The sequence below is a fragment of the Microcoleus sp. D3_18_C2 genome (assembly GCF_036702395.1).
Lineage (GTDB): Bacteria > Cyanobacteriota > Cyanobacteriia > Cyanobacteriales > Microcoleaceae > Microcoleus.
The window spans coordinates 1-55384 of record NZ_JAUBTG010000027.1; the positions used below are offsets into that span (position 1 = coordinate 1).

The following is a 55384-nucleotide window of genomic DNA, read 5'->3' on the forward strand; positions in this document are numbered from 1 at the left end:
ATTCGACTGCCAATAGCACACTGCTACAAGTTGCGGCGACTGGGGAGGTTTTGGCTCAGGTTTTTGGCGCTGATAATACTATTACTTCTCTGGATTTTATGACTCTTTCGACTTAAGACAATTCTCACAAAAAACAGCGTGTAGGGTTCCATTCACACAGCACCTTACCGCTGTTCATTCAAAAATTCTAATCCTAAAAAAATAGCTGCGATGCTTCCTGCTACACAAATTTCTCGGTTTTTTATTTTCAACAAAACTTCGGTAAGTGGGATTAAAACTACTTCAATATCTTCTGTAATATCTAATTGTATTTGGCTGGCAAGCTTGACATTTTTAGCAAAGTATAGGTAGATAGAATTGGTGTCTTTTACGGGGTTATCATATAAGGTTGCTAGTTCCAAAATTTCTTCAGCAACATATCCCGTTTCTTCGGCAAGTTCTCTGGCGGCTGCCGATTTGCCGCTCTCTTCAGCAGGATTGAAAGATCCAGCAGGCAGTTCCAGCAAAATTTCGCCTACTCCGTGCCTGTATTGGCGCACTAATAAAAGTTCTTGCTGCTCTGTCGTGGCAAATACGAGGGCGATGTTGGGTCGGACATTAACAAAAAAGTCGTCTATAATTTGTCCGCTTGGCAATTCTATTTCATCTTGTCTAACCTGACACCACTTGTTGTTAAGAACGAAGCGCGATCGCAATAATTTCCATTTAGTTAAATTTTTCATATCGCAATAATGTTAAACTTTCAGCGTTATCCGAAGGCAAAATTTTCCCATCCATAATCTATTTCAGATCAAAAATTTCACCCAGCAGCCATGCCATACAAAAAATTACCACGAAAATTTTGGGAAGACTTACAAAAATTGACTGTTAATTATCTAGCACCCGGATTGTTTGCGATCGAGTCACTGAGTCTGAGTCTAGCAGTCGTTGCCGCAGTTGCAGCAGTGCCAGCAACACTGGAACCAGCAAATGCTTCTACAGTCACAAGTTGGAAATTCGATCCGGCGACAAATCAGCTAGAAATTACTCTCCCAGAGGGAACAACCCCCAGATATTCTCTACTCAATCCGTCTCAGATTGCTGTGGATTTGCCCAATACTGAGATCGGAGTAGATGCAACTCAGCTATACCCGCAAGGCAGAGTGCGTTCTGTGGAAGTGAGTCAACTTCAACCGGGAACGGCGAGAATTCTGGTCAATTTGGCTCCTGGAGTCGGTTTCAGCGCGGGGAAAGTTCAATTCCAAAGAAGCGGGTTAGAAAATCGCTGGGTGTTGCGTCCTTCGATCGAACCGACTCGAATTATGGAAACTCCCGAAACTCAACCCCAGCCTGCCATACAAGTACCGCAAAACCAGCGGCTGACAGATTCCAACTCAACTGCTGCCCCAGAGGTCGATCGACCTGAGCCTCCTACTTCCCCGAATCCCGCTACAAATTATTCGCAGCCGCCAACTCCCAATGACCAAATCCGGCCGCTAAGAGTGCCTTTAGTCAATGTTCGCCTTGACGAACGCCGTGGGGTACAAGCTGCTGCTCTACCCCGCCTAGATCCTCAAATAACGGCTGCTGCACCCCAACAGCGGACGCTTACTTTTGGTGAACCGCTTCCTGGGGGACGATCGAATGCTCCTTTGCAGGCTGCGACTGGGGCGAATGTCTTGTTGCCGGCGGGCACGGAGCTGAGTTTACTATACCCGGGCGATCGGGCTTTGCGGCTGCAAGCGAAGCCCAGCCAAGAGGAAGTGCTGCTGCTGCAAGGGGGAATTTTCGACAGTCGCGGCAATACGATCGTACCTGCTAATACGCCGGTCATCGGTCGGTTTGAAACGACCAACCTCGGCAGTCGATTTGTGGTCGAAGCTATTAGTCTCAACGGCCGCAATATTCCTCTGTTGGCTCGCTCAGAACCCGTGGGAGGCCGCCGACAACAGCCTTCCGATCGCAGTTTGTTGCGAAATACTGGTATTGGTGGCTTAGCTTTGTTCTTGCTGAGCGGCTTTTCCGGTGTCGGTTTGTTGGCGGGAGCAGCAGGTGGTGTTGCTACAACTTACGTGGCTGCTCCTCAACCTGCTACGATTCAACCCGGCCAAATTTTTCAAGTTCAGTTAACGGAAGATTTGCCCCAGTTTGGTTTTTGAAGCCAGAAGGAGTTTTCCATTCTCTGAAATAAAGTAGGGACTTAGGCTTTGCCTAAATCCCTACCCCATATCTGTAATTGACTCAACTGAAAACCGCTATATCGGCGATTTAGAAATTTTGACCTTCACTGGTTGGAGCTATCGAACCCGGTTGGTTGAGGAACAGGTTTTTAGCGCCGTCATTTTGGTAGATACAGTTAATTTCGGGTTGAGCTTCCAAGGGGCCGGTGAAGCCAAAGGTGTTCATGCGATTTTTGCAATCGCGCACTTGGTCTTGGCTGATGAGTTTTCTTTGTTCGAGAATTGCCCAGTTATTGGTTCGCAGGACGCATCCGGGGCGCATACTCGGCTGCGAGATGTAGACGTTGAAGGGGTTGAGGGTGACGTAGAGGCGCATATCTGTCACCATCGCGCTTGCTCCAAACTGCACGCAAAGTTCTGGGTTCGGGGCGCTGCGATCGATAAATTCGCGGGAGGCTACGTTCTCTGGGCTAATTGTAGCTGTGGAGCTAAAGGCAATGCCAATGCCAATTCCCAGAATAAAGACGGCTGTTAAAATCCCTAGGGTGGCGGAATTGAGGAAAGAGGGTTTACCGGACTGAGGTTGACGCCGCGACTGTCCGCCAAAGGAGCCTGGGTAGTCGGAGTCTTCATCTGCTCGGGATGGGTCGCCGCTGAATCTGTCGTTGTAGGATTTAGGTTTGCGTTTCATATAATGTTCGTTCCCTCAGTTCTGGAGACTCAACAGGTAGTAGTTTGTTATTTTTAACCGATCGCGCCTTTCTAATATTATGGCGCTAGGAAGGTGGTTGCCCAGGGCCCAGGACACGCCCTGTGGGTTTGGTGTTGGGTTCACAGCTTGCGATCGACCAAGGGGCTGCCTTGTCTGAATTTTCAGATTTCAATAAAATAGCTGAAAGTGAGATAGTCTTGCACAGCGGAGGAATCCGGCTCAAGATTGTTGACAAATTTTAACATTTTACAAGTCAGGAGGTATAGATTAGTGTCTGTCGAAATTATTCAAAAGCCTTCCACAGTCCGCAAGCTTGCACCACGCTACCGCGTTCTGCTGCACAATGATGATTTCAATCCTATGGAGTACGTGGTGCAGACTTTGATGGCGACGGTACCGAGTCTGACTCAGCCACAGGCGGTAAATGTGATGATGGAAGCCCATACTAACGGGATGGGATTGGTGATTGTTTGCGCTCTCGAACACGCTGAGTTTTACGCTGAAACGCTCAATAATCACGGATTGAGCAGCAGCATCGAACCTGACGATTAGAACCTGACGGTACTGCAACGGATTCGCCCAGCCGATTTCCGACTTATACCGTCAACCCTCATACATACCAAAAAGCCAAGGGTTAGGCCCTTGGCTTTTTGGTATATTTAATCGGGTAGATATGGAAATTTGAAGAGCATAGATTTTTCGGAACGACCGGAAGTGGTTCGGAGCTAGGTGAGCTCTGGCGCCAATTTCAACTCTCCAATCTCAAATCTTTCTCAGAGGAAATTAATAACGTCCTCCGCCGCCGCCCCCTCCGCGAGCAAATTTTCCAGGGCCACCGCCGCCCCGGTTGCCGCCACCCCGGCCTTCATCTTCGCGGGGTTTAGCTTTGTTAACTTTGAGGTCGCGACCCATCCACTCTGCTCCGTCGAGAGCGCTAATGGCTGCATCTTCTTCTGCATCTGTGGACATTTCTACAAAACCGAAGCCGCGGGGGCGACTGGTTTCTCTGTCGGTAGGTAGATGTACTCGCTTAACGGTTCCGTATTCGGCGAAGACGGTGGTGATGTCTTCTTGGGTAACTTGGTAGGATAAGTTACCGACGTATATCGACATGAGGAATAACTCCAAAATTTAGACAGTGCGAAGATTTCAGTTTCGGAGAGTCCCCTGCCGATACAGAAGGGCAAGTTTTTAGACAATTCTGTAGCAATGAACAAAGCCTGCAACTGAATCTGATTCACACTTGATACTTTAACATAGAATAGAGTCTTTTGAGTAGGTTTCAGGAGTTAATTAAGTTGTTCTAATTAAAGGTAAAACTTTTAGGGTATTCAGAAACCTGGTCGATCGGTGTGATGTTTTGCCTGCAGTGGAAGCAGAGAAAGTTATGCCGCGCCCTCTCATCGCAGGAAAGATACATCCACCTTGCCAAAGTTGGTACTCAAAGCTAGGTTTACGTTTTCCAGGGCTTTGACTAACCAGACTACGCCTTCTCGAGTACTGCATTCGTAGTGACCGAACAAAATTGCCAGCCGCTTTTCTAGGTAGGGCTTGACTTTGCCGCAAATTAGTACGATTTTCAGCAGCAAACCTGTGGTTTGGGTGGGACCGAGGTTTGAGATCAAGTCGATGAAGACAAAGTGGTTGGGCCGCACAGGACTCTCTACTACTAAAAAGTTCAATAACTGGCTGCAAGTTCTGATCATTAAAAATTCATTAAACTTCTGATCGTCGCTGTGGGGCAGGGTATTTTGTAGTTGCTTATACAATTTTTCGTTAAAGAGACGTTTGCCGTAGCGATCGTCGGTGACAGAAGAAATCAGGTATTCGTACAAGTCGTCTTTAAAGGAGCGGTAGGACTGATTTGTGCTGGCGTTCGCCGTGAAACGGCCCGCTAGCTGTCTGTAGGTATCTGCTCCTTCTACTTTTCCGACAAATTGCTTGAGGGCAAAGAATAGTTCCGGGTCGGTCAACAGGGTCGGATTTTTTATAGGTTGTATACTTCTTTTGAAGACAATTGAGGTTTCCCGACGCGCTGTTTGGGCTTTTCTCACTTGGTGAGCAACATACTGGGAGAGGTTGATCTCAAATTGCTGCTGCTTTTGAGCTTGGATTTTTTTAATGATTTTTTGCTGTTCGTAGCTGCTGTCGTCGCTGAGCAGGCAGTGTTTGTACAGGTAAGGGTAGCGGGGAATTAAGGTTCCGAGGGCGAGGGTAGCAGGGGTTTTGCTGCTGCTATCTTCATTGTTGTGAGTTATGACTTTGGCTAAACGTTGGAGGGTGAGGTACTGTTCGCTTTCGGTAAATTGATTTACTAATTGGGGGATGGAGCCTCGCCCCCGCGATCTATGGTATCCAAATAAGATTTTGGGTGCTTCTTCAAACAGAGCGATCAATTCAGGGATGGCTGCTTGCTTGCTGGGGTAGGTTTGCCAGCGGTTGATCAGGATGTGGCAGCAGCGGTTGAGAATGTATTTGAATTCTTGTTCGGCGTGTTTTGAGGCTGCTATTTTTTCGAGTGCTTCGGCGATCGAGCGATCGGGATATCCGGTACCCTGGATAAACAAAGTGCGAAAGCGGCTGATGAGTTCGGCAGGCTGCTCTCGTTGTACCAACTCCAGCCAGTGCTTGTAAAGTAGCTGTTCTTCTTCGTGGCTTTGTCTGTTGTAGTCGTTCACTGTGGATTAACCCTCCGAGGCTGGGGCAGGAGCTTTCAGCGCTATTATTTTGATGAATTGGCAAATGAATCGCAATAATTGAGTCAACCGAGCTTCTCGCCGGCGGAGACTTATGGGTAGAAGCGGTCAGCAGCTTATGCCGATCGATATTTTTTGCTTAGTTAAACTATTTATCAACACCAGCATGACATGAATTGTTGGTAATTAGCAAGGCCTTAAATACCATCGACTGTGTAAAGTATTGGTAAAGATCGTGGGTGGGTACGGGATAATTTTTTGGTGAACCGACGATTTAGTATTAGGATGATCGAGGTCAATCCCGATCCGCCGCCCGCTGTTAGTTAAATTTGAGGTTGGGCGAGGTAGAATTAGCTGTGAAAATAATTATTTTAAATGTGAGTGCTGGTTATGGTTTGTCGCGTAAGTATCGCCCAACTTGCTGAAATTTTAACTGTACCTTTGCCTACTGTGTCTGAAGGCGTTTTGACAGTTGTAGGGACAGGTATTGCCACAGATACGCGCACTCTTGAGGGGGGTGAAGTATTTTTGGCGCTGCGGGGAGACAATTTTGACGGCCATCAATTTGTGGCAAAAGCCAGGGATTTGGGGGCGATTGCCGCGATTGTCGATCGACATTGGCAAGAGGAATTGCCTAATTTTCCGCTGTTGCGCGTTGACGATACTTTAAAAGCTTACCAGTCGATCGCCCGTTGGTGGCGTGACCAATTCAGTATACCTATAGTTGCTGTTACTGGGTCTGTAGGTAAAACTACTGTTAAAGAGTTAATTGCAGCGGTTTTGTCAACGAGTGGAAATGTTCTTAAAACTCAATATAACTACAACAATGAAATTGGAGTACCGAAAACTCTGTTGGAGCTTTCATCGACACACAATTATGCTGTAATCGAAATGGGAATGCGCGGGAGTGGCGAAATTGCGCTGCTGTCGCAAATTGCGCGTCCTACTATTGCGGTAATTACTAATGTAGGAACGGCGCATATTGGGCGATTGGGTTCGGAAGAGGCGATCGCCCAAGCTAAGTGCGAACTTTTAGCCGAAATGCCTGCTGATAGCATTGCTATTCTAAATCACGATAATCATAGATTAATCGCAACTGCGACCGAAATTTGGCAGGGAAAAACTTTAAGTTACGGTTTAGAAGGCGGGGATTTGTGCGGAGAATTGCTCACTCATGATACAATACTTATAGATGGTATAGAATTGCCGCTGCCGCTGCCGGGACGGCACAATGCTGTAAATTATTTGGCGGCTTTGGCGGTAGGAAAAGTTTTAGGTATTGATTGGGAAGTTTTAAAGCAAGGTTTGTCTGTGCAGTTACCGGATGGACGGGCGCGCCGCTACGATTTGCCGCAGGATATTGTGATTCTGGATGAGACTTACAATGCTGGTTTGGAGTCGATGTTGGCGGCCCTGAGACTGTTAGCAGATACTCCAGGAAAGCGCCGGATTGCGGTGTTAGGAACGATGAAGGAATTGGGCGAAAGGGCGATCGAATTTCACCGACAAGTGGGAACAGCGGCGCGAGATTTGCATCTTGATGCTTTGTTTGTTTTTGCGGATTTTGAGGAGGCGGCGGCGATGGCTGCGGGCGCTGCGGGTTTGCCTTTTGTGGAGATAGGAGATATTACAGCCAAGGATGGGCGGGAAGATTTAGCAAAGCGGTTGTTGGGATTTGTCGAAAAGGGCGATCGTATTTTATTTAAGGCCTCTCATTCGGTGGAGTTAAATCGAGTTGTGGAGAAGTTTAGGGCAGATTTTGCGGGGGAGTAATAGAAAAGAAATTTTGGGGATTTGAAATTATGCGATCGCTTCTAGTCGATCGCCGCCTCAAACTCACGTTTCGATCGTTGATGCGTAGGGTAAGATGCCCATCTGCACCTAAGTCCCGATGCCTCAATATTTTGATAGCCCTCTGGCCTCGATTTCGATATCGGGATCGATCTCAATTATTGAAATTTTGGCATTTTCAACTACTGTATTTCCGAGCATTGTATTGTGCATTGCCTCAAACTTAGATTCATCCTTAGCAATTCGTTCGTAGTGCAAAATTACGTGATAACGCTTTTCAATTGGCTCTCCAGAATCCGAAATTTCCACCGCGTCCCAATCTATATTTTGAGACTCTTCGGCTTGCTGGCGGTAGCGAGATGCTAAATTTTCTAGGGCGATCGCGATCGCGTGTTCTTTCGTTTGTCCGTAAAAATTAATGGTATCATCAGGGCGATCGCTCAGAGATGACGAAATCTGACAAAGATACTGCCCGTTTGATTGAGCGCAAACGTCGATCGCAATTGTACCAGCAGTGCGATCGGGATTTATTTGAGTCATAAGCTGTTCGGCATTTAAAAGACGATAGTAGGGTGCGTCAGTCCATAAGCGTTTCCCAAGTCCTGTAAGTATTCTAACTGACGCACCCTACAAGGCTGAAACTCACCACAGCACAAGTTTTAGGAGCCGGGGAAGCATGACCTATTTCAGGATATGTCGAAAAAAAGTTAAAATATCAATTAGTTTTCATTGCACTTGTCATGTCGGAGAACAAATATGAGTTCAGTTGAGGAAACCGAATTGTCAGAAATCGTTGACTTGCCACTCATAGGGTCTGCTGAACAATATCTCTTCTCAGTCGAAGACAATCGAGAGCGTGCTGATAAGCTAAAAGAATTACTTGTCCCTAAGCTTAAAATAATCATTAAACAAGCTTGTGACCAAATTCACCAAGTTTATGGCACAGATGTACTCTCAGATTGTCGAATAACGACTACACCAGCTCATCGCTCTGGAGCCAAGAAAACCAAGCCATTCAAAATAGCAAGCGCTGGCTTGACTATAAAAGGAACTTGGTATTTCCAACTGAGATTCGAGTGTACTTCTGATAGTTTATTTGTGAACTTTTTTGGATTAAGAGGACTAGAAGGGAATCCGATTGTTCAAGTCCTGAAGAAGCATTTGAAAGATGTTACTCAGATTTGGGAGCAGGGTGAATATGAAGTTTACTCTGAAACTATTGCACCGAAAGAAGATGAAAATTTAGAGTATGATGAGTTCATTAACAAGCTGCAATTAGTTCCTGAACGAGATGGAAAAGGTACTTATATTCAGAGTCCATCCCTAGTTCTTCCTATTAAAGACCTAGAGGCAGCTCAGCCAGTGATTGATAACTTTGTCGAACTCTTTGCTATCTTTCGTGCTGCAATAAATGTGTATCTTGGTGAGGAAGACCGTTTTGAAGAATATCTAAAATGTTTGAGGGATTGGCAAAATCCGCTTTTTGAAAAATACCTAAAATGTTTGTTGGATTGGCAAAATCCGCTTCAGGTTCAGGAATCTGTAACTACTACTAGATTCTTTCCTGATGAAGTAGATGCAGTACAAACATTTCGTGAGGGGGCAGTACGGCAAGTTTCAGTCAATGCCTATGAACGAGAGCCTAAAGCTCGGCAAAAATGTATTGATTATTACGGTTCAAGTTGCTATATTTGTAATTTCGATTTTGGCAAAACTTTTGGACAACCAGGAAAAGGTTTCATTCATGTTCATCATCTAAAACCCCTTTCAGAAATTGCAGAAGAGTATGAAATTGACCCTATAAAAGATTTGCGTCCTGTTTGTCCAAATTGTCACGCTATGATTCATCGTCGTTCACCACCATTTAGTCTTGAAGAAATCCAGATGTTGTTGAAATCTGCTCGTGGTTCTACTATCTAATATGTGGGGCTTGCTGAATAAGCCGATCGCAAACCCAGACCACGCAATATGCGCTATATTCAGCAAACCCTAATTACTATCAACGGGGTTTTAAACCCAGTTTTCTAATAAAATGCCTACTGTCGGCGAATCATAGCCATCACAGCATCAACCGTAAGTTCCGGGAGAATACCTAAAACTGGTAAAATATCTGCACCCGAACAGATTATAGGTAGCTCCTCACCCTGCCATACCCAAACTTGTTGGTGAGAGAGATCGATTAGCCATGCTAATTGCGTGCCGTTAATGAGGCAGTGGAGGATCTTATTCTGCAATTTTAAAGTGCTTTGATCCGGCGATAGAATTTCAATTAACCAATCCGGTGCGCCGTTAAGTGGTCCGTCTTCATCGGTAAGCCGATCGCCTGCTACAATCGCTATATCTGGTACTGGCGAGTAGGGAAGTACCAAGCAACGCAACTCTGGTATCGCTTCAAATCGATCAGTCCGATCGTTGATATAGTTAACCAAGTTGTGTTGCAGTCGCGAATGAAAAAGGGTTGGCATAGTTTTTTGAACTGCTCGTCCCAGAATAAATTCCCATGCAGGCGAGGATTCAATATCCGGTTGAGCGAGGAAGTCTGTTAGTGAAAGTGTTGCGATCGACTCAATCATATTTTTTTGTCGAACCTCACTGTACTTATTATCTAGATTAAATCCCCGACTTCGTAGAAGTTGTCGGGGATTGAATTGTTCTGTTTGACTCCAGATAGCACCTACCAGGAGTCAAATACACTACTTCGCAGCTTGACGCTCTTTTGCCGCCTTAATCACTTCTTCAGCGATGTTATTAGGACAAGGAGCATAGTGCGAGAAGGACATGGAAAACTGACCGCGGCCAGATGTCATAGTACGCAAATCGCTAATGTAACCAAACATTTCGCTCAACGGCACATCTGCCTTGATCCGCGCTCCAGTTTGTCCTGTCTCCTGAGATTTCATCATCCCACGGCGGCGGTTGAGGTCGCCGATCACGTCGCCCATGTAGTCATCTGGAGTGAATACATCGACATTCATAATCGGTTCGAGCAACTGAGGCCCGGCTTTCGGCAAAGACTGACGATAGGCCGCTTTGGCAGCAATTTCAAAAGCCATTGCTGACGAGTCAACGGGGTGGAAACCGCCTTCTAGAAGGGTGAATTTCAAGTCCAAGCAGGGGAATCCAGCCAAGACGCCTTTGTCGATGCAGCTTTCAAAGCCTTTTTCGACCGCTGGCCAATATTCTCTCGGTACACTACCACCAGTCACTTTTGACTCAAATATGAAGCCACTTCCAGGCTCACCAGGCTCGATCACATAGCCGATTTTGGCAAATTGACCGGAACCACCTGATTGCTTTTTGTGGGTGTAATCGTCTTCGAGGCGCTTGGTAATCGACTCGCGGTAGGCTACCTGTGGTTCGCCGACTTCTACTTCGATGCCGTGGGTGCGCTTGAGAATGTCTACTTTGATGTCGAGGTGTAACTCGCCCATCCCCTTGAGAATCGTTTCGCCACTTTCTTGATCCGTCACCATGTGGAAGGAAGGGTCTTCTTGCACCATCTTGGTGAGGGCTGCTCCCATTTTTTCTTCGCCGCCTTTTTGTTTCGGTTTGACCGAAATCGAAATAACGGGATCGGGGAATACCATCGGCTCTAGGGTTGCGGGATTTTTAGGGTCGCAGATGGTGTGTCCGGTGCGGACGTTTTTCATACCGACGATCGCCACAATGTCCCCGGCTTGGGCCGATTCAATTTCTTCGCGAGAGTTGGCGTGCATTTCCACCAAACGACTGATGCGCTCGGTTTTGCCTGTGGCGGTGTTGAGTACGGTGTCGCCCTTGGACAGAGTACCGGAGTACAAGCGTGTGAAGGTTAGAGCGCCGTAGCGATCGTCCATGATCTTAAACGCGAGTGCCCGCAATGGCCTGTTGGGATCGACGATCGCAAACTCGCCGGTTTCCTCGCCATCGAGATCGACTTCTGGCTGCGGTGTGACTTCCATCGGGTTTGGTAGGTAGTCAACTACGGCATCGAGAACCAACTGCACGCCTTTGTTTTTAAACGATGAGCCGCAGTAGGTGGGGAAAAATGCCCGATCGCGAGTACCTTTGCGAATGCAGCGCTTGAGGTCGTCGAGGCTCGGCTCGTTGCCTTCGAGATACTGTTCCATCACAGTGTCGTCTTGCTCGACGGCCAGTTCGATCAACTTTTCGCGCCAAGTTTCGACATCATCCACCATATCGGCGGGAACATCTTTAATTTGATAGTTCAGGGGATCGCCGGAATCATCCCAGATCCAGGCTTTGCGGGTCAGCAAATCGACTACGCCGCAAAACTTTTCTTCTATGCCGATCGGCAATACCATTACCATCGGTTTAGCGCCGAGGATTTTATCAACTTGCTGGACAACGCGGTAAAAATCTGCACCGGTGCGATCGAGCTTGTTGATGTAGATGACGCGAGCGACTTTGGAATCGTTAGCGTAGCGCCAGTTGGTTTCAGATTGCGGTTCAACTCCACCCGAACCGCAGAACACACCAATGCCACCATCGAGAACCTTCAAAGAACGGTAAACCTCGATCGTAAAATCGACGTGTCCGGGAGTATCGATGATGTTGAGCTGATGCTCGTTCCAGAAGCAGGTGGTAGCAGCGGATTGAATCGTAATACCGCGCTCTTGCTCCTGTTCCATGAAGTCAGTAGTCGCCGCGCCTTCGTGAACTTCACCGATTTTGTGGATTTTACCCGTCAGTTTCAGGATTCTTTCAGTTGTGGTGGTCTTGCCAGCATCTACGTGGGCGAAGATGCCGATATTTCGATAACGAGTGAGATCTTTCATAAATTAGTGTTGAGATTAAATGCGACGAACCGTCGGCGACCACCTGCAAGCGTGACAAGCGAGGAATCAATGTTGCCTGGTAAGGCCAGTACAGGCCGGATTTCCTTTTTCCTGTTTCTGGCAGGACTATCTTAATTTTGACACTTCTCCGTCATTCCTGCGAAGGATTCTTGGTTTAATAAGAGCCCCAAGCCTGACAACTCATAAAAATACCCTAGACCAAGGGAAAAATCGTCTCCGAAAGTAGGTTGGGTTGAGGCACTCCTACCCAACAACTTCGTGTTTTTGACGTTTCGCTCAACCTGATATTTTGCAGCAGTCTCAGCAAAAAAGTATAAACCGCGTTTCCTGACAAAAAACCTAGGATTTTACGTGAGTTTATGGGAAGAAAACCGATTTCTTACATTACTGACATTAAATAAGTAGGTGCAAATAAACCTCCCTGTGGGGAGGAGGGGGGCTGAGTGCAGCAATAAACTGGCAGCTTTGATATATCTTTGCTTAACCGGCCACTACAAAATATTATTAAAAACCCCGTTGCTGCGTTCAAAACACTCTAAGTCAAAATCGACCCACTCATCATCCGCTGATATCTCCGCTCCAATTCATCCCGCACCACCGGCCATTGATTCAAACTTTCATCATTCTCAATTACCATTTGAGCCGCCACCCTCGCCAACTCCAAAACCTCCTGATCCTCCACCAAACTCGCCAAAGCAAAATCCGGCAAACCCGACTGCCGAGTTCCCAAAACCTGACCAGGCCCGCGCAATCTCATGTCCATTTCCGCAATAAAAAAGCCATCTTGAGATTGTTCTAAAACCTTCATTCTCTGCATAGCTTCCGCCGTTTTGGAACCGGGCATTAACAAACAATAAGAACGGTTGCTGCCCCGACCAACTCTACCCCGCAACTGGTGCAGTTGCGACAGTCCAAAACGCTCAGAATTTTCAATCAGCATTACCGTGGCATTCGGCACGTCTACTCCCACCTCGACGACAGTAGTAGATACTAAAATATCCGTTTCTTTGTCCCGAAACTTAGAAATTGCGTCATCTTTGTCGGCACTGCTCATTCTCCCGTGGAGCAAACCCACCTTAAACTCAGGAAAGACACTTTTTTCAAGTTTCTCTTTTTCCTCAATTGCCGATCGCACATCCAACTTTTCCGACTCCTCCACCAGCGGTAGCACCACATAAACTTGACGCCCGCTCGCCACTTCCCGCCGAATCAAATCGTAAGCTTGGATTCGTTCTTTGGCAGACAGTACAGTGGTTTGAATCGCCTGCCTACCGGGGGGAAGTTCATCAATTTGACTCACATCTAAATCCCCGTGCAGCGTCAGCGCCAGCGTTCGGGGAATGGGAGTTGCCGTCATCGTCAAAACGTGGGGAGCTTCGCCTTTTTGCTGCAATTTAGCGCGCTGCTGCACACCGAATCTGTGCTGTTCGTCAATTACCGCCAAACCCAATTTATGGAAATTCACTGTATCTTGAATCAGCGCGTGAGTTCCCACTAAAACAGGTAATTCTCCGGTTTCTAATTGGTTGTGAATTTCGCGGCGCTTGGCTACTTTTGTGGAACCAGTTAACAGTTCGACAGACAAGTGCATCAAGTTAAACCAACCTACCAATTTGCGGTAATGCTGTTCTGCTAAAACTTCTGTCGGCGCCATTAAAGCGGCTTGATAGCCGGATTGAATTGCTGCTAGCATTGCCACGACAGCTACTACGGTTTTGCCAGCACCGACATCGCCTTGCACTAATCTGTTCATCGGTTGCGATGAAGCTAAATCGTTGAGGATGTCATTGATGACTCTTTCCTGAGCATTAGTCAAGGCAAAAGGCAAGATTTCATAAAAATGTTCGATCAATTTGCCAGTAGGAAGGATGACTGCACTAGCTTGAGCTTTTCTTTGGGTTTGGCGGCGCTTTAAAAGTCCTAATTGCAGGTAGAAAAATTCGTCAAAAACTAAGCGACGGCGGGCGGCGGCCAAACAATCTCGATCGAGCGGAAAGTGAATATTAGTCACGGCATCGGCTAAACCCATTAAACCGTAACGCTCGCGCAAATCCTCTGGTAGCGATTCTGGCAACATTTTCGCCGCCGGCATTGCAGCCAAAATCGATCGCCTCACCGAACCGGCATCCACCCCTTCCGTCAGCGGATAAACTGGTATCAGGCGGCCGACTTTCATTGATTCGATCGCACCGCCGGAGTCGTCTAATACTTCTAACTCAGGATTTTCTAAAGTAATTCCATATTTACCCTGCTTCACCAACCCCGAAGCTGCCAGCACTGCACCAGTACAATACTCGCGCTTTTTGAATTCTTGCCAACCGCGATTGCTGTAGCGAGGGCCTGCAAAAAAACGACTAATTTTTATCTCTCCGGTGCGGTCTTTTAAAATTACTTCTAATATGGTTAATTTCTTATTCTTCGGACTAGAAAAGCAATTGCATCGCTTTACTTCGGCGATTAAAGTGACAGTTTCCCCAGCTACTAGCTCGCGAATTTGTACTTGCTTTGCATAGTCGATGTGATTGCGGGGATAGTAGTAAAGCAAGTCATATACAGTGTATAAACCAAGTTTGACCAAGCGGTTGCCGTTGGCAGGGCCGATGCCGGTGACGCGGGTTAACTGTTGGTCAAGAGTCAGGCTTGGTGGTGCGGCGGCTGTACTCAGGGGTGCTGTTCGGGGAACGGAAACTGCCGGGGCGGTTGGTTGGGGAGCGTTTGCGGGTCTGACTTGTGCTACTTGTTCTTGCTGGTGGCGAGTTTCTTGTTCCCAAACTTGCTCCATTTGTCTGAGGAAACTCACCGTAATGGCGATCGAATGTTGGCGCTGTTCGAGATCCTTCTGAGGGTAGATGTCAAATTCAGCGGCTAGTTGTCTGGCTCGCTCGCGCGCCGAAGCCGCCACAGAACCTGCCAACTGTCTCAAACTCAGGCCCAGAAACTCGCTGAAGCGGTATTGACTGCCTTGGATGTCGTTAAATCCGCGATCGGCTTCTACTGAAAGAGCTTTTTGCAATCGCTGCCATTCGGGTTGATTATTAGTCATCAGTCATTAGTTATTAGTCATTAGTTATTAGTCATTAGTCATTGGTCATTGGTCATTAGTCATTAGTGGTTAGTCATTAGTTATTAATCATAGCTCAAGAATTCCCGACAATTACCTACGGACAACTGACAACTGTCAACTGACAACTGTCAACTGACAACTGTCAACTGACAACTGTCAACTGTCAACTGACAACTGTCAACTGTCAACTGACAACTAACAACTGACTAATCTTCAAACCAACTCGATCGCCAAGCCGACTCAGCCTCCACCACAGCAAGTTCCCGCTGCTTTTTCTGGTAATCGCGGCCCAGCGAGTTCAACTTGACAGACAGGTTACGAATTTGCTGGCGCCAAGCCGAGGTTCCCGCATCGGCAAACTCTATTTCCGACAGCCGCAGTTTAATCGCTGTAATGTGCAGTGCCCTACTACCAAAGGTTGCTGCCGCCAATTTGCGCGATGCTGATGAGGCATCGGTTTCAATAATTATGTTTAATAAGTTAGGCGGCCCGGCAACACTATCGCCGGAGGATTCAGCAGCAGAAGCAGCTTCTAGAACCGGTTCTGGTAATTGACTCGGCAAGATTCCCGACTGTTGCAGCAAGCGGTTGGTGTCGCGAGAAAGCAGCTTGAGTATATGGACGATCGACTTTTCAATACTATTTTGCCAGCGTGCCAAACTTTCCGGGGAATTGGCATTTGGCAATTGATAATTTGCCAATGAAAATAGATAGTTAATCGCGGAAACTTGGTTTTTTTCCTTTTCGTCTTCTTCGTCTTCCTCTTCTTCCTCTTCGTCTTTGTCGAAGTCGTCTTCCTCTTCCTCTTCGTCTTCCTCTTCCTCTATTTCTTCCTCTATTTCTTCCTCTGTTTCTGATTCAGTCACCAGCGATCGCAATTTTTCCTCCGACGCCGCAGCCAAAGCCTTTACAGACTGCTGCATTTTTTGCCGCCCATCGAAGGACAACTTAAGAAACGACTCCGGTACTGCTTGAGTGCAAAGGTGATAGCAAGCCAAAATTAACTGCTGTCGCACCGCTTGTCCCAACGCAGTTAAATAACCATCGTAGGTACTGCGAAACTCCATATTCAAGGCTGCTAAAGCCTCTTCGAGTCCTGCCAAATCTTGCTCTATTCTCTCTCTTGGTCGCACCATATCTCTCGTATAAAATTAAAATAAGCTAATCCACTTTTAAATTCCATGGTCAAATAAATTTTCACTTTTGTGGCGTGGGCAGCCGATCCCGCCCTCAACAAAAAATTTAAATGCACAACAGCTTAAGACTTACGCAAATTTTAACTTTTTACGCTGTCTGTAGTAGTAACTTTTGCAGTGCCCAGCCTACAAATATAGTCTGTCCATAAGTCCTATAAAAATTAAAAATTAAAAATGCAAAAAATCAAGTTTTCACATTTTTAATTTTTAATTCTCAATCTTAATTGGGATTATTGAACACCCATTTGGGCTGCCACTTCATCGGCAAAGTTAGCTTCTACCTTTTCAATGCCTTCGCCCAAGACAAAACGCACGAAGCGGCGCACTTGGATATTTTCTCCAATTTGGGCGATCGTTTGTTTCACCAACTCTTCCACCGAGATATTCTGATCTTTAATAAAAGGCTGATCCATCAAAGATAACTCTTTCATGCGCTTCTCAATCCGCCCTAGAACAATCTTTTCTTTGATGTTTTCCGGCTTATTGCCCAAGTCATCTTTGCCCATTTCAATTGCCTTTTCTCTTTCGACAACTTCGGCGGGGATATCTTCAACTTTCACGTATTCCACATTCGGGCAAGCTGCAATTTGCATCGCAATATTCCGCACCAAAGTTTGGAATTCTTCGCGACGTGCCACAAAATCTGTTTCGCAGTTAACTTCCACCAGCACTCCCACGCGGCCGCCCGTGTGAATGTAGCTGCCTACAAGCCCTTCTGAGGCAACTCGTCCACCTTTTTTACCTGCCGAAGCCAGACCTTTTTTCCGCAGCCACTCAATGGATGTTTCCATATTGCCTTCGTTTTCAACGAGGGCTTTTTTGCAATCCATCATGCCCGCGCCAGTTTTTTCGCGCAGTTCTTTAACAAGTTTTGCAGATATGTCCGCCATCTTCTTTAAGTTCCCAATCAAAATTAGTTATTAGTCATTAGTCATCAGTCATTAGTCATCAGTCATTAGTCACTAATTTTAATGTTAATGATTAGACCAGAGTGAAGAAATACCCAGTCGATTTTAGTACCGACTTTGTAGGTGTAGCGCCAGAATTAATTCTGGCCTGACACAATGAATGCTTTTGCCAGAGCTCTACTAATGACTTAGACTCGTGCTATAGCAATCCTCGCATCATTTCTGAATTTCTTACTCCCTCCCCTTGGGTTCGGGGAGGGCTGGGGTGGGGTAAAAAATTTACGACTCCTGCAAGGATTGCTATATGTATAATTAAAAATTAAAAATATCCAACTAAAAATAATTATTATTTTTAATTTTCAATCTTTAATTTTTAATTTCCTGGTGTCAGATTCCGATCGCAATACTAGCTCTCGGTTTCTTCGCCGTCAGCGTCAGCGGCGTCGTCGGGATCTACATAATCGGGGTCATCCAATTCTTCGATTTCGACATCATATTCAGCGCCTTCGTAACCACCGTCGTAGTCGTAGTCTTCATCAGAGTCGCCGCCTTGCTGACCGTGACGACCTTCGTAGATGGCATCAGCCAACTTGCCGACAATCAGCTTGATCGATCGAATAGCATCGTCATTCGCCGGAATCGCAATGTCAACCAAATCCGGGTCGCAGTTGGTATCCAACAGAGAGACGATCGGAATTCCCAACTTTTGGCATTCCAACACCGCATTATACTCGCGGCGTTGGTCTACCAGCACCACTCCGTCGGGAATCTTCCGCATAGATTTAATCCCGCCCAGATATTTCTGGAGTTTTGCCATTTCTCGGCGCAGTACCGAAGCTTCTTTTTTCGGCAACAAATCCAGGGCGCCGATTTCCTCGCGACGCTCCAAATCCTTGAGGCGCTCCACGCGGGACTTAATCGTCGTCCAGTTTGTGAGCATTCCCCCCAGCCAGCGCTGGTTGACGTAATAAGCACCGCAGCGTTGAGCTTCTTGGGCTACAATCCCTGCAGCTTGGCGCTTCGTACCCACGAACAAAAACTTTTTGCCTTTTTCTGAGGCCACTCTCATGTACTCGTAGGCGTCTTCCATAAGCTGAGCGGTTTGCACGAGGTCGATGATGTGAACCCCGTTGCGCTCTGTAAAAATGTATGGAGACATTTTCGGGTTCCACCGACGGGTTTGGTGTCCGAAGTGAACCCCTGACTCTAACATTTGAGCCAAACTGACTACTGGCATTGTATTTTTAACTCCTAATTCGGGTTAATCCTCCACCCGGTCGTATTTCTGAAGGTTTGCGCCCTAGAAACACCCGAAAACCCGGATGTGCGAATTTAAACAACTTTTCTAGTTTATCACAGCGCGCGCTACTTTTTCTGACAATTTTATATCACTAGGTTTAAACTCAGATGTTGCAGCAATATCAATAAGAGGATTTTTCGTGGGGTCGGGCGGGTTTATAGAACCTATTTGCAAGCTTTAAGGCTGTTGGCGAACCCGCCCCTACGGCTAATTGAGAATGGTGCAAGATATCAGTTTAAACTCAGATGTTGCACCATTGTCAAGAACGGGCTCTGGGGCCCGTTCCACAAAGAACGAGTTTTCTTGTGGAACAGGCCGAAAAGCCTGTTCCTAAACAAGTAATTGAGAATGGTGCAAAATGTGAGTTTAAATGGGCGGTGGGCAACCGGAGGTGAGATAGAGTCCGGGGTGCAGAGGCTGCGGTTAAAGTTACTTGCAAGCGCTTCTAAAAAACAAAAAATCCAGGTGGGAGGTTGCCAAAGCCTTTGTTGGCTTGTGAGAGAATGGCCTTGTTGGTGCGCCTCTGGTACCTTCTACCTTCGATCGAGCTGGTATCGATTTTTTTCGATCGGCAATTCAGTCAGCTTTACTACCCTGCCCTCTCCATCCGCAAAAATCCCCAAGCTAAAAACGCCATGCCCATACCCATTCTCGTCCTGCTTGAAGTTCTAATTGTTATCGCACTTTCGAGACTTGTCGGTTTAGGATTTCGAGCGATCAAACAACCTCAAGTCATTGGAGAAATTGTAGCAGGAATTATGCTTGGGCCTTCTCTATTTGGCTTAGTTGCACCAGCCACCGCAACTGCACTTTTTCCAGCCGAAGCCGTTCCCTTCCTCAACGTGTTGTCTGAGGTGGGGCTGATTTTTTTCATGTTCTTGATTGGTTTGGAACTGAATCCCAAGTACCTCAAAAGCAATTTAGATATAGCGATTTTAACTTCCCACGTCAGCATTCTAGTGCCGTTTTCCCTGGGAAGCTTGCTCGCACTGCTGCTGTATCCCATCGTTTCAAATAATAGCGTTTCCTTTACCGCATTTGCTTTGTTTTTGGGCGCGGCGATGTCAATTACGGCTTTTCCAGTGCTGGCAAGAATTATTACAGAACACAATTTGCAGAATACCAAATTGGGGACGCTGGCCTTGACTTGCGCTGCGGTAGACGACGTGACAGCGTGGTGTTTGTTAGCGGTGGCGATCGCAGTTACTCGTACTAATTCGATGATCGGTGCTTTGCCGACAATTATTCAATCTTTAATTTACATCGGTTTCATGCTGACTGTAGTGCGCTGGTTCTTGCAGCGACTTTCCAAACAGTACAACCGCACTGGCAGATTAACACAGTTATTGCTGTCCGGCATTTACATGGGAGTTGTAGCTTCTGCCTTAATTACTGAATGGATCGGCATTCATTTAATTTTCGGTGCATTTTTGCTGGGTGCTGTTATGCCTAAAAATGCGGGATTAACCAGAGAATTAGCTGAAAAAACCGAAGACTTTGTACTAATATTTCTGCTGCCCATATTTTTTGCTTACAGCGGCTTGCGGACTGAAATCGGCTTGCTCAACAGTCCCGAATTGTGGCTGCTGTGCGCCGCAGTTTTGGGAGTGGCAATTATCGGCAAATACCTCGGCACTTACGTTGCGGCCAGAGTTTGTGGCATCAGCAATCGCGAAGCTTCAGCCCTGGGATGGCTGATGAATACTCGCGGTTTGACTGAACTAATTGTGCTGAATATCGGTCTTTCCCTAGGTGTAGTTTCGCCGCTGCTATTTACAATGTTAGTCATCATGGCTTTAGTGACAACTTTTATGACTTCGCCTCTGTTGGAGTGGACTTATCCAAAACGGTTAATTAGGTTAGATATTTCAGAAGTTAACTCTGAGGATTCAGAATTAGAAAATTCACAAATGGCTGACAGCAGCGAAGAAACTGCTAACAAATTGCTGCCAAATTATCGAATTTTAGTACCGGTTGCCAATCCCAGCACGCAGAAAGGTTTACTGCGACTAGCGGTAGCGCTGGCGCAGCCGGCTGCTGGTATGGGTGGTGAGGATTTACAGTCGGCGGCGGTTCATCCTCTGAGTTTGATAGAATTAAATGATGACTATGCCTTTGAAAGTACGCCTGCGGAAGCCGATCGCATTATTCAAGAACGCCGCTCGAAATTATCAGAATTGATTGAGAGTTTGGAAGTGCCGGAGGCACAAAAATTCGTACATCCCATCATTCGGGTTACTAATGATGTTGCCAGGGAAACGGCACAAATTGCGGAAATAGATCGCGCGGATTTGATTTTAGTAGGATGGCACAGGCCAACTTTTAGCAGCAACCGTTTGGGAGGACGTGTCGGCCAAATTCTCAGCAACGCTAAGGTGGATGTAGCAATTTTTGTTGACAGAGGCCGGGAAAGGTTGAATAACTTGTTAGTACCTTACGCGGCAAACATTCATGATGATTTGGGTTTAGAATTGGCGCTGAGACTATTAGTTAATAGCGAGGAACGCCGTTTGACGGTGCTGCGGGTGGCGGTTGACGGGGAAGCTGAAAACAATCTGAGTTACGAGTTTGGGCGAGTGATGGATCAGTTACCAGTTGAGGTGCGATCGCGCATTGAGACTCCGATTGTGGAGGCTGCTGAGCCAATTCAAGCAGTAGTAGCGGCTTCTGCTAATGCTGATTTAACTATTGCGGGTACGAGTCGGGAGTGGGGAATTGAGCGCCAAACTTTGGGACAGTATACTGATGAATTGGCTGTGCAGTGTCATTCTTCGCTACTGATTGCGCGGTGTTACGTTAAAGTGCGATCGCACTTGGCATCGGTACTCAGTCAAACTACTCAGTATTAGTCATGAGTAGGGGCGCACTGGGCATTTTACCCAATTACCGATTACCAATTACCAATTACCAAGATGATGAATCATTTAAGCCTCAAATCCCTGGCATTTTACGGGATTGCGATCGGCTCAGTTTCACTGCTGTTTAAAGTAGTAACTGCTTACGGGGAAGCAAATTTAAAGGCGGCCCCGGCAATTGCGGGAACTTATCGCTTCGATCCTAAAAGTTTGCCCGAATGTCTGAATTCTGATGTTTTGGTATTGACAATCGAGCAATCGGGTGTTTATTTGAGCGGTAATTTGCGATCGGGCAGCAGGGAGGGCAGGGAAAAAACAGCCCAAGAGAAACCTTCTCTATTTGGTAGGTGGGAAACTCAAGGATTGAACTTGTCGGGTGCGGTTCCTAATTTAGCGGGTTGCAGGGACTCCACAGCAACCGGTCAAAACAGTTCTGTTAAAATGCGCGGAATTGTGGAGCAAGAAAGCCTCAAGGGAAAAATTAGTCTAACTGATAAGACGGCGGCTACTGATTTTACTGCTCAAAGAGAAGCGGCGGTGCAACCCCAGAAGCAGGAAGATTGATCGATCCCAATAGAGAATAAGAAAGGGGAAATGGGTAATTCTTGGTCGCTTTCCGACAGAAAGCATCCAGGATACCCGCCACGTAATTCATCCGTCCAGAAATAAAAAACCTGTATCCGATAAAGGAACCCCAGAATTTATCCGTGGGATCAATGCTTCAATTCTAAAATCTAAAATCTAAAATCTAAAATCGCGCAATCGATTGACTCTCCCCTTCTCCCCCCTCAAGAAGCAAGGAATCACAAAGCGGCGGGGTGGGGGAGTGGGCGATCGAACTCCGGCCGCCGGAGCTCGCCCGCGACGGTCGGTTGCTGCTAAATTAGAAAATATACCTAAAAGTCAATGATAAAAATAAAGTATCCCAGAGAAGTTCTTGGTTGAGAATTTGTCTTGCTCAAGACCCCCCGTGCCCGTATAGTTTGTTTGGAATGGATGTTGCCGTGATATTAATGCCGTCAGAAACTTCGCTTACCCAGTCAAACCCGTTGATTTTAGACAGTTTGCCAGACTTGTCGCCCTCCGATGGGGGATGTCCCCGCCGAGCCAGATTGCAAATTGACTTGATGTTGCTGGCGATCGAAGCCTTGTATCTCGGAGGTGCCGAAGAAATGCTGGCTGTGTCAAAGGACCTGGAATTGGAATCAATTATCAAAAATCGGGTTGCCCTTTGGCTGATGCGTAATACTAACCCGCTGAGACGCTATACCCAGCGCCGCTCCCTTACCATTGTGGAGGCAAAAGCGCTGGTGGCGATCGCCTGTAATATGGCGCGCAAGTTAACCGCCACAATTCGGCAGTTGCTGCTAGACTCCCAGCAGTTGCGATCGAAAAATATCCCCCTCAACCAGAACCAGCCGCTGGCGGAGTATTTAGAACGCTTTCGAGCTCACTTTCGATCGCGCATGAACCCCAAGCGATCGCTAGTTGCAGCTTACGATTCCGACGACAAGCTCAACGAACTAGCTTTGAACTTGTTGAGCAAACTGCTATTTTGTACAGGCACAGCCGGAATGCAGCGCTTCTGGGTTAGCCTGTTTGATGGAGAAGTTGAATAAAAAATGACTATTAGGCGTCAGTACAGTCTGCCAAATTGCACCCTGGTTCTAGAAGGGTTGAGCGATGGATCGGCAGCCAGCCAGTTAGATATAAGGCCGGTGCTTTCCATATTAATGAGCGCTGAATGCTATGTTACAGGTCTTGGCGAGCCCCTAAGCGGGGGACGGGAGTTTTTTGAAAGCTTGGTGAGGGCCGTCAGCAGCTACGCTCAAGAATTTATGAGCGGAGTGCATTATCCCGATCGCTACGGCCCGAATGTGGGTATGGTACAGTTGCACAGAATTGACGGGAATTTGCACCGATTGACCGTTCTACCCGCCTCCACAGGCAGCGCCACCCAAATCGATCAAAAAACAGAACTGTCGGCAAAAGTTGATTTGACGACGGTACAGCTATTTGACTTGGTAGAGGCGATCGATCAGTTTTTTGCCGACACGCAGACACTGCCGGAATTGTCGCTGCAATTAACCCCAATTTCCAGGCGTTACATCAAGTCGGCCGAACCTTTGGCGAAGCGGAGTTTGCCTGCTGTCGTGGGGGTGTCGAGTTTGGCTTTGGCTGCGATGGCGTTTTTCTTGGTGCCGGTGCCGGAAGTCCAGCGCCAGAGAGATCCGGTGCCGCAGCCCAATCCTGCTGGCCAGAATCAGGGGACGCCGAACCCGGGCGGATCGGGTTCGCCTAATCCCAATCCTACGCCTGCGGCTGACGGTTTGCTGCCAGGGACTCAAACTCCGAACGCTGAATCGAGTTCGCCGACTCCGAACCCCGCGCCGGAGTCGGACGCTTCACCGTTGGCCACACCGCAGTCGAGCACTTCGCCGGAAAGCACGCCCAGTCCTGTTGCTGAAGGTTTGGCAAGCCCAGAGGTGGCAGCCGTGCCAATTACAGATCCAGGGGAAATTGACCTGTTGAGGGGCAAACTTTCCCAGCAAATTGACGGAGTTGTGAAGGATAAGCCTCCGGTTGATGCGGAGTTGGTTTATCGGGTGAGTGTGGCCCAAGACGGGGCGATTGTCGGTTACAGGCCGGAAAATTCGGCAGCAGTCGATCGATCCGAAACGCCGTTGTCGGACTTGCTTTACAAGCCTGTTGGCACCAGGCCACCTGCGGAACCGCTGGCTGATTTCCGCGTAGTTTTGGCACCAGACGGCACTGTTCAAGTCACTCCTTGGTAATGGTTGACTGTTGACTGTTAACGGTTGACTGTTGACTGTTAACGGTTAAATGTTGACTGTTAACGGTTGACTGTTGACTGTTGACTGATACCAAATCCCGCTTAAATGCTGCCTCATACCATGTCCGATCGCGCATAATACAATTGCCGGGGCGGGTTTTTGAGATTGTCGGTTTTTAGCAAATATTGTTGGTGAACCCGCCCCTACAGGAATCAGGGTAATTGACCGGACATGATATCAATCTGTTAGTCTGGGGAGGCAGACTTGGTTTTTATAGTAACAATTTCAATCGCCGAATCATCTACAAACCGATTGCTGATTTAAAGCCCTGTCGGTGCGATCGGCTTAATGTCTGGGTCAAATCCTCCAACTTGATTGGTGCGAATTATCCACAAAAAAGCTCCTTGTTTTAATAAAACTTTGGCTATTTCATCTTGGGTTCGCCTCGGCAGCATTGTTCGGTAACTAATAGCAGTTTTTATCAGGGTTGCTATACCTGCAAAAAAGGTTTTTTTCAGTTCCGCATCAATCCCCGCCAATGTCGAATTTTTCCGCCAATCTGGACGAACAATTCCGAGGGGCATTAATACTTTTTCTAAACTCTCTCCTAAAGCTACTAATTGGTGAAACCTTTTGCTTTGTGCGTCGGTGGGATGTGTTTTTAACCAGTCTTGAATCTGAGGATTTGACTCTATTTCGGAAGTGATTTTTTTAATTGTGGCGTAAATTGCCTGACTTGAATCTTGGACGCAAGAAGTTGCTGGCGTGACTAAACTTGCGCCGGTGCCGTCTCCGCTGCGGTAGCGGGCCATCATGATATCTAGTTGCTGGTTTAATTCGGTTAAAGGTGACAAGGTGATGCCGTCAAAATCGTAGTCGCAACACACGCAGTCTAATTTACAGATGATATCGCAAACCGGGCGATCGCCCAACCAGCCGCGCTGCAAGTCTCCCATGTAGCTTTGCCATTTGCTGGAACCGGCAACAATTCCGTCGGGATTGTGGGCGTAAACTTGTTTGTATTCTATGTCAAAACGCAGTTCGCTGGTAAAGCGATCGCGCACTACTTTTGCTACTCCGAAAGCAAAATGTCCGGTGACAATTCCCAGGGGTTGCCGTTCGCCTTTTTTGCCGCCGATACCCCCGAAACTGTGAATCACTATCCCGATATCTCCTTCTTGCCAAGGAGAGATTGAAGCGTTTTCTTTAGCGTCATTTGGGGTTAACAATACTATTTTTGCTTGCCCTTTTTGGGCTGGTGTATTTTCCCAATTTTGGCTGCTTAAATAATCGATAGATTTTTTTAGTCCGAAATGTGTTTCATCTGGGATTAATTGGGCAATTTTGCGGGGTTCGATTGCCTGCACTACAAATATACTGTCTTCGTCTCTTTCGCCGTAAATGTACCAGCCTTCTGGATTTAAGGGCGATTGTTCGATTAGGTGATTGGTAGACCTCGCTACGCCATTTTTGTCTGGCTGTACTTGTGGAATCCGAATGATTTCGGCGGCGCCGTCAAATTGTTGAGATGTTTTGTTGAAATGCCGGACAATAAATTTGTCGCTGTCGCGTTCTTTTCGCTGTAAAATAGAGACTAAGGCGCAGAAACGTCCGATAATTTGTACTGGTTCGCGATCGATCGTGAGTTCCTGGCGATCGCTGCTGCTATAATGAATCGCAATCACCGGCCTCCGCAGCATCACAGTCACGCTGTCTTCAAGTCTGCTGCCTGCTAGAGTTTCTAAAGGCCCGACATTTCGCCAGCCGTTTAATCTATCTGGATGGATGTTGCCAGATTTTTGACTTTTTTGAGTTTCTTGTGTGAAGTTTATATCTTGACTGACTGCGTGGACAAAAAACTGTACTTCGCGATTTGTACTCCATTTCAAAAATGCTGTTTTGCCAATAAAGTTTTTATATTTTTTGGGTGCATTTATTACTTCAAAAAACACTGTGCCGTAGGGCAGCCGCTGTTCGTTTGATGGCAAAATTAAGCGCCCGTGCCAAAGAGCGATCGGCTTGTAGAGATAGGCAACTGCTGCTGATTTTTCGCAGATTATCTCCGGCTCAATCGCTCTTGAAATATCGCTTTTGCCTCCAAAAATAGTAGCAGTTAAATTGCCGTCACTTTCTACGAATCTGGGTTCTAAAAAAACCTTTTCAGGTTCGGAAATATGAGCGGTTGAATTGCCCGTCTTTCTGGTGAACGAGCGTATAAAAAAATGGCGGTTTCCCTCCAATTTCGCTTGCAACCAATTAAGAAAAATCCGAATAAAAATAAAAGCTGTTAGACCGGAAATAACAGCCAGAACTATCAGCCCCAGGGTCAAAATGAATTGGTTAAAAGACTGACCTGACACTAGAAAAATTGTGGGCCATATCCAAGAAAATGCCGCCATAATATCTAAAAACGAGTTTTAGGTTCGATCCAGTCTGTGCTGGCTTGACTGCCGAAAACTAGGGGTTTGTCCTCGGTGACTGCTACTGTTTGCCCTGTCATATCCACTGCACAAAGAGGCCAAGATCGATCGCCCAAATTGCCGGCGCGGAACAGAACTTTTCCGGGACAAACTTGACTCCAACCCAACAATACAGCATGAGTGTAAAGACTGCGAGCGGGAGCAACGGTATAAGTATAATTATCATTTTTGTCCCAAATGACACCGTAGTCGGACATATCGGAAGAGTTGAAAAGTGCTTCAAATTCGCGGGCGAGAATCCGGGAACCGTCTTGATTCCAAGAAACAGGCACTAAAATGGCGATCGTCCCGGACATATCTGTATCATCGCTAGCATACATCCCACTTTCGGCCAGTGGCGAAGCAGCCGCCACTGTTTGCAGTTCGCCGGTTTTGAGATTTTCCACAAACATGACGCTGCTAACCCGACATCGGGAGAATTCCGGCTGTACTTGCAACTCAATTCGACTGTAAGCTGCGTATTGGCCGTTAGTTGATACTAGAGATGGACTGCGATAATAGCGGAGGCCTGTGCCTGCAGTGGAGCTCACTTTAGCATGAGTGGCACTAATCCACTCCCAAGGAACGGGATAAGGGCTATTTAAAGGGTCAGTCATCGGTTTTTTTTCCAAAAGTTTTACTGAATTATCCAACAGATTCAGGCTGGCACGCAACGGACTAGAAACCAGGTTTCTAGTCCGTTGCGTGCCACCAAACCACAGATTTATATAAACCGGGTTTCTTTTTTATATTTTAGATTGGAGGACAAATCTCAAATCTCAAATCTCAAATTTCAAATCGGATAGGTAAGATAGTATCGAAATTAATGTGGTCTGTACACCGAGAGGGATGAAATATGACGCGATCTTTTAACCAAAAACCTTCAATCCCCCCCACTCGCGTCTCCAAGTCGCGGGGAAAAGGTTTGCTTGTACTGTCGCTGATTTTTCGACTGCTGCTGCTGGGGGTGGGTAGCGGTTTTGCGTGGGTTTTGGGGATGGCGATCGCTCAAATTTATCCGTCAGGGGCGACGGAAATGCCGATCGCAGAGAGATTGCTGCGTGTAACTCAAAATTTGACCTCCAGCCCGAAACGCGCCCCAGCAACGCCAATTCCGGCACTCCCGCCACCAACCGCTACACCGACTCCCCAGTCAACAGTCAGTCCTGCCCAGAGAGAGAAATTGCAGTCGGATTTGAGACAGTTGCAGGGCGAACTCAACGCGCTGATTGGTCGCACTGCCGCTTTGGAGAGTCAGTTGGGCAGCAGCCGCCCGACGGAAACTTTGGAAAAGCGTTTGCAGTTGATGTCGCGGGAATTGGCGGGGCCGGAAACGGCGGCAACTCCTGTTCCGCCTTTACCGGCGATCGGCAGCAGCCCCAGTCTGAACCCTGAAACGGTGAATACTGCGCCACAGAATGCCAATAATCCGGTGTTTGGGGGAGATGGGCTGATGGTGACTCTGCCCAGCGATGTTTTGTTTGATACTGGCAGCATTTCTTTGCGCGCGGGCACAAGTGCGATTTTGGACAATTTGGTGGCGGAGTTGGGCAATCACGAGGGGGCAACTGTGCGGGTTGCGGGCCACACTGACGACGCGGGGGAAGCGGCGGATAATCGCAATGTGTCGTTTGCCCGGGCTCAGGCTGTGGTGCAGTATTTGTCTGGTGTGCTCGGTCAGAAGTATCATTGGGTGGCGATCGGCTATGGGGAAAGTCGCCCTTCGGTAGACAATAGTTCTGATACTAATCGGCAGCGCAACCGCCGCATTGAGGTGGCAATTAGTCCTTAGTTTTTAGTCATCAGTCATCAGTTATCAGTCGGCAGACTTGTAGATACTGTTGAAGTGTCAATGGTAGCGATCGAATAATTGGAGTCAATCGATTTTAGATTTTAGATTTTAGATTTTAGATTGACTTGCGCGAGATAAATGCGGGGGCAATAAGTGATTTTCGATTTTCGATTTTGGATTGATTCCACGGATAAATAACGTGGCGGGTACCACATGAAGAAATTCGTGGTCATATCACATCCGGTTGAACCGGAATGATTTAACCGCAGAGGGCACAGAGGACGCGGAGGAAGAGAAGAGAGAGATGAATAATTCCGATGCCAACGGGTTTGATATCGAACGGCTTCTGGGATGTTAAAATTGCTGTTGTGAATTTAAGATCAAACCTGGCAACTACGGAATTATACCCAAGTACGAGTGTCCCCGCGATCGGTCACGTAAGCGCTGAACTCCGAAAATTATTATTCCGATGCCAACAGAAACGATATAAATTGTATGTTTCAATTCCCTACTCCCCTTCTCCTCTTCTCCCCTGCTGTCACGCCGAAGGTGTAAGAGGTGGCAAGTCAGAATTATTTTTAGCCCGATCTATTGCCTCTCGATGTTCGCTCCTAAGTTTCGGTTTTAAATACAAGTTCTCAATCAAAGCTGCCACTCCCGCAAACCAAGGCGGCACAATTACTGCCCCAATAATTCCTAATACTTGAACGCCTCCCAATACAGACAGCAATTGATATAAAGGATGCACACCAACCGAGGAACCAACCAGCAAAGGATCGAGTACGTAAGTTTCTAAATTCTGGATAATTACAAATAACAGTAATACCCACAAAAGTACCCAGCCACCTTTAGCTAATGCTACAATTAATGCTGGTACTGCTCCCAATACTGGGCCGATGAACGGAATCAAGTTTGTCACACCTGCGATCGCACCCAAGCCTAAAGCAAATTCCGGCATTCCCAAAATGCTTAAACCTGTGGTAATAAATATCCCTAAAATGCCCGAAACTAACACTCGCCCGCGAATATAGCTCCCCATTCTTTGACCAATTGGCGCCACTTGTGCGGCTAATCTTGTATCCCAAGGTTTTGGGAAAAATTGCACCAAACTTTTGATTAATGTGTCGCTGTCGGCAACCATGTAACCGGAAATAAATAATGCTAAAACTAAGCTGAAAAAACCGCCTAGAATGCCTCTGGTTAAACTGTACGATCGCAAAACCAGTTGTTGACTCGATCGAATCAGCCAATTAGTCAGCGATTGAGTGTCCACCAGACCCACCAAGGTTGGGGCGTCGTCGGTTAGGCGACTCAATAGATTAGTTGCCACAGTTCGCAAACTTTCGACATAAACTGGTAACTGCCGCAGCAGTAACTCTATTTGTTCGATGACTGTGGGCCCGATTAACACTACCGTCCCGCTAAATCCACCGATGAGAGTTAAATAAACCATAATCACCGCCAGCCAGCGGGGAACCCGCATCGTTTGGGCCCAATTAACGATCGGGACGATCGAAGCAGCCAGCACAACTGATATCATCAGAATTACTAGCAGGCTCCGCAATTGCCACAGCAGCACTAGCAGCAAGGACGATGCTACAATTAGCAGCAAGTTAGGTAAAGAAATGGTAATCCGCTGTTCTGACATGATTATTCTGACAAAATTGAGTAATGATATTGTTGTCGATCGTGTCACTCTCTATTTTATGATAAACGATATGATATAAATAATATAATTAAGATTATGAAGTCGCTCTTAAAACCCGTTGAATGGATCGGCAGTTCCCGTGACGACTTGCGCGACTTTCCTGAAGATGTTCAGCAAATTATGGGTTTTGCTTTGTACCGCGCTCAACTGGGTAAAAAGCATCCTGATGCTAAACCGCTTAAAGGATTTAAAGGTGCTGGCGTTCTAGAAATTGTTGAAAATTTTGATGGAGACACTTACCGAGCTGTATATACCGTAAAATTTGAAGGAATAGTCTATATTCTTCATGCTTTTCAAAAAAAATCAAAGCAGGGAATTGCTACCCCCAAGCAAGATATAGATTTGATTGAATCTCGACTTAAGCGTGCCAAAGAACACTACAAAAAATATTTAGAACAGCAAGAAGTGGAGGAACAAAATGACTGAAGAAATAAAAGTGCATTCCAGTAGTGGAAATGTTTTTGCTGATTTAGGGCTACCCAATCCAGAGGAATTACTGATTAAGGCAGAACTAGCTCATCAGATTAGTGAATTAATTTCGGAACGCCAACTAACCCAGAACCAAGCAGCAAAGCTATTAGGAATCGATCGACCTACACTCTCAGCATTGATGCGCGGTAAATTATTAGATTTCTCTACGGAACGCCTATTTCGTTTTCTCAACGCACTCGGCAGCAACGTAGAGATTAGGATTGCCCACTCGCCACCAAATGTTCAAGCTAAAACTCACATTGTCGTAGCATCATAAGTAAACAAACAAGTAAAAAATTAAAAGATTAATATGCAATCACCACCTTCAAATAAAGATTTGTCAACCATTTCATCTATAAAATCACCAACGCTGTTTTACGAATGGCAAAACTATCGCTGTGCTTATGATGTTTATAACCCAACTACTGCGACAGAAGATAGCATCCCTTTGTTATTAATTCACCCGATAGGAGTTGGTTTGTCAAGAATCTTTTGGCATAGATTTTGTGAGAGTTGGTACAAAGCAGGGAACAGTAATCCGATTTATAATCCCGACCTTTTGGGCTGCGGCGATTGCGAAATGCCGGCTGTGGCCTGCTATCCTGACGATTGGGCGGCACAGTTGCAGTATTTCTTGGAAACTGTAGTCAAAAAACCTGCGATCGTCCTCGTGCAAGGTGCTTTACTGTCTGTAGGCTTGGCTTTAGCAAAAAAGCAGCAGGAAAGCGGCTCAAATTTAATTCGCGGCTTAGTTCTCGCAGGGCCTCCAGCTTGGGCGGTGATGAACAAACATTCGACAGAAAGACAGCAAAGAATTGTCTGGAATTTGTTAAATTCTCCCCTGGGAAACGCTTTTTACCGCTACGCCAGACGCGCTGAGTTTTTGCGTTCTTTTTCTGTGAAACAACTGTTTGGCGATGCGGCACAAGTTGACAGCGAATGGTTGGATGCTTTGCAGGCTGGGGCGGCCAATCCTGACAGCCGTCACGCGGTTTTCTCGTTTTTAGCGGGGTTTTGGCGCCAGGATTATAGTAACACGATTCAAAAGTTCGATCGACCTGCACTCATTGTCATGGGAGAAAAAGCCTCAAGCATCAGTCAAGCGGGTAAGGAAGAGAAACCGGATGAAAGATTAGCGCAATATTTAGCTTATTTTCCCAATGGGGAAGGTTTATTAATGCCGGGGCGCAATGTTTTGCCCTACGAATCCACCGCAGAATTTGTCGCGGCTGTTGCCGAATTTGTGAACAAGTTAAATAAAACTTAAATCTATTTGTGGAGTTATTATCTAATAATAACTGATATCGTTTCCGGTTGCATCGGTATTGTTCAAATACTCAACAGTTAACAGTCAACAGTCAACAGTCAGAACCAGTTGTCTCATGCTTCCGGCTCGTCCAAAGACTGGCGTAATGTTGCAATAACATCCTCGGCTGACTGGTGTCGAAATTTGCCTGTACGGAAATCAGCTAAGGTTCGTTGGGCATCAGCAGCTATTTCCGCGCGGACACTCTCGCGGTGACGGTTTTGCAGGATTTTTATCAGCATTTCCTGCTGTTCGTAGGACAGTTGTAAAGCAGTTTCTAGCACTTGGTCGAGGGTATTCATAGAGCTAGGCTATTACCTCTAAGGTTGAACAAATTGCGAAGTTGAGTAAATTATATCGCTTATTCAAAGACTAGGCTACACTAAAAAAAATGTACTAAACTCGGTTTGGTCATGAGCGACAACATCATTACGATTGAAGCAGGTAAACGCAGTGGAAAGCCTTGCATCAGGCGAATGCGAATTACCGTTCACGATGTGCTGGGTTGGCTGGCTGCGGGAATGTCTCATGCAGAAATTCTAGACGATTTCCCAGAGTTGACGGAGGAAGACATTAGAGCGTGTTTAGAATTCGGCGGTTGAAACCGCTTCTTGTCAAACAAAGTCTGCCTCCGCAGACTATGAATTTAGTTTCAACCACGATGCCAGATGGTTGTACCATCCTTTTGATCGATCAAAGTAATCCCATTATCCTTAAGCTCGTTGCGGATGCGATCGCCCTCAGCAAAATCCCTAGCTTTCCGAGCATCTTTCCGCTGCTGAATCATCACCTCAATCTCCCCATCACTCAAACCATCAACAGCATCATTGCTGTCACCTTCCGGCTGAACTTCTAAACCCAAAACCCCCGCCAAACTCACCAATGTCAGCCATTTTTGCTGCAACAAATCCGGCGCAGTTTCTGTTTTTCCCTGATGCACTAAAACATTGCCTTCTTTGGCCAATTCCTTAGCCAATTCAAACAAAATCGTCACAGCGCCGGGAGTATTGAAATCATTGTCCATCGCTGATTGGAATTCCTGCACAGCTTTGCTATCCTGTCCAGTTTTCTCAACGTCCCAATTCAGTTGAGAACCGTAGCGCAGCCCAAACAGCAAACCTTCATTGATGGTATTCCAGCCATTTCTAGCGCTAGCGATCGCCTCTTCGGTAAAATCAATTTGACTGCGATACTGCGCCATCAACACAAACAGCCTCACCGCCATCGGTTCCACCGCTTTTGCATTCTCGCTTTGATTCTTACTCCCATCCTGCGTAGGGGCGGTGCCCCCGTGCCCGCCCTGGGCTGCGGGGGGGTTAGATTCCAAATCGCCCGACCAATTCCCATCCAACAAATCGCGAATTGTAATAAAATTGTGCAAAGATTTCGACATCTTTTTGCCATTGACAGTCACAAAAGCATTGTGCATCCAATAATTAGCAAGCGACTTGCCAGTCGCGGCTTCAGATTGAGCAATTTCGTTTTCGTGGTGCGGGAAAGTTAAATCGGAACCGCCGCAGTGAATGTCAATTGTTTCGCCCAAGCAATCGCGCACCATCGCCGAACATTCGATGTGCCATCCGGGACGACCTTTTCCCCAAGACGACTCCCAAGCAGGTTCTCCCGGTTTAGCGCTTTTCCACAGGGCAAAATCAGAGGAATCTTGCTTTTTTTGAGCTTCTATTTCTGCGGTTTCCAATCTACCGCTAGCCCCTGCCTGCATTTCTTCCAACTTGCGGCCGGAAAGTTTTCCGTAATCGGCAAACTGCCTCACGTTGTAGTAAACGTCGCCGCCGTTCGCATAGGCATAACCTTTATTTTCTAATTCGTGAATCAGCCGTTTAATGCCGTCGATTGTATGGGTGGCGCGGGGATATTCATCGGCCCTGAGAATATTCAGTTTGTCCATATCTACGAAATATTCATCGATGAAGCGTTCCGCCACGGCTTCCATTCTGGAATTGGTTTCGCGGGCGCGATCGAGAATTTTGTCGTCAATATCTGTAAAATTCTGCACGTAGCGCACATCGTATCCCCGCCACATCAGATAGCGGCGCACCATGTCCCAAACAATGTAAGCGCGGGCGTGGCCGACGTGGCAGTAATCGTATACCGTAACGCCGCAGCAGTACATCCGCACCTTTCCTGGTTCGAGGGGCTCAAAAGGTGATTCGCGACGGGTCAAGCTGTTGTAAAGCGTTAGAGTCATTCGATTTTAGATTTTAGATTTTAGATTTTAGATTTTACAAGATTTACGCAGAAGCTCTATGTGTAGGGTGTGCAGTGCCCACCTTATCTGTATAGGTAGCGTCAAACCTTTTTTGGGTTCAGGAATGTTGGTTTGTAGTTGCGATCGCCCGTAAGCGTTGCTTGCACAAGAGTACCGCCCAACTGCCAGCCTACCAAATTTTGTACTAAATCTCCTCTATCCATAGTACCGCCCTGGCCGACTCAATCTCACATCTAATTCATGTCAGGGAATGTTGACAATTGTTTCCCTGACGATCCCCACAAGCGCTTAATTATCAAGATTCCCTGACAAAGCGATCCCCAAAATCACGAAAATGCGTATAAGTACCCAGAATTAAAGGAAAAGACCCCTTGACCCGATCGCAAGTTGTCTGCAACATTGAGTCATGACAAAACGATCCCAAAGAAATGCTTCGATTAAGCAGCACTGGGAGTCGAATAGCGCGTGTGCTGCAAGCACAGCGTTGCTAGCAGCACCGATCGCACTCACAAAATCGATCTTGTCAATCAAGAATCGACAGATAAAGCTTTATTTAGATCGAACGGTGCGCGCAGAAGCCAAGAAGTCCAAACCCCCGATCGCATGGGGAAAAAGACAAGCTAAAAACAAGCAAGGCTTCAAAGGTTGGAGAGATTTGGAAGCTCGATAATATGTAGATTTAAAAGAGTTTCTAACTCAAAAAGTCAACACATTTGTGTTGGAAGAAAAAATCTAACCCGCCATCCTAAATTAGTGGAGAACCAACTCATGGCAAAAGAACGCCCACCATTAGAAGAGATGACTTTGCGACAACTCCGCAGAGTTGCTAGCGAATGTGGAGTCTCTCGCTACAGCCGGATGCGGAAATCGCAACTCCTGGCATCAATTCAAGAAATTCAGCGCACCAAATTTTCCTACAGCCCATCTCGCAAACTAGAGGCACAAGAAGCAGTGGAAGCAGCAAAGTTTGAACTCGGTCAAGAAGATAGAACAGGCGGTTCTTTGTCGTCTGTAGATGAAGGTTTAGCAGATTTGCCCAACGGCTACGGCGAAAGCCGGGTGGTTTTAATGCCCCGCGACCCAGAATGGGCCTACACTTACTGGGACATTCCCAACGATCGCAAAGAAGAATTGCGTCGCCAAGGAGGACAGCAACTCGCCCTGCGGATCTACGACGTTACAGATGTTAACCTCGACACTCAAAGCCCGCACAGCATTCAAGAATATCCCTGCGACGAACTGGCGCGGGAATGGTACGTGCCAATCCCCGTGAGCGATCGGGACTACGCGATCGACATCGGCTACCGCTGTGCAGATGGTCGGTGGCTGGTATTAGCTCGATCGGCTGAAGTCCGCGTTCCTCCCGTCTATCCCAGCGACTGGATTGAAGATCAATTCATCACCCTCGACTGGGAAGAAGAATTGCAGGGCAAAACCTTCGCCGAACTGGTTCCTCCGGCCAAGAAACTCGCAAAAGCAGTCAATGGCGGTGGTTACAGCACCAGCAACGCCATCTACGAACAAATCTTCGGCATGGCAGAATCTGCCGAATCCCTGCGCGTAGCGGGTTCTGTCTTCGGTTCCATGCAGCACGTCGCCGGTTCCGTCCAGCAAGTCGGCATCCACGAACAAGCTCTCAGTTCCTACGTGTTCCCCTCCGGCGTCGGAATGTGGGCGGCTCCCACCATGTCCGGCCTCACCGCGTCGGGTGTCGGTATGTCCGGCCTCACCGCGTCGGGTGTCGGTATGTCCGGCCTCACCATGTCGGGTGTCGGTATGTCCGGTCTCACCATGTCAGGTTTCGGTATGTCCGGTGTCGGTATGTCGGGAGTTGGCTTCGCCGCCCCGATGCGCCCCCGCCAGTTCTGGTTAGTTGCTGATGCCGAACTGATTGTCTACGGCGCCACCGAGCCTGACGCTACCGTCTACGTAGGCGGACAGCCGATTAAACTCAATCCTGACGGCACTTTCCGCTTCCAGATGTCTTTCCAAGACGGCTTAATCGACTATCCGATTTTTGCAGTAGCAGCAGACGGCGAACAAAACCGCGCCATCCACTTGAAATTCAACCGCGAAACCCCAGAACGGCGCACCAATACCAAGCAGGATGCTGTTGTGGAATGGTTGGGCTAATCGCTCGCGGTCGATCGAGCAACGGGCGATCGTGCAGGTTTGTGCCAATTTTTTAACCATCACAAGGCATAGCCTCAGCCGATCGTAATTTGTTAAGGTTAATCCCAGACAACAACCCATAACACCCCCTATACACCGTTCTCCTGTTTTGAGGAGCGGTGTTTTTTGTATGTAGGATCGCGAATTAAATAACTTACAATTTTAATTGTTATTGTGGGATGGGCGGGACGCCCATCCCACTTTCAAAAGTGGAAGTTATTTAATTCTCATTCCTTAGTTTGTATTTAGGATTTACTCAGAAACCGGGTTTTTATTGGAGAATAGATCGTCGATCAGGCGATCGACAAAAGTTATACCAATGCTTAAAAGTAGGGATAAATATAGATTGGATGCGAGCATCTGTAGGGACTTAGGCTGGGTGTAAGTCCCTACTTTGTTTCATCTGAGATATTGCACAATTCTCAATTACTTGTTTAGGAACAGGCTTTTCGGCCTGTTCCACAAGAGATGAATTTCATTGTGGAACAGGCCGAAAAGCCTGTTCTTGACAATGGTGCAAGATGTGAGTTTCATGCGATTGACAACTGCTATAGCAATCCTAAATGAGTCGTCAACTTTTTACCCCACCCCAACCCTCCCCTTACCAAGGGGAGGGAGTAAGAAATTCACAAATGATTTAGGATTGCTATATATTAGACAATTTTCTCAATATCTCTCTATAGATAGATGTCTACTCAACTCCCCTTCCACCTACTTAAATCAAAATGTGTACTCTTCACTCAAGCATTATTAAGTAAGCTAAAGTTTAGTTAAACTTTTATTGCACAAACTGGCTAAATCCAGCGAAACAAAAGAAAGCGAGTTATGAGAGAAATAAGGCGATCGCACCGCCATTCCTCAAAAGCAAATGCAAAAAATAAATTCCCTGCTGCAACGAAGCCAGAAGCGTCCCCGTCTTTTAGCCTTATTCGCTGTCACATTAGCCGCCGTCTTACTTTTATTTATTCTGCCGGCACTGACTCAACAGCCAGTCGTGCTCACCATGTTAATGCAAGGTCAAGACCTTGTTAACTGGAAACCCTTTGTCAAAGAATTTGAACAGAAAAACCCCGACATTCGCATCAACCTCATAGAAGGGCCTTTTGACAGCAACCTCATAGAAAATCTTTACACATCTGCCTTTCTTTTAGGCGACTCGCCCTACGACATCATCAACATGGATATTGTCTGGGTTCCCAAATTTGCAGCCGCAGGTTGGGTAAGCGATTTGACAGACAGAATTCCCCCCGAACAACTATCAAAATTTATCCAAGGAAACGTCGAAGGCGGGCGGTATCGGGGCAAACTTTACCGAATTCCCCACGCTTCCGATGCCGGAATGCTTTATTACCGCAAAGACATTTTAGAACAAGCGAAAATTCCAGCCCCGAAAACCTTTGAAGAGATGGTAAAAATCTCTCAAAACTTGCAAAAACAGGGAAAAGCAACTTGGGGTTATCTGTGGCAAGGTAAACAATACGAGGGAGTATCTGCGATGTTTGTCGAAGTGCTCTCCGGTTTTGGTGGCTTCTGGGCAAACCCGCAAACTTTTGAAGTTGGGTTAGATAAACCAGAAGCAATTAAAGCAGTGGAATTTCTCAAAAATACGATCGCCTCTGGCATTTCTCCTCCCGGTGTCACCACCTACGGAGAAGAAGAAACCCGGCTTTTGTTTCAAAACGGCCAAGCGCTGTTTTTGCGAAACTGGCCCTATGTTTGGAAGCTGGCAAATGCCGAAGGATCGAATGTTAGAGGTAAAATTGCGATCGAGCCAATGCTCAGCAGTATCGGTCAAACAGGCGGTTCCTGCTTGGGCGGCTGGGGCTGGGGAATTGCCAAAACCTCAAAACATCCAGAACAAGCGTGGAAAGCAATTCAGTATCTTACCAGCGAGGAAACCCAGCGCAAATTTATTTTACAAACCGGTTTAGTTCCCAGTTACAAATCCCTATTTACCAACAAAGAAATAGTCGCCAAATATCCCCACTACCCGCAACTGCTAAAAGTAGTGGAACGATCATCTTTGCGCCCGCCTCTGGCACAATACGCTCAAGCTTCTGATATTTTGCAGCGCTATTTGAGTTCAGCTTTTACCGGGAGAATGAGTGCAGAACAAGCAATGAAAGCAGCAGCTAGCGAAACTCGTAATTTATTAGGCAGTTTGAAACAACCCCAAGCTTCGTAAATTTGACATCTTGTCTCTGTTAGAAACAGGCAAGATGCCTGTTCCACAAAGAGTTAGAAACAGGCAAGATGCCTGTTCCACAAAGAGTTAGAAACAGGCATCTTGCCTGTTCCACAAAGAGTTAGAAACAGGCAAGATTCCTGTTCCACAAAGAGTTAGAAACAGGCAAGATGCCTGTTCCACAAACCAGTTAATTCAATTGTGGGGAGTAGGGGTTGGGCTTCTGGCCCGCCAAAAAATAAATTAAAGGTGAACAAGATGCAATTAGACAAGATGCGACAGCGCGAACAAAAAACCGGATGGATATTAGTAGCACCAGCTTTGATAATTCTGATGCTAGTATTTGCTTACCCAATATTGCGGGCTTTTTGGCTGAGTTTATTCACCCAAAACCTCGGTACAGAATTAAAACTGGTTTTTTCCGGTTTTGCTAACTACAGTCGAATGTTAGGCGACGGGCGTTTCTGGCAAACTTTAGGCAACACCACTGTATTTACTGTCGCCTCTGTTGTGCTGGAATTAATTCTCGGTATGGGCATTGCCTTAGTCTTAAATCAATCCTTCCCAGGGCGCGGCATTGTTCGCACAATCTCCCTGCTACCTTGGGCGTTGCCCACTGCATTGATGGGAGTAGCTTGGGCGTGGATTTTTAATGACCAATACGGCGTAATTAACGACATTTTGAGGCGATTGGGATTGATTCAAAATAGCATTAGCTGGCTGGGAGATCCGACTTTGGCAATGATGGCAGTGATTACAGCGGATGTGTGGAAAACTACGCCCTTTGTCAGCTTGCTTTTGCTAGCGGGATTGCAATCAATTCCCGGTGATTTGTACGAAGCACACGCGATTGACGGCGCTAGTAGCTGGCAGAGTTTCCGTCAAGTTACTGTGCCCTTGCTGATGCCCCAAATTGTGATTGCTGTGCTGTTTCGATTTGCCCAATCTTTCGGCATTTTTGACTTGATTCAGGTGATGACGGGAGGGGGGCCGGCGGGGGCAACGGAGACGGTTTCTATCTACATTTACAGCACGGTAATGAGGTATTTAGACTTTGGGTATGGGGCGGCTTTGGTGGTGTGTACTTTTTTGATGTTAGTGGCAGCAGTTGCGATCGCCACTTATCTGTTATCGAGAGCCCGCATCAATTGATTTTAGATTTTAGATTTTAGATTTTAGATTTGAGGATTGTAGATTGTAGATTTTAGATTGCTGAACGGTTTAAATTTTTCCTTTCATTGGTATAAATTATGTCGATCGCCCGCGAACAACCTAGCAAAAAAACCTTTAACATCCGGCAATTAATCTTGCCAATCTCAGCGCTCTTAATTGTCGCCTATTTCCTCGCACCTATTATCTGGCAGGTGCTAACTTCTTTCAAAGTAAATGCAGATATTTCGGCGATTCCCAACGTCTACATTCCCAAACGAATTACTTTCGAGCATTACCTGTCGCTGTTCCAGCGCCGCCCGTTTGGACTTTACATTTTAAATAGCGCTTTTGTTTCCATTACTTCAACATTACTGTGTTTAGCAGTAGGCGCTCCTGCAGCTTACGCTTTAGCCCGGTTGCGGCTGTGGAGCGAGAGAATTATCCTGGCAAGTGTGACGATTGTAACGCTATTTCCGGCGGTGCTGCTATTTTTGGGACTGCTGGAAATTGTCAAAGCTTTGGATTTAGGCAATAATTATTTAGCCTTAATTATTCCTTACACTGCTATCAATTTGCCGCTGACAATTTTGGTGATGCGAAGTTTCTTTCAACAGTTGCCAAAAGATTTGGAAGATGCGGCTAAAGTTGACGGCTACAACACTTTTCAAATGCTGTGGCAAATCGTACTGCCGATGACATTTCCAGCGTTAGTCACAACGGGAATTTTAACATTTATTTCAGCTTGGAACGAGTTTATATTTGCACTGACATTTATGACTCGCGAATCTCTGAAAACTATTCCCGTCGCAACTGCTCAACTCAGCGGGGTGTCAGTCTTTGAGATTCCTTACGGCCCGATCGCCGCAGCTACCGTTTTGGGAACTTTGCCCTTGGTTTTGCTGGTTTTGGTGTTCCAGCGGCGCATTGTTCAGGGTTTAACAGCGGGGGCAGTAAAAGGATAAATCGATTTTAGATTTTAGATTTTAGATTTTAGATTGGAGAGTAGTCAGTAGTCAGTAGTCAAACAAGCAACAAAAGATTAATCCGTGTATCCGTGTTTATCCGTGTCGTGCTGTTCTTAGCAATTCCCAATTACCCATTAAAAATCATGGCAAAATTGCAACTCAAAAACCTCAATAAAACCTACAGCCCTAAAGTTGTTCCCGTGAAAGACATTAGTTTGGATGTCAGCGAAGGGGAATTTCTGACGTTGCTGGGGCCTTCGGGGTGTGGTAAATCTACGACGCTGCGGTTAATTGCAGGGTTGGAACAGCCGACTAGAGGCGAGATTAGAATTGGCGATCGCGATGTCACTTATCTCAGACCGGGCGATCGGGATATTGCAATGGTTTTTCAAAGTTACGCGCTGTATCCGCACATGACAGTATACGAGAATATGGCATCGAGCCTCAAACTTCGCAAAATCTCCTCCAGCGAAATCAATCGGTTAGTGACGGAAGTTGCAACATCCCTCGGATTGACGGAATTAATCGATCGCAAACCAGGAAAACTATCAGGCGGACAGCGGCAGCGAGTGGCCCTCGGCCGCGCATTAGTGCGCCAACCGGAAGTATTTTTGCTCGACGAACCTTTGAGCAATCTCGACGCATTATTACGGGAAAAAGTTAGGGCCGAACTTAAACAATTGTTTTCCTCCCAAAAAGCTCCGGTAGTGTACGTAACTCACGACCAAACCGAAGCAATGACGCTTTCTACCAAAGTCGCAGTTCTCAACTGCGGCAACGTGCAGCAGCTCGATCCGCCACACTTAATTTATACTCGTCCGGCCAATCAGTTTGTAGCTGGTTTTGTGGGCAGCCCGCAAATGAATTTGCTAGTGCTTAAATGCCAGGGAAATTTTGCTAAGTTGGGGGAGTTTGGAGTTCCACTCCCAAATATGCCGACTGTGCCGCCAGAAATTGTGTTGGGAATTCGCCCGGAACACGTCGGCTTTGCAGATGTAGAGGCTGGCAAGATGTCGGGCCCAGAGGCAATTAAAGGTGAGGTTTTTTTAGTGGAAAACTTGGGAATGCAAAATTTAGTTAGCGTCCGAGTTAAAGGTTTGGAGTCTGTAACGGTGCGGGCTTTGCTGCCAAATGACCGCCACTGGAATTCCGAAATTGTAGAGCTGGTTTTTCCGTCTCAGTTGCTGCACTGGTTTGACGTGAAAACGGGCGATCGCTTGCAATAAGAATTCGCCCTGCATACCATGCTTGATTAAAAATTGTCTAACCATGTGTATAAAAATATTTTTTTTGCTTCTAACTAAGTTATGACTTTAGTTAGAGGTAGAACTATTTGGCTGCTGTTAACGTGATATTCATGTGTGAAAAAGCTAATTGGCTCACACATAGGTTGCGTGTTTACCAGATTTTATCGTTAACCTATAACTCTATTTAGGTGGTCGATCGCAAGTTAAAGCTAAGTTGGCTTTACCTCGCATTAGCTGCTAAATTTGGAGCGAGTCAATTAGATGAAAAAATGTTGAAAATTATCACCAATTAACTTCGGGAGTATTACTGAGATGAATTTGATTTCCACAGCCATTGCTCGCATCAGTTCCCTGCTTAAGGGTTTTCAAATTAAGAGTTTTTTGAGTGTTGTCCTAGTCGGTTTTCTGGTGCTGACAACCAATGTTAATTCGGGAAGCAGTAACAAAGGTTTTGGCGCGCAAGCCAGCTCAAAGTCTGAGCTCAACAATCCTGAAAGACCCCAAACAACACGGGAATGGAGGCAAGAAGCTCGCGAAACCTCAGACTCTCCGGGCGATCGAGTTCAGAAGATTGGGCAAGAGGCAGGAGCAGCCGTGAAAGAAATGGGGGAGATGTATCAAGACACTGCTAAGAGAAGTATCCGCGAATTAAAGGATTAGTAGCTCCCACTAAAAAAATATAACACTGAGAAACCTGATTGCTTTCGGGGCGCAGCCAAGAGTGCTCGCCCTTGCGAGTTTCTGAACACCTGAAAAGTTTGAGGTTTAAATAGGTTGAGCTAGTTAATACGGCAGACGCAATCAAGTAGGCGACCATACATAAACTAGAACAGATGCTCAAAAACCCAGTTTCTCAGGTGAAACTGGGTTTTTGAGTTGAAAGTCTTTTATGTTACAGCATATTCGCTGGTTCATAAAGTACATTAGGAATGAGAATTAAATAACTTCCACTCTTGAAAGTGGGATGGGCGTCCCGCCCATCCTTTTTGGACGGGCGGGACGCCCATCCCACAATAACAATTAAAATTGTAAGTTATTTAATTCGCGATCCTTAGCAGCTATATTGTGTGGTGTTAGTCCGTAGGGTGCGTCGCTCCTTCATATTTGATAAAGATTGCAGATTGACGGGTGTATCCGCACCTTACTCGCGTTTCTCTTCTTGTATGTACCGCATATACATGGAATATGCTGTATGTTGAGGGCGGGCTTTCCGGCCCAACCCCTACTCCCCACAAGAAGGAAAATTTATTGCCCCATGCAATTTAAATGCGTATTAGCTTAGCCTCGTTACTGGTTTAAATGCTCCACAGCTTATTGATGATATTATTTGTGGTAATCAAGGTCATATCCTCAAAGATACTTAGGGTGCGGGTGCAAGAAAAATCATAGTTTGTGGGTATCGATCGCAGACTGCAAAAAATCGCTATAAAAACCTGGCCGGGAGAAAACAAAAATATGATGAATGACGGCAACCAAAAAGCTGAAGCGCCTGAAACCGAGGATGCACAAAATTTGTCCGGCATGGCGAAAGCTTTTCTTGTGAACGTGGCTTGGTCTTACGCAGAGGCATTGGAGCTAATGAAACGATCGCGAAATCCACAGGAACCGGCGCCGGAATCTCCGACAGAACAAGTCGAAGCTGATACTGAAAAAAATTAATGAAGACTAAGCTGTCCTGCATTTAAACTGCACAGTCAAAACTTGATAAAGTTGTTGTGGGGAGTAGGGGTTGGGCCAGAAAGCCCGCACAAAAAATGCAATTTAGATGTCGAACAGCTTATTAATGGGATCGATTTGCTAAACTATCTGGAGATGCGATCGATCGCAATAGTCAATTATAGCAATACTCGCATCAGTTTCAATAACTGGTTAACTTCCAAGCTCTGCCTGGGAAACGATGTAAGCGAGGCTCTGCCTCTGCCCAGACTAGGGAGGCTCTTCCTGCGGATATGCGTTACCAGGAAGAGCCTGGTAACGAGTAAAAGCCTGGTAACGAGTAAAAAGCTTTAGTTCGGGGATGACAACTGCGTTGTAGGTTTGAACCTCAACCTATATCTATCCATAAAAGGGATTTAAACTAAACAAAGTACGGTTTTACGGCTACAGTGTACAAAACAAATAACCAATTTTTAGATCTGTCTCATGTCTAATTCAAAAATGATTGGTAAAGCGATCGCAGGTAGCCTTTGCTTGGGCATCCTCATTAGCTTCAACGCCGCCCTCGGTTCAGCATCCGCAGCAACACCAACAATTGCCCAAGAAACAGCAGCCCCGGCCGCTAGCACCCTCGACCAGCAACTCCTAGGCCAATGGCAAGGCACTGTCGCCTCGGGTCAGTCTTTCACCTTCGTCTTTGCGCCAGAAGGCAAATTGTTTCTCATGGCTAAAGGCCCCGACGGAGCTGCCCGCGCCAAAGAAATGAGGTACAAAGTTAATCTCGGTGAAAAACCGATGCACATTGATGTCGGCCTCAGCAGCACAGAAACCGTTGAGACTGTTTTTGAGTTGACTCCCGAAGGTCAAATGCGGCTTCAGTTGCAAGGCACGAATCCCGGACAGGCGAGGCCTAATTCCTTAAACGAGCAGGCAACTGTGTTTAAAAAGGTCTCCGAGGCAACTGCACTGCCTCCTGACACTCAAGTCATCGGTTTTTAAGGAAAATTGCAGGCAGAAGTATAATTTGGTGAAAAAACGGTTGCTAATTTTGGGGGGGACGGGGGATGCTGCGGCACTGGCGGTGAGAGCGTCTCAAATTGCTGATATTGAGGTGGTTTCTTCGCTAGCAGGACGCACTCAACAGCCTTTTACCCCCAAAACGGGTACGGTGCGGATTGGGGGGTTTGGTGGGGCGGCTGGGCTGGCGGCGTTTTTGCGCGTTAGCTCAGCCCGCCCCTACGGGGGCTACGCCAAGGGAGTCGATCGCCCGATCGACTTCTTAATCGATGCTACTCATCCGTTTGCGGCTCGGATTTCTGCTAATGCTGCTGTTGCTGCTGCTGAATGTAATGTGCCCTTTTTGATGCTGGTGCGTCCAGCTTGGGAGAGGGTGGAGGGCGATCGCTGGATTGAAGTTGCGGGCCACTCGGAGGCTGCAAGGGCTTTATTAGGGCAGTCTCAGCGGGTGTTTCTCACGATTGGTAGGCAGGAATTGGCTGCTTTTGCGGGTTTGGATGCTATTTGGTTTTTGATGCGGGCGATCGATCCTCCGGCACTCAATTTTCCTATTCCTAATGGGAAATTGTTATTAGCAAGGGGGCCTTTTTCTTTGGAAGAGGAGCGTCAATTACTATTAGAATATCAGATTGATACTATTGTTAGTAAAAACAGCGGGGGCGGTGCTACTTATGCGAAAATTGTGGCGGCTAGGGAACTGGGAATTCCGGTGGTGATGGTGCAGCGGCCGCGGATTCCCGATGTTGAGCAGGTTGCTGATGTTGCAGGGGCGATCGCTTGGTTGGTTAAGCAGTTATGATATCAAATCCGTTAGCATCGGAATAGTAAATTCGAGTTCACTGTTGACGGTTGACTGTTGACCGTGAACAGTCAACCGTCAACATCATTCTGGTGTTACCGGAAATGATATTAGTAGGGTTTCAAACATCGGCCAGGTTATGTCTTTGAGTAATAGTTGGTTTCCTGGCTGGATGATTATTTGTTTTAGTTATAGCTGCATTTTTTGACGGTTTTAATAGGATTTGAAATATAAAATAATTTAAGTTAATAGATTTTAGCAATTCTGCACTTATGCGGAATTGCTGTTAGAGATTAAAATTAAATTTATTTAAAACGAGGGTACAGTCCTGCAATCATTTCCTTCAGCAGTTCGCATTCCTCCTAGCAGAGTTTCCACGATCGCACACTGCTTTGTACCACCACCTGCAGGAGCAACTGTTACCACAAGAGGTAATGTGGGATTGATTGAAGGGTCTGGATCGACTACACCGTTATAATTAAAAGTAAGTGAGGTAGCAGCCGTGCACGGCGCATTATTTGGAGGACAGCTAGCAGCAGAAAGCTTAACCTGTCCTTGTTTAATTTCGCCTCCACCATTGAAAGTCACTGTTTGTAGGGGAGAAGTTTGGGGTGGAGCTGTGTTAATAGTAGCTGTTGGTGGGTCAAAAGGAGCAGTAGTAAAATTAGAGAATGTAATTACTCTATCGCTCTTAGTTCGCTTGGCTTCGCTTTGTGCACTCCGCAAGGTTTGGAGGACGCGATCGTTCACAGTGCGAACTCTTTGTCTGTTGATGAATGCCTCCCAGCTTGGAGCGGCGATCGAGCTGAATATACCTATGATCAACGCTATCACCAGCACTTCTAGAAGAGTGAATCCTCCATCGCCCTTGCTGGATGCAGTTTTGTTGAAATTATGGCTGGGCTTGGTAGCAGACTGATGCAAAAGTTTTAATAATATTGGTGGGGTTTTCATGGTATTATCCTATTGTTTATCGACGGGCTGCGATTCGGAAATGTGTTTCAGGCATCAGTTACTTTCCTATCGCACCTAAACCTTTTACTTGAACGGTTGCTGTTGGGAAAAAAGCCGATTTGTTGGGGTTGTAAGCAGTATCGTTGGGTTGAAGGCGACGCAGGCTGTTTCCTCTGATAGTAACTCTGGCTAAGTTTTTAGATGTATCTACACAAGCGTAGAAGCTATTTATACCTTCTGTATCCGTTACTCTTAGGGCTGTTTCTGCCAATGGTTGTTCAGTTTTTTGGTCTTTAGGATTACCAAGAGCCATTTGGCATTCAGTCAATGGTAATTGCGTCTGGGCATTACTACTGTGGTCGATGTAGTTAACCAGTACCTCGGGAGTCGGAAAAACGGTGCCTGTCGTCACCTTTTCCGTCGGCTTACTAAAGTCAAAGTCTTTATTAAAAGCTGCATCTCGTTGTTGAGTGTCTTTTGTGTCAGTATCACTGTAGTAAGGATCTGTAGGATCTGTCGCGTCAGGGTTTCTAATCCCATCACTAATTTCATAGCGGGCAATACGGGTAGGACAAGTGCCTCCTGAAGGCTGACACCAAATAGAAGTAGAATCAGTTTCTTGGATCTGGTAGTAGGCAACTAATGATAGTACATAGGTGTCGTTGCATTTACCAGGGTTAGTATCGCAATCTTTTGGTTTTACCGTCTTAGCAACTTCTGGGTTAAAAGGAATAGAATTTTTCCTCGGTTGCTGCTTCCAAAATACGAGGATCGGAGTTCCATTAGGCGGAAGTTGAGATCTGATAGCCGGGATGCCTGTAGGGGTGGTGGTGGGAGTGCTGATAGTAGCGGGATTATTATCGTAAATATAAATAGCTTGACTCAAATCTTGGGAGATGAAATCAGCGGCGGCCTGAAGGTCTTGCTCGGTATTTGACTTGACTTGTTCTCTCCTGTCGGTATTCAGCATATCGACTACAAAACCGAGCATCGGCGTAATGATTAAAAACGCCATAATTGCTCCGACTAATAGCTCGACCAGAGTCATCCCATTTTCTGTTTGAGTTGGCCCGGAGCGGTTTCGTTGGTGCTGACTTTTTAGAAGCAACCTGAGTAAAGTTGTCATTTTGACGGTTTCCTTTGTCAAATGGGGTAGCGATTTTAATCTAATAACAAGGAATTTAATTTGTACACTTTTGAGGACTATTTTGGAGGCGAGTGCACAACGATCCATAGGAGGAGGCCTCTCCTGTAGTAGGGGGAATTTGTGATTGCATTACGGCCAAAGGCGCTTGAGGATTGCCAAGACCGGAATTAGCGACTGATTGCTGTGTAGTTGTCAGCGTGCCCGAAGAAGAAAAAGCATCCGCCCGGTAAACCCGCACAGTCAGCTCGTAGCCTGTGGTTGTCGGATCTGTCGGATTAGCTGGATTTCGCCAAACACCTTGAACCAAAAACTCTTTGCTGCCAGCACAACCTGGCGTTTCATCTAAGTTAACGCAGTATAACTCAGCAGCGGCTGTAGGAGCGGCAGGACTAGCAGAAGGAAAACCTTTTGGGCTTGTTGGATCATCATCTCTGATTGCCCCCACTCTCAGAGCGTCAATGTAAGCTCTCCCCGCCATCGCAGCCAGTTCGATCCGCCGCGCTTGGACGCGAATTGCTACTGAGTAAGCCATCACCGGGGCGATCGCAATCATCAGTACCGAAACCACAATCATCGCTACCAATGACTCGATAATCGTGTAGCCAGAATCTTGTGGCTTCAGTTTTTGGGCGCAACTGCCAGATTTACTCTCAGTCGGCTGGCTGCTGAATCCTGTTTCTGTCTTTGCTCCCTTGAATAACAAGGGTTGCGAGTAGCTGTTGTCTTTTAGTAGTTTATTCATGGTTAGGCACCTGCTTTAGATTTGCAGAATGAATCTGTTGGGCGCAAATTGCCAGTGACAGCTTTCGTTGTCCCGTCCTTATCAAGGAAAGCACACAACAATGTTTGTACCCACTCATCATCGCGAGGTACTTCCTGGAAATACTCGTCCGGGGTGCGTTTTGTGGGAGGAGTCGTGAACTTTCGGGTAAACAAGTCGGGTGGCTGAGATAGTAAGCCCAAGTCATAACCCCAATTCCGAGCAGGAGGGGTGAAGAAGGGAAGGCTACCGGCGCCGGCATCTGTTCTGTATAAAGCTCTTGGAACACCGCCAGTGTAAGTGATTGCGGGTGGGGCTGGGCTCGGTGGGTTTGGCGGTGAATCGAAAAGACTCCGCAACTTAGTAGCTGAAGCTATCTGCTGGGAAGCCAGCGGATCTAGAATCGGGATATAGGGCGCGGTGCTGTAAGCACTCCGGCCGAACTGAATAAAGGAACCCTGGATGTTTGTGGAAACTGCCCCGGAATTCCAGCTTTCCAAGAAGCGGGGCAAGTTTTGCAGGCCTCCGTTAAAGTCACCGACATTACCCAACGATCGCGAAGGAGTATCGTTCGAGCCTACGACCATATTAAATGTTGTGTTTACAGCCGTCGTTATCCACCCGGTTCCCCTCACAATACCTGTACCTTCTGGCAAACCGGTCGATGAAGCAGCCGCTGGCGCCGCCGTCACAGTTTGGATCTGCAAAACCGGCATTAATAGAGGCTGCCATTTGTCATTTGTGGCTAATTGTGGCAGATCTGCACCGCTCCCGTCCTTCCTAGCCTGGTTAAACACAAAGGGATAATTCTGTGAACCGTAAGTCACTGTAGTAGGGTTTGCCGCCGCAGTCGTCCCAAACCACAGAGAATTTGCTGTGTTTTGATATGTTGTGTCAGACACCGTAGCCGATGTTCCTGTGCCATTAATCCCTAATGGTACAGGAGCAGATGTCGAAGTCAGCTTCTGGCTAGAATCTCTCTTAAAAGCAACACGGCGGGGGAAGCGTTGCAATTCTGGTGCTGGCGGGGTAGCTGTGGTTCCGGCTCCGGGTATAAAGTCTGCACCGGTAATGGTAGTATCAGCCCTCTTAGGAGTCCCCAGCGGATTTACATACCAGTCGCTATCCGTACAGGCAGAAACGGGGATTTTGTTACAAACTTCCATTAAATACTCTGGGAAAGTCCCCCGCCGCTGCACTGGAGTGACGAAGTTGTTGAAGTAAGAACTGTTAACAGGATTGCTGTTGTTTGCGTAGTTTGCGTCTGTAACTGCTGTGCCTCCTGTGTTGACTAAATTGCCACTCGTAGCTTTGAACGCCCCGCTGGAAAGTCCGTTTGTCACAAAGTTGTTGCTGTAAAATCCTTGCTGTTTGCGAGGCATTACAGCAGCAGCACCGGCATTATTTCTCAGGTCAAAATCTCCCTCGTTGCGGAAGCCAAAACGGTAATTTTTTGAAAGCAGGGTGACAGCATCTGCCAGTATGTTTGCGGGACGCCAAGTATCGGCGGTTGTACATTTACCACCTAATCTGGGGTCGTTTGGGCGACAGGCAAAGTTCTTATTGAGGTTTGCGGCTGCGCGATCGTAAAAGGCACTCCAATCACCCACGGCCTGAGTAAACTCTTCGCCGGAGTGAAGGTTAAATTCGTTTTTGATGTAAACGGGTAAATTAGATGCCAAAGTCAGCCCCTTTTCCATGACTACATCCGCCACAGTAGCGGAGGAACCAGGAAATCTGCCTAGCTCCTTACCATTCACCAGTAAAATTCCGTTGGGCTTGCGAGTAGGATCTAGTAGGGAATCTGTGGGGCTGACTGTTGCGCTACTACTTTCATCTATGCCACCTGCGGCAAGACCAGGGCGAGAACTGCGATCGGGCAGCGCATCGTCGCGAGTGGCATAAATAATCCCGCTGTTTGGTAGTAAATACTCGTCCGTTCCAAATTTAGTCCTTCGCAGTACATCGAGGTCTATCTGAGTGGCACGAATTTCTAAAGGTTGCCTTTCTTCTAAGGGCTGGTTGTAATTCCCTGTTAAGTTTGCTTTTTGGAGACCTGTGGTCGGGCTGCTCAGCGTAAAGGCTTCGTTAACGTTGGTAGCCGGATCATCACGATCGATCGCCTTGACTTCTCTGGCATTCAAAAATGCTACTTCTTGGATAGCCCCGTTAGGAATGAGTGTGGGAGCGGGTACGATCGAGCCGTCAAGTATCTGTATGGCGCAATTAGTCGAGTCGATCGCAGCTTTGTCTGCCAAATTGCGATCGGTGTCTGCTTTCACAAGAGCATCTCTCAACGGCTTATTAGCAAAGCGACCGTCGGGGAAGACTAAGTTAGCTTGCATATCTAAAGCAGCTTGTCCGCCAGTAAGCAAGCCTGTTGTGGCAGAAAGCGTTGAAGCGGCACCCGGTCGCGCTTTCGGGGGGCCGTAGGTGATGCCGTTGTTGGAGCCGATAAAGGTCTGCCGTGTTCCTAGCCCAGGTGCGCGTGTTGCGATATCTGGTGCGAGCGCTCCCTGGCCGCTGACATCGGGTAGGCTTCCCGTCGAAATGTTTCTCGCTGTGGAAGCGTTGCTAGGGTCGTAATAGCTGCTGACGCAGGCCAGCGGTTTGTCATTCAACTCTCCCTTGGCAGGGGGACTATCTTTATAGTGATAAACTACCGTCGCCCGCATCCGCAAATCGCCTTTGGCATATTTCCTAGCGGTGGTAGCCTGCTCAACAATACCTGGAAGTAGAGTAGTAGAGGTCACTGCTGATGGGAGAGTTGCGCTGATATCGGTAGGACTAGACCAAGCTGGGAGCCAGGTAGTCCAGTTACCGGCAACATTATCATATACTTGTGACCCCGGCCCCAGTGGTGACATCGGCATGGAGTCGGGCCAGACGACACGGTACTGCTCAGTGTCGGTCGTTGTTGTTGGGTCGTCGTAAGTGCTCGTGTCCCCAGTTACGCGGTTGCCATTTGCTGGATTTATCCAACTAGGCGGCGGGAGGAATGAATTAGTGCGATCGTAAACCCCTGCACCAGTAATGACGCGCAAACCGCCAACGCCATCCAAGGGATTTTTCGGGTTTTTTGCTGCTTCTTGTTCCCAAAAACCGTTGCGATCGGTCGCTCCTGCATCAGCGATCTTGGTCACCTGGGACGATCGAGTGCGCGGAAAATTAGGATCTGGGGGGTCGATCGAATTCCAATTCCCTGCTATTTCTTCCGGCTTACTGGTAAATTGAGATTTGGTGGCATCCCATCTCTTGGCTGGTAGGTTGTTGCCTACCACAACGCGATCGCCCAGAAATTGTTCTTCTTCAGGTTCTTTTGAGGGGTCTGTTGCTTCTAGCTGACCATCCGTTAGAGTGACTTGGGTTCCGGCAAGGCTTGTCCATTGATCTACGGGTCTTAGGGTCTCTCTGCTTCCTAGAATGGGTGGGGTTCCGGCAGGTGTTGACCACGGAAGACCGTAGTTAAGCGTTGCCTCTCCTCCAAGCGGCACTTCCGCATAGGGAACCTTGCGGAGCATCTGCTTAAAATATTCTGTCAGCGCTTGTTTGCGATCTAGGGTTTGCGGTCGCTGCCGCACTGACAACGGATCGTTAGCCTCCGGGTTGGGACTGGCGGGGTCTCCCAACTGCGCTTCTACTAGCAAAGATAGGCGCTTTGTATAGGCTTCGTCATTGTAAAGAACCTTCAATCTAGAATCGCTAGTTGATTCCGTACCCGCCTTAATTTCTAATTTTTTACTCAACATGAATGCGTTTTTTCCGCCCGTGATGCTACCTTGTTTGAAAAGGTGCACGTCCACTGCATTCTTAACCGTGTTGTTACCAGACCAACCATTTACTACATTACCAGCCACAACAATTTTGCTACCTTCTTGTTCGTAGAAACAAGAATCTGGGCTGCTGACCTGATACAGTTTTATGCTGTTAGGATTATTCAACCCTGTCACTAGCAAATTACTGTTTGTGAATATCCGCCCGTTTAGATTCAACGGAGGTCCCGGCGATATGTCTAGATCGTTTTCATAAACAACCGCGTTGTTGGGGATCGGAATAAGAGCTTGGTCTTGCTGATATTCCAGGGCGGAAATGCTAGAACTTCCTGTGAATGCTTGATACGCAGAATTGGTAGCAGCATCTGTGTCTGTCATCGGTACGTTAACTGTATAAACGAAAAAACTTTTTTTAAGTTTCCCGTCTATCCTGTACCAGCCTGAGTCTCCCGCTAAAGTAGCGACAGTACCTCCACCCTGTTCGCAACCAGCCTTAAGTTTCCTCTGCGGTGGCTTTCTTGCTTCCAACGGCTCTCTTTTTCTTAAGAAGTCGCCCAAAGTAGGACTTTTTTCAACGTCGTCCCTTGGGGGGGTGCGGAAGAATATGCCGTAGAGGGTAAAACTGTCAAATTTGCCATCGCCATTTGTATCGACGGGATATCTCCAAGCAGTATTTATCGATTCATTTTTTTCTAAAATAAAGTCCTTATCGTTAACGGGAAGATCGGGAGTTATGCCACCGCTACCGTCTAGGTCATACTTAAGTTTCAGGCGTTCTTCGTCCCCAAAGGTATAATTATCAACTGTACTTCCAGGTGTAGTGGGGTTGGCGATCGGCAAGTACAAGTCGGCATCAGAAGGGGTACCCCGATTCTGGGTTTGCTCTAGCAGGAACTGAATTTTCGCTTTCGCCCGATCGATCGCCGGAGTCGCGGCCGCCAGCACCTGCTGGTTCACGCGCACGTTACGCGCCGTATTAGCCCGATCGAACGATCGCAGCGTAATCGCCACAGTCAACAAAATCACTACCAGCAACACCATCGTCACCGTCGGCAGCACAAACCCCGCCACCGGCAGTCTCGCCCTCCGGCCCATAGCCATCAGGGTTTGCAGCATTGCTCTCATCAGCCGCTTCGCCCCGGATCTGGTAACACCAGCAATCCGCCGCAGCAGGGATACGATAACTTTGGATAATTTGCTCTTAAACATTGACGCCTTCCTGAATAATTTCAGAGATGGTATTGCTGGTAGTGACTGCTCGACAGTACAATCCCATCTTTATTGTTCCCATTTTTTGCAACTTGCATATCAGCCTCTTGCACAAATTTAAATTTGTACCTTGGCTGAAAAATAAAACCCACAAACCCGCAACCAAAATCGCCGCCGATAATAATATATTTCCGCGAAAGATTTGCCCCGCAGGGATTAGATATTCCTTACTCCACTCTAATCTACTTAAATTGAAATGTCAGGGGTCAATCGATTTTCGATTTTCGATTTTCGATTTTCGATTGACTTGCGCGAGATAAATGCGGGGGCTTGAGGATTTTCGATTTTCGATTTTCGATTGACTTGCGCGAGATAAATGCGGGGGCTTGATACCACCTTTGAAATTCGTAGTCAGACTCAGAGTGAATGCGATCGCCCAAAAACAGCGATCGCGATCGTATCCGATGTATTTCCCAGCCCTTGTCTGGCAGGCTTTGTTGATGTGTTCGCCTTGCTAGCGCTTTTCAACCACCGGAATCTACAATCACGATCGGCCCATCGAATCGTTATGCCTGTCAGCGCCATCAAATCTAAATTGGGCGATCGAATTGCCCTAATGCCCCCAAGTGCGATCGAATTGCCCTAATGCCCCCAAGTGCGATCGAATTGCCCTAATGCCCCCAAGTGCGATCGAATTTTCGTCTTGCGCCCCAGCCCGCCGGGGGTTAAAAACCCCCGTCTCATAGCTAAAGTCCTCTTGCATAGGACTAATCAAATATTAAGATATTAGATATATAAATACATCTTCAGTCCTTTTCAAAGGACTTGCGCTATGAGACGGGGGTTTTAACCCCCGGCGGACAATCGGTACAAATGCCAAATCCGAAACACTGTCAGTACAAGCGCCAAATAAACCTACCATCCCCACCCATGAAACAACCCCCCAAACCCCCCGACTTCATCATCATCGGCGCCCAAAAAGGCGGCACAACATCCCTGTACAACTACCTAATCCAACATCCCCAAATCCTCCCCGCCGCCCAAAAAGAAATCCATTACTTCGACTTCAACTTCGACAAAAGCCCCGACTGGTACTACGCCCAATTTCCCCAGCCCCAACCAGGCGAAAACCTACTAACCGGAGAAGCCAGCCCCTACTATATCTGTCACCCCCAAGTTCCCCAGCGAATTTATGATTTATGTCCCAAAGTTAAAATAATCGCCCTGCTGAGAAACCCAGTAGAACGCGCAATCTCCCACTATTATTACTATATCAAAATAGGCTACGAATCCCTATCATTAGAAAGTGCGATCGCCGCCGAACCCGAAAGACTCAAAGGCGAAATAGAAAAACTCCAAACCAACCCAAACTACTACAGTTACGAACACCAACACCACAGTTATCTAACCCGCGGCATTTACGCCGATCAACTCCCAGCCTGGATAAAACTTTTTCCCAAATCACAACTTTTAATCCTCAAAAGCGAAGACTTATATACCAATCCCTTCGGCACATACAACAGCGTCTTAGAATTTCTAGAATTGCCGCCCCACCAACTACAAACCTACGAAAAATACAACGCCACCCAATATCCCCCCATCAGCGACACAATATACGACCAATTGAGAGCATATTTTCGATCGCACAACCAGAGATTAGCCCAATTGTGCGATCGAGACTTCGGCTGGGACTAATCATTTCGGGAATTGTAGGGGCGGGTTCACCCACAATAATCGTCAATAATCCACAATCTCCTAAACCCGCCCCACCCAACGGTAAATCTATCTATACGTTTGGATAATGGGAGGAAATCAAGGTTCATGTAGGTTATTCGTGGGGAGGGGGCGGGTTTATTTAGATTGTTTGTATTTGTGAGATATTGTGGGTGAACCCGCCCCTACAAATCTTTTTATCAAAATAGCTTGACATTCATATTATTCTGTGATATCTAGTCGAATAGTATTGTGTTTAATCCACAAATCGCAGCACTTGAGCCAAGTTCACAGCCAACAGCTATTTTTATATTAAACGACACAATATACGACCAATTGAGAGCATATTTTCGATCGCACAACCAGAGATTAGCCCAATTGTGCGATCGAGACT

General features: G+C 46.9%; 47 protein-coding genes. 26 read left to right on the top strand and 21 right to left on the bottom strand.

Annotated features, from left to right (window positions below; translation table 11 throughout):
• Nucleotides 1-164: 164 nt before the first annotated feature.
• A complete protein-coding gene (locus QUA88_RS17065) occupies nt 165-722 on the bottom strand; it encodes an NUDIX hydrolase (protein WP_333057007.1) in 558 nt (185 codons plus the stop codon).
• A gap of 90 nt (nt 723-812) precedes the next feature.
• Between QUA88_RS17065 and QUA88_RS17070 the strand changes: the two genes are divergently transcribed.
• Nucleotides 813-2138, top strand: coding sequence for an AMIN domain-containing protein (locus QUA88_RS17070; protein ID WP_333272776.1), 1326 nt, complete (start codon nt 813-815; stop codon nt 2136-2138).
• A 109-nt stretch (nt 2139-2247) separates the two neighbouring features.
• Here the strand turns inward: QUA88_RS17070 and QUA88_RS17075 are convergent, their stop codons facing one another.
• Nucleotides 2248-2850, bottom strand: a complete 603-nt coding sequence (locus QUA88_RS17075) for a DUF3172 domain-containing protein (protein ID WP_333057009.1) — start codon at nt 2848-2850, stop codon at nt 2248-2250.
• Between the two features lie 291 nt (nt 2851-3141).
• On the opposite strand from QUA88_RS17075, the gene clpS reads away from it, so the two are divergent.
• Entirely contained in the window at nt 3142-3423 is a 282-nt protein-coding gene (clpS, locus tag QUA88_RS17080; RefSeq protein ID WP_015178019.1) for an ATP-dependent Clp protease adapter ClpS, read from the top strand.
• A gap of 231 nt (nt 3424-3654) precedes the next feature.
• Here the strand turns inward: clpS and QUA88_RS17085 are convergent, their stop codons facing one another.
• Together QUA88_RS17085 and QUA88_RS17090 are read right to left on the bottom strand one after the other, a co-directional pair.
• A complete protein-coding gene (locus tag QUA88_RS17085; RefSeq protein WP_172192890.1) occupies nt 3655-3984 on the bottom strand; it encodes an RNA recognition motif domain-containing protein in 330 nt (109 codons plus the stop codon).
• A gap of 287 nt (nt 3985-4271) precedes the next feature.
• Nucleotides 4272-5549, bottom strand: a complete 1278-nt coding sequence (locus tag QUA88_RS17090; RefSeq protein ID WP_333057011.1) for a hypothetical protein — start codon at nt 5547-5549, stop codon at nt 4272-4274.
• Between the two features lie 408 nt (nt 5550-5957).
• On the opposite strand from QUA88_RS17090, the gene QUA88_RS17095 reads away from it, so the two are divergent.
• Nucleotides 5958-7340, top strand: a complete 1383-nt coding sequence (locus QUA88_RS17095) for a UDP-N-acetylmuramoyl-tripeptide--D-alanyl-D-alanine ligase (protein ID WP_333272780.1) — start codon at nt 5958-5960, stop codon at nt 7338-7340.
• Between the two features lie 123 nt (nt 7341-7463).
• Here the strand turns inward: QUA88_RS17095 and QUA88_RS17100 are convergent, their stop codons facing one another.
• The gene (locus QUA88_RS17100; RefSeq protein WP_333233458.1) at nt 7464-7898 is read right to left on the bottom strand and encodes a hypothetical protein; all 435 of its coding nucleotides are present in this window, start codon (nt 7896-7898) and stop codon (nt 7464-7466) included.
• A 216-nt stretch (nt 7899-8114) separates the two neighbouring features.
• Here QUA88_RS17100 and QUA88_RS17105 point away from each other — a divergent pair, with 216 nt between their 5' ends.
• Nucleotides 8115-9278, top strand: a complete 1164-nt coding sequence (locus tag QUA88_RS17105; protein ID WP_333272783.1) for an HNH endonuclease — start codon at nt 8115-8117, stop codon at nt 9276-9278.
• 116 nt (nt 9279-9394) lie between these two features.
• On the opposite strand, the gene QUA88_RS17110 is transcribed toward QUA88_RS17105, so the two are convergent.
• From QUA88_RS17110 to rpsB, 6 genes are all read right to left on the bottom strand, one after another.
• Nucleotides 9395-9931, bottom strand: a complete 537-nt coding sequence (locus QUA88_RS17110; RefSeq protein ID WP_333100238.1) for a Uma2 family endonuclease — start codon at nt 9929-9931, stop codon at nt 9395-9397.
• 120 nt (nt 9932-10051) lie between these two features.
• The gene (fusA, locus tag QUA88_RS17115) at nt 10052-12136 is read right to left on the bottom strand and encodes an elongation factor G (RefSeq protein WP_333056027.1); all 2085 of its coding nucleotides are present in this window, start codon (nt 12134-12136) and stop codon (nt 10052-10054) included.
• Between the two features lie 556 nt (nt 12137-12692).
• Entirely contained in the window at nt 12693-15200 is a 2508-nt protein-coding gene (gene recG, locus QUA88_RS17120; RefSeq protein ID WP_333272788.1) for an ATP-dependent DNA helicase RecG, read from the bottom strand.
• Between the two features lie 227 nt (nt 15201-15427).
• Nucleotides 15428-16357 carry a hypothetical protein gene (locus tag QUA88_RS17125; protein WP_333056025.1) on the bottom strand — a complete coding sequence of 310 codons (930 nt, stop codon included), beginning with the start codon at nt 16355-16357 and terminating at the stop codon, nt 15428-15430.
• Nucleotides 16358-16647: 290 nt separating this feature from the next.
• A complete protein-coding gene (tsf, locus tag QUA88_RS17130) occupies nt 16648-17307 on the bottom strand; it encodes a translation elongation factor Ts (RefSeq protein ID WP_333056024.1) in 660 nt (219 codons plus the stop codon).
• 424 nt (nt 17308-17731) lie between these two features.
• Nucleotides 17732-18562: a 30S ribosomal protein S2 gene (gene rpsB, locus QUA88_RS17135; protein ID WP_333056023.1), complete on the bottom strand. Its 831-nt coding sequence runs from the start codon at nt 18560-18562 to the stop codon at nt 17732-17734.
• Nucleotides 18563-19098: 536 nt separating this feature from the next.
• Here rpsB and QUA88_RS17140 point away from each other — a divergent pair.
• From QUA88_RS17140 to QUA88_RS17160, 5 genes are all read left to right on the top strand, one after another.
• Nucleotides 19099-21474 carry a cation:proton antiporter domain-containing protein gene (locus tag QUA88_RS17140; RefSeq protein WP_333272791.1) on the top strand — a complete coding sequence of 792 codons (2376 nt, stop codon included), beginning with the start codon at nt 19099-19101 and terminating at the stop codon, nt 21472-21474.
• 63 nt (nt 21475-21537) lie between these two features.
• On the top strand, nt 21538-22044 hold the full coding sequence (locus tag QUA88_RS17145) for a hypothetical protein (protein WP_333056021.1): 507 nt from the start codon (nt 21538-21540) through the stop codon (nt 22042-22044).
• A gap of 202 nt (nt 22045-22246) precedes the next feature.
• Complete coding sequence (locus tag QUA88_RS17150) at nt 22247-22390, top strand: hypothetical protein (RefSeq protein ID WP_333272794.1); 144 nt, start codon at nt 22247-22249, stop codon at nt 22388-22390.
• Nucleotides 22391-22472: 82 nt separating this feature from the next.
• Complete coding sequence (locus QUA88_RS17155; RefSeq protein WP_333155037.1) at nt 22473-23099, top strand: DUF3038 domain-containing protein; 627 nt, start codon at nt 22473-22475, stop codon at nt 23097-23099.
• A 3-nt stretch (nt 23100-23102) separates the two neighbouring features.
• The gene (locus QUA88_RS17160) at nt 23103-24275 is read left to right on the top strand and encodes a DUF4335 domain-containing protein (protein WP_333272796.1); all 1173 of its coding nucleotides are present in this window, start codon (nt 23103-23105) and stop codon (nt 24273-24275) included.
• Nucleotides 24276-24595: 320 nt separating this feature from the next.
• On the opposite strand, the gene QUA88_RS17165 is transcribed toward QUA88_RS17160, so the two are convergent.
• Both QUA88_RS17165 and QUA88_RS17170 read right to left on the bottom strand, forming a co-directional pair.
• On the bottom strand, nt 24596-26635 hold the full coding sequence (locus QUA88_RS17165) for an abortive infection protein (protein ID WP_333272799.1): 2040 nt from the start codon (nt 26633-26635) through the stop codon (nt 24596-24598).
• Nucleotides 26636-26679: 44 nt separating this feature from the next.
• Nucleotides 26680-27351, bottom strand: a complete 672-nt coding sequence (locus tag QUA88_RS17170; RefSeq protein WP_333056017.1) for a hypothetical protein — start codon at nt 27349-27351, stop codon at nt 26680-26682.
• A 239-nt stretch (nt 27352-27590) separates the two neighbouring features.
• Here QUA88_RS17170 and QUA88_RS17175 point away from each other — a divergent pair, with 239 nt between their 5' ends.
• Nucleotides 27591-28526: an OmpA family protein gene (locus QUA88_RS17175; protein ID WP_333056016.1), complete on the top strand. Its 936-nt coding sequence runs from the start codon at nt 27591-27593 to the stop codon at nt 28524-28526.
• Between the two features lie 538 nt (nt 28527-29064).
• On the opposite strand, the gene QUA88_RS17180 is transcribed toward QUA88_RS17175, so the two are convergent.
• The gene (locus QUA88_RS17180) at nt 29065-30174 is read right to left on the bottom strand and encodes an AI-2E family transporter (protein WP_333056015.1); all 1110 of its coding nucleotides are present in this window, start codon (nt 30172-30174) and stop codon (nt 29065-29067) included.
• A gap of 96 nt (nt 30175-30270) precedes the next feature.
• Here QUA88_RS17180 and QUA88_RS17185 point away from each other — a divergent pair, with 96 nt between their 5' ends.
• Genes QUA88_RS17185 through QUA88_RS17195 form a run of 3 tightly spaced genes read left to right on the top strand, consistent with a single transcriptional unit; the run spans nt 30271 to nt 31972 of the window.
• Complete coding sequence (locus tag QUA88_RS17185) at nt 30271-30660, top strand: type II toxin-antitoxin system RelE/ParE family toxin (RefSeq protein WP_333056014.1); 390 nt, start codon at nt 30271-30273, stop codon at nt 30658-30660.
• Entirely contained in the window at nt 30653-30982 is a 330-nt protein-coding gene (locus QUA88_RS17190; RefSeq protein WP_333056013.1) for a helix-turn-helix domain-containing protein, read from the top strand. Before QUA88_RS17185 ends, QUA88_RS17190 begins: the two co-directional genes overlap by 8 nt.
• Nucleotides 30983-31015: 33 nt before the next feature.
• Nucleotides 31016-31972 carry an alpha/beta hydrolase gene (locus tag QUA88_RS17195; RefSeq protein WP_333056012.1) on the top strand — a complete coding sequence of 319 codons (957 nt, stop codon included), beginning with the start codon at nt 31016-31018 and terminating at the stop codon, nt 31970-31972.
• Nucleotides 31973-32085: 113 nt separating this feature from the next.
• Here the strand turns inward: QUA88_RS17195 and QUA88_RS17200 are convergent, their stop codons facing one another.
• Nucleotides 32086-32313 carry a hypothetical protein gene (locus QUA88_RS17200; RefSeq protein WP_333210616.1) on the bottom strand — a complete coding sequence of 76 codons (228 nt, stop codon included), beginning with the start codon at nt 32311-32313 and terminating at the stop codon, nt 32086-32088.
• A 111-nt stretch (nt 32314-32424) separates the two neighbouring features.
• Between QUA88_RS17200 and QUA88_RS17205 the strand changes: the two genes are divergently transcribed.
• Nucleotides 32425-32613 carry a DUF433 domain-containing protein gene (locus QUA88_RS17205; protein ID WP_333272804.1) on the top strand — a complete coding sequence of 63 codons (189 nt, stop codon included), beginning with the start codon at nt 32425-32427 and terminating at the stop codon, nt 32611-32613.
• Nucleotides 32614-32663: 50 nt separating this feature from the next.
• Here the strand turns inward: QUA88_RS17205 and cysS are convergent, their stop codons facing one another.
• Nucleotides 32664-34220, bottom strand: a complete 1557-nt coding sequence (cysS, locus tag QUA88_RS17210) for a cysteine--tRNA ligase (RefSeq protein WP_333233446.1) — start codon at nt 34218-34220, stop codon at nt 32664-32666.
• 101 nt (nt 34221-34321) lie between these two features.
• Nucleotides 34322-34444 carry a hypothetical protein gene (locus QUA88_RS17215; protein WP_333233444.1) on the bottom strand — a complete coding sequence of 41 codons (123 nt, stop codon included), beginning with the start codon at nt 34442-34444 and terminating at the stop codon, nt 34322-34324.
• A gap of 203 nt (nt 34445-34647) precedes the next feature.
• Here QUA88_RS17215 and QUA88_RS17220 point away from each other — a divergent pair, with 203 nt between their 5' ends.
• The 10 genes from QUA88_RS17220 to QUA88_RS17265 all read left to right on the top strand — a co-directional run bounded on the left by QUA88_RS17220 (nt 34648) and on the right by QUA88_RS17265 (nt 45434).
• Complete coding sequence (locus tag QUA88_RS17220) at nt 34648-34911, top strand: hypothetical protein (RefSeq protein WP_333210609.1); 264 nt, start codon at nt 34648-34650, stop codon at nt 34909-34911.
• 98 nt (nt 34912-35009) lie between these two features.
• On the top strand, nt 35010-36374 hold the full coding sequence (locus tag QUA88_RS17225; protein ID WP_333056006.1) for a DUF4912 domain-containing protein: 1365 nt from the start codon (nt 35010-35012) through the stop codon (nt 36372-36374).
• A 907-nt stretch (nt 36375-37281) separates the two neighbouring features.
• Nucleotides 37282-38598 (top strand): ABC transporter substrate-binding protein, encoded by a 1317-nt coding sequence (locus QUA88_RS17230; RefSeq protein ID WP_333272809.1) that lies wholly within the window; start codon nt 37282-37284, stop codon nt 38596-38598.
• A gap of 258 nt (nt 38599-38856) precedes the next feature.
• A complete protein-coding gene (locus QUA88_RS17235) occupies nt 38857-39750 on the top strand; it encodes a sugar ABC transporter permease (RefSeq protein WP_333056004.1) in 894 nt (297 codons plus the stop codon).
• 98 nt (nt 39751-39848) lie between these two features.
• Entirely contained in the window at nt 39849-40712 is an 864-nt protein-coding gene (locus tag QUA88_RS17240) for a carbohydrate ABC transporter permease (protein ID WP_333272811.1), read from the top strand.
• Between the two features lie 146 nt (nt 40713-40858).
• On the top strand, nt 40859-41941 hold the full coding sequence (locus QUA88_RS17245) for an ABC transporter ATP-binding protein (RefSeq protein WP_333272814.1): 1083 nt from the start codon (nt 40859-40861) through the stop codon (nt 41939-41941).
• A 333-nt stretch (nt 41942-42274) separates the two neighbouring features.
• Nucleotides 42275-42622, top strand: coding sequence for a hypothetical protein (locus tag QUA88_RS17250; protein ID WP_333233442.1), 348 nt, complete (start codon nt 42275-42277; stop codon nt 42620-42622).
• A gap of 795 nt (nt 42623-43417) precedes the next feature.
• On the top strand, nt 43418-43621 hold the full coding sequence (locus tag QUA88_RS17255) for a hypothetical protein (RefSeq protein WP_333056000.1): 204 nt from the start codon (nt 43418-43420) through the stop codon (nt 43619-43621).
• Nucleotides 43622-44104: 483 nt separating this feature from the next.
• Entirely contained in the window at nt 44105-44617 is a 513-nt protein-coding gene (locus QUA88_RS17260; protein ID WP_333233439.1) for a hypothetical protein, read from the top strand.
• 28 nt (nt 44618-44645) lie between these two features.
• Complete coding sequence (locus tag QUA88_RS17265) at nt 44646-45434, top strand: cobalt-precorrin-6A reductase (RefSeq protein WP_333272817.1); 789 nt, start codon at nt 44646-44648, stop codon at nt 45432-45434.
• Nucleotides 45435-45743: 309 nt separating this feature from the next.
• Here the strand turns inward: QUA88_RS17265 and QUA88_RS17270 are convergent, their stop codons facing one another.
• The 4 genes from QUA88_RS17270 to hpsA are packed head-to-tail and all read right to left on the bottom strand — an operon-like array spanning nt 45744 to nt 53277.
• The gene (locus QUA88_RS17270) at nt 45744-46388 is read right to left on the bottom strand and encodes a type II secretion system protein (RefSeq protein WP_333272820.1); all 645 of its coding nucleotides are present in this window, start codon (nt 46386-46388) and stop codon (nt 45744-45746) included.
• Nucleotides 46389-46446: 58 nt separating this feature from the next.
• A complete protein-coding gene (gene hpsC, locus QUA88_RS17275) occupies nt 46447-47514 on the bottom strand; it encodes a hormogonium polysaccharide secretion pseudopilin HpsC (RefSeq protein ID WP_333272822.1) in 1068 nt (355 codons plus the stop codon).
• 55 nt (nt 47515-47569) lie between these two features.
• Complete coding sequence (locus QUA88_RS17280; protein WP_333272825.1) at nt 47570-48277, bottom strand: prepilin-type N-terminal cleavage/methylation domain-containing protein; 708 nt, start codon at nt 48275-48277, stop codon at nt 47570-47572.
• Nucleotides 48278-48279: 2 nt separating this feature from the next.
• A complete protein-coding gene (gene hpsA, locus QUA88_RS17285; RefSeq protein WP_333272828.1) occupies nt 48280-53277 on the bottom strand; it encodes a hormogonium polysaccharide biosynthesis protein HpsA in 4998 nt (1665 codons plus the stop codon).
• Nucleotides 53278-53653: 376 nt separating this feature from the next.
• Here hpsA and QUA88_RS17290 point away from each other — a divergent pair, with 376 nt between their 5' ends.
• Entirely contained in the window at nt 53654-53923 is a 270-nt protein-coding gene (locus QUA88_RS17290) for a hypothetical protein (protein WP_333272831.1), read from the top strand.
• A gap of 284 nt (nt 53924-54207) precedes the next feature.
• On the top strand, nt 54208-54972 hold the full coding sequence (locus QUA88_RS17295; protein ID WP_333272834.1) for a sulfotransferase domain-containing protein: 765 nt from the start codon (nt 54208-54210) through the stop codon (nt 54970-54972).
• Nucleotides 54973-55384: the final 412 nt, after the last annotated feature.

Excerpts from the sequence above, each read along its gene's own strand:
- QUA88_RS17065 (WP_333057007.1), bottom strand. The coding sequence starts at position 722 with ATGAAAAATTTAACTAAATGGAAATTATTGCGATCGCGCTTCGTTCTT.
- QUA88_RS17070 (WP_333272776.1), top strand. The coding sequence starts at position 813 with ATGCCATACAAAAAATTACCACGAAAATTTTGGGAAGACTTACAAAAA.
- QUA88_RS17075 (WP_333057009.1), bottom strand. The coding sequence starts at position 2,850 with ATGAAACGCAAACCTAAATCCTACAACGACAGATTCAGCGGCGACCCA.
- QUA88_RS17085 (WP_172192890.1), bottom strand. The coding sequence starts at position 3,984 with ATGTCGATATACGTCGGTAACTTATCCTACCAAGTTACCCAAGAAGAC.
- QUA88_RS17095 (WP_333272780.1), top strand. The coding sequence starts at position 5,958 with ATGGTTTGTCGCGTAAGTATCGCCCAACTTGCTGAAATTTTAACTGTA.
- QUA88_RS17100 (WP_333233458.1), bottom strand. The coding sequence starts at position 7,898 with ATGACTCAAATAAATCCCGATCGCACTGCTGGTACAATTGCGATCGAC.
- QUA88_RS17105 (WP_333272783.1), top strand. The coding sequence starts at position 8,115 with ATGAGTTCAGTTGAGGAAACCGAATTGTCAGAAATCGTTGACTTGCCA.
- QUA88_RS17110 (WP_333100238.1), bottom strand. The coding sequence starts at position 9,931 with ATGATTGAGTCGATCGCAACACTTTCACTAACAGACTTCCTCGCTCAA.
- fusA (WP_333056027.1), bottom strand. The coding sequence starts at position 12,136 with ATGAAAGATCTCACTCGTTATCGAAATATCGGCATCTTCGCCCACGTA.
- recG (WP_333272788.1), bottom strand. The coding sequence starts at position 15,200 with ATGACTAATAATCAACCCGAATGGCAGCGATTGCAAAAAGCTCTTTCA.
- QUA88_RS17125 (WP_333056025.1), bottom strand. The coding sequence starts at position 16,357 with ATGGTGCGACCAAGAGAGAGAATAGAGCAAGATTTGGCAGGACTCGAA.
- tsf (WP_333056024.1), bottom strand. The coding sequence starts at position 17,307 with ATGGCGGACATATCTGCAAAACTTGTTAAAGAACTGCGCGAAAAAACT.
- rpsB (WP_333056023.1), bottom strand. The coding sequence starts at position 18,562 with ATGCCAGTAGTCAGTTTGGCTCAAATGTTAGAGTCAGGGGTTCACTTC.
- QUA88_RS17145 (WP_333056021.1), top strand. The coding sequence starts at position 21,538 with ATGATGAATCATTTAAGCCTCAAATCCCTGGCATTTTACGGGATTGCG.
- QUA88_RS17155 (WP_333155037.1), top strand. The coding sequence starts at position 22,473 with ATGGATGTTGCCGTGATATTAATGCCGTCAGAAACTTCGCTTACCCAG.
- QUA88_RS17160 (WP_333272796.1), top strand. The coding sequence starts at position 23,103 with ATGACTATTAGGCGTCAGTACAGTCTGCCAAATTGCACCCTGGTTCTA.
- QUA88_RS17170 (WP_333056017.1), bottom strand. The coding sequence starts at position 27,351 with ATGACTGACCCTTTAAATAGCCCTTATCCCGTTCCTTGGGAGTGGATT.
- QUA88_RS17175 (WP_333056016.1), top strand. The coding sequence starts at position 27,591 with ATGACGCGATCTTTTAACCAAAAACCTTCAATCCCCCCCACTCGCGTC.
- QUA88_RS17180 (WP_333056015.1), bottom strand. The coding sequence starts at position 30,174 with ATGTCAGAACAGCGGATTACCATTTCTTTACCTAACTTGCTGCTAATT.
- QUA88_RS17185 (WP_333056014.1), top strand. The coding sequence starts at position 30,271 with ATGAAGTCGCTCTTAAAACCCGTTGAATGGATCGGCAGTTCCCGTGAC.
- QUA88_RS17190 (WP_333056013.1), top strand. The coding sequence starts at position 30,653 with ATGACTGAAGAAATAAAAGTGCATTCCAGTAGTGGAAATGTTTTTGCT.
- QUA88_RS17195 (WP_333056012.1), top strand. The coding sequence starts at position 31,016 with ATGCAATCACCACCTTCAAATAAAGATTTGTCAACCATTTCATCTATA.
- QUA88_RS17200 (WP_333210616.1), bottom strand. The coding sequence starts at position 32,313 with ATGAATACCCTCGACCAAGTGCTAGAAACTGCTTTACAACTGTCCTAC.
- QUA88_RS17205 (WP_333272804.1), top strand. The coding sequence starts at position 32,425 with ATGAGCGACAACATCATTACGATTGAAGCAGGTAAACGCAGTGGAAAG.
- cysS (WP_333233446.1), bottom strand. The coding sequence starts at position 34,220 with ATGACTCTAACGCTTTACAACAGCTTGACCCGTCGCGAATCACCTTTT.
- QUA88_RS17215 (WP_333233444.1), bottom strand. The coding sequence starts at position 34,444 with ATGGATAGAGGAGATTTAGTACAAAATTTGGTAGGCTGGCAGTTGGGC.
- QUA88_RS17220 (WP_333210609.1), top strand. The coding sequence starts at position 34,648 with ATGACAAAACGATCCCAAAGAAATGCTTCGATTAAGCAGCACTGGGAG.
- QUA88_RS17225 (WP_333056006.1), top strand. The coding sequence starts at position 35,010 with ATGGCAAAAGAACGCCCACCATTAGAAGAGATGACTTTGCGACAACTC.
- QUA88_RS17230 (WP_333272809.1), top strand. The coding sequence starts at position 37,282 with ATGCAAAAAATAAATTCCCTGCTGCAACGAAGCCAGAAGCGTCCCCGT.
- QUA88_RS17235 (WP_333056004.1), top strand. The coding sequence starts at position 38,857 with ATGCAATTAGACAAGATGCGACAGCGCGAACAAAAAACCGGATGGATA.
- QUA88_RS17240 (WP_333272811.1), top strand. The coding sequence starts at position 39,849 with ATGTCGATCGCCCGCGAACAACCTAGCAAAAAAACCTTTAACATCCGG.
- QUA88_RS17245 (WP_333272814.1), top strand. The coding sequence starts at position 40,859 with ATGGCAAAATTGCAACTCAAAAACCTCAATAAAACCTACAGCCCTAAA.
- QUA88_RS17250 (WP_333233442.1), top strand. The coding sequence starts at position 42,275 with ATGAATTTGATTTCCACAGCCATTGCTCGCATCAGTTCCCTGCTTAAG.
- QUA88_RS17255 (WP_333056000.1), top strand. The coding sequence starts at position 43,418 with ATGATGAATGACGGCAACCAAAAAGCTGAAGCGCCTGAAACCGAGGAT.
- QUA88_RS17260 (WP_333233439.1), top strand. The coding sequence starts at position 44,105 with ATGTCTAATTCAAAAATGATTGGTAAAGCGATCGCAGGTAGCCTTTGC.
- QUA88_RS17270 (WP_333272820.1), bottom strand. The coding sequence starts at position 46,388 with ATGAAAACCCCACCAATATTATTAAAACTTTTGCATCAGTCTGCTACC.
- hpsC (WP_333272822.1), bottom strand. The coding sequence starts at position 47,514 with ATGACAACTTTACTCAGGTTGCTTCTAAAAAGTCAGCACCAACGAAAC.
- QUA88_RS17280 (WP_333272825.1), bottom strand. The coding sequence starts at position 48,277 with ATGAATAAACTACTAAAAGACAACAGCTACTCGCAACCCTTGTTATTC.
- hpsA (WP_333272828.1), bottom strand. The coding sequence starts at position 53,277 with ATGTTTAAGAGCAAATTATCCAAAGTTATCGTATCCCTGCTGCGGCGG.
- QUA88_RS17290 (WP_333272831.1), top strand. The coding sequence starts at position 53,654 with ATGCGGGGGCTTGATACCACCTTTGAAATTCGTAGTCAGACTCAGAGT.
- QUA88_RS17295 (WP_333272834.1), top strand. The coding sequence starts at position 54,208 with ATGAAACAACCCCCCAAACCCCCCGACTTCATCATCATCGGCGCCCAA.